Source organism: Achromobacter colocynthidis (assembly GCF_057334535.1).
This window is the reverse complement of the sequence record NZ_JBHFIZ010000002.1, coordinates 1-55364: the sequence shown is the minus strand read 5'-3', so window position 1 is coordinate 55364 and position 55364 is coordinate 1. Positions and strand designations below refer to the sequence as shown.

Genomic DNA, 55364 nt, shown 5'->3' with positions numbered 1-55364 from the left:
ACGCGGCGCTTTGCAGCTTGCAGGCATCGGTGCGCGCACATGGCGGCGCGTCCGCGCGGGCATATCAAGCGCAGGGCACGCCTGACCGGGCACATTTCCTGCAAGTGATGGCGCAAGCCGCCGCCGACCTGGGCTGGGGCGTCTGGCGCTTCAAGATGGAGGGCGCGGAGGCACTTGCGCTAGAGGTGGACAACAGTCCGTTCGCGATGGCCGTCACCGCATCCGACCGCCCGGTCTGCCATGCGATTACAGGTATGCTGGAGGCCGTCAGCGCATTGATCGCGGGCAAGGCAAGCACGTTTCGCGAAACCAGGTGCGCCAGCATGGGCGCGCCTTGTTGCGAGTTTCTGGCGCAAAACGATTAAGGCCGGCAGGCAGTGATGAAGGCAAAAACCACAACAAGAGACACGGCGCGCAAGCCGAACCTGCGCGAACAGGTGTACGGCATCGTCCGAGAGCGCATACAGATGGGCCTGATCCGTCTGGAAGACCGGCTGGTGGATCACGACATTGCCGAAGAGCTCGAGGTGTCGCGCATGCCCGTGCGCGAAGCGCTGATGCAACTCAAGAGCGAAGGCTTGCTGGAAGGCACGGCGCGCGGCTTCGTGCTGCGCCGGTTCACGCTGGGCGAGATGAACGAGATTTTCGAAATCCGCACGCTGCTTGAGCCCGCCGCGGCCGCCGCGGCTTCGGTTCATGCCGGCCCCAAGGGCCTGGCCGACATGAAGGCCGCGCTGGAGCGCGCCGAAGACGCACACGCCCGCACCGACATCGACGAATTCATGCGTAGCAACGCGCACTTCCGGTGGGCCTGGCTGACCATGGTGCCCAACCGCGAGCTGGCGGAGGTGATCTCGCGCTATATCGATCACGTGCAGGTGGTGCGACTGGTGACGATGGACGACAAAGAAATCCGCAGCATCATCCTTCAGGGCATGCGGGGCCTGTACGAAGCCTTTCTATCCGGCGACACCGAACTCGTGCGCATCCGCATGCTGGGCCACGCCCGCGCAGCGGCGGCCTGCTATTACAGCGCCTATCAAAAAATGCTGGAGCAATCTGCCCAAGAGCAGGCCACGACCCGCGCCTAGCTTGTGCGCAGCCGTCGTCGCCCTACTCCAACGCGACGGACACCGGCTTGGCGCCCAGCACCGTCACCAGCGCATTGGGGTCAATGCCGATCAGGTAACCCCGGCGTCCACCGTTGATATAGACCACGGGGTAAGTCAGCACGTCGGCCTCGACCCACACCGGCATCTTCTTGCGGGTGCCGAAGGGCGACGTGCCACCCACCTGGTAACCGGAATGCCGCTGCGCCACCTCGGGCTTGCAGGGCTCGACCCGTTTCAGCCCCGCCTGGCGCGCCAGGTTCTTGGTGGAGACTTCGCGGTCGCCATGCATGACGACGATCAGCGGCTTGGCGGATTCGTCTTCCATCACCAGCGTCTTCACTACCGCGTGCGGGTCCAGGCCCAACTGGCGGGCGGCTTCGCCCGCGCCGCCGTGGTCCACGTAGTCGTAGGTGTGTTCGGTGTAGGGCACCTTGTGCTGCTTGAGGAGTTGCGTGGCGGGGGTTTCGGATACGTGGCGGGCTTTGCTCATGGTTTGCCGGATCAGAATGAAGGATCAGAATGAATAAAGGGAACGTCGTCGCGGGCGTCTAGCCGCGCGGATGGTGCGCGGCGTGCAGCGCCTTCAGGCGCTCGCGCGCGACGTGGGTATAGATTTGCGTGGTGGAAATGTCGGCGTGGCCCAGCAGCATCTGCACCACGCGCAGGTCGGCGCCATGGTTCAGCAGGTGCGTGGCGAAGGCGTGGCGCAAGACGTGCGGCGACAGTGGCGCGTGGATGTCGGCCAGCAAGGCGTACTTCTTTACCAACTGCCAGAACGCCTGGCGCGACATGGCCTCGGCGCGGCCGGTGATGAACAACGCATCGCTCTGGCGGCCGGCCGCCAGTTCGGGGCGCGCGGTCTTCAAATACAGGTCGATCCAGTGGGCCGCCTCGGCGCCCAGCGGCACCAGGCGGTCTTTGCCGCCCTTGCCCAGCACCACGCGCACCACGCCTTCATTCAGGCTGACGTCCAGCGCGCGCACGCCCACCAATTCGGACACACGCAAACCGGTGGCGTACAGCGTTTCCAGCATGGCGCGGTCGCGCAGGCCGCGCGGCTGCGTCACGTCGGGCGCGCGCAGCAAGGCGTCCACTTGTTGCTCGGACAGGGTCTTGGGCAGGCGCGGCGGCTGCTTGGCGGCGATCAGGGTCAGGCAGGGGTCGCGTTCCGAGCGATGTTCGCGCAGCGCCCAGGCAAAGAAGCGGCGCAGCGCGGCCAGGCGGCGGTTGGCGGTGGTGGCGCGGGTTTCTTCGTGGCGGAAGGAGAACCAGGCTTCGATGTCGGCCTTTTGCGCGTCGCACAGCGGTTTGGCCGGCCCCACGGGCAGTGCTTGGGCGCTTGCCGCATCGCCATGGCGATCGGCCATTTCGCGGGCATAGGCTTCCGGGTCTTCCAGCCAGCGGGCGAAACCGGTCAGGTCGCGGCGGTAGGCGGCCAGCGTGTTGGCCGACAAGCCGTCTTCCAGCCATACAGCGTCGATGAAGGCGTCGATATCGGCTTGGGAGGCAAGCGGTGGGCGGGCGGTCGTCATGCCCTGCGGCGCTTCCTTCGCTGTTTGCCTCGGTGTTCCCTTCGTCATGGCCTTCATCGTTCCCCCACCCCCGCCGCCGCGGACTTCAGCCAGGTTTCGAAGAGCTTGAGCGCATCCGACCGCTCGCTGCGTTGTGGATAGCCGAAGTAATAGCCCTGGCTGACCGTCAGGGATTGCGGCACCGGCATGGCCAGCGTGCCCTGATCCAGCGCGGGTTGGGCCAGAAAGCGCGGCATCAGCCCCACGCCCAAGCCAGCCTGCACGGCCGCCATCACCATGGTGAACAGCTCATAACGCGGGCCGCCCGCGGCCTGGGGACCATATAGATGGTTGTTGGCGGCGTACCACTGGCGCCAGGCGTCCGGCCGCGAGGCCAGGTGTAAATGCGTCATGCCGGCCAGCACGCTGACGCCGGCCTCGGCCGTCTTGGCGGCGCGCACAGCAAGCGCGGGGGCGCAAACGGGCACCAGTTCACGCTCGGGAAACAGCAACCCGCCCTGGGTGCCGGGCCACAAGCCGTCGCCGTGATAAAGCGCGCCGTCAAACGGCTGGTCCTTGAACTGGAACGGCAGGGTGCGCACCGACAGGCTGACGGTGATGTCCGCGTGCGCATTCTGGAAGTCCGCCAGGCGCGGGATGAGCCAGGTGGTGGCCAGCGTGGGCACCACCGCAATGTGAATGCTGCGGCCCATGCCCGTGCGGCTGACCAGGCCGAAGGTGTCTTTTTCGATCTGATCCAGATGGTGACGGATCCGGCCGGCGTATTCGGCGCCGTGATCGGTCAGCACAATGCGCCGCCGCACGCGCGTGAACAACTGCACGCCCAGCCGCGCTTCCAGGCTGGCCACCTGCCGGTAGACGGCGCTATGTGTCAGGGACAGTTCTTCGGCGGCGCGGGAAAAGCTGCCCAGCCGGGCCGATGCCTCGAACGCCTGCAGGGCGGTCAAGTTGGGAATGCCGTTTCTCATGGAGCAAAACTGCCTGAAAGCCAACGGGCACTACGTGCCGGGGAATCAATAGATTGTGCAATTTTATCAATTGCGTTGTGCGGCCAGGGCACATATCCTCAAAGGTCTTATCCTCGGCTACCCACGACACCCCACCATGTCTCAGCAAGATTCCCGCCTTGGCGGTCACATTCTGGTCGACCAACTGGTCGCCCAGGGCGTCAAACACGTTTTCTGCGTTCCGGGCGAGAGCTATCTGGCGGTGCTGGACGGCCTGCACGACGCGGATATCAAAGTTACCGTGTGCCGCCAGGAAGGCGGCGCTGCCATGATGGCCGACGCCCACGGCAAGCTGACCGGTGAACCCGGCATCTGCATGGTCACCCGTGGCCCGGGCGCGTCCAACGCGCTGGCCGGTGTGCACATCGCCAAGCAGGATTCCACGCCGCTGATTCTGTTCGTGGGCCAGATCGAACGGGGCATGCGCGAACGCGAAGCCTTTCAGGAAATGGACTACCGCGCCGTGTTCGGCACGCAGGCCAAGTGGGTCACCGAGATCGATCAGGTGGAACGCATTCCCGAACTGATCTCGCGCGCGTTCCACATCGCCACGTCCGGCCGCCCCGGCCCTGTCGTGATCGCATTGCCGGAAGACATGCTGGTGGAAGCGGCCAAGGTGGCCGACGCCCCGCGCTACGAATTGATTGAATCCGCGCCCACGGCCGGCCAGCTGGCTGACCTGGAAAAGCTCTTGGCCGACGCCAAGAATCCGGTCGCCATCCTGGGCGGCACGCGTTGGGATGCCCGCGCGGTGCAGCAGTTTGCCGACTTCGCGCAGCGCCACGCGCTGCCCACGGCGGTGTCGTTCCGCCGCCAGATGCTGTTCCCGGCTGATCACCCCTGCTTCATCGGCGACGTGGGCCTGGGCATCAACCCCACGCTGCTCAAGCGCGTGGCCGATGCCGACCTGATCCTGCTGGTGGGCGGCCGCATGTCCGAAAACCCCAGCCAGGCCTACACGCTGCTGGACATTCCGGTGCCCAAGCAGAAGCTGGTGCACGTGCATCCCGACACCGCCGAGCTGGGCCGCGTCTACCGCGCCACGCTGGCCATCAACACGTCGCCCTCCGCATTCGCCGAGTCGCTGGGTAGCCTGAAGGCGCCCGCCAAGCCCGTGTGGGCGGAAGGCACGCAGGCCATGCGCGAGTCGTACCTGAAGTGGAGCGACCCGGAAACCGTCACGACGCCGGGCGCGCTGCAAATGGGCCAGGTGATGGCGTATCTGGAAAAGACGCTGCCGGCCGACGCCATCATGACCAACGGCGCGGGCAACTACGCCACCTGGCTGCATCGCTTCCACCGCTTCACGCGCTTTGGCACGCAATTGGCGCCGACGTCGGGCTCGATGGGTTACGGCCTGCCCGCGGCGGTGGGCGCCAAGCGCGTCTGGCCCGATAAGACGGTTGTCTGCTTTGCCGGCGACGGCTGCTTCCTGATGCATGGCCAGGAATTCGCCACCGCCGTCCAGTACGACCTGCCCATCGTCGTGGTGCTGGTGGACAACGGCATGTACGGCACCATCCGCATGCACCAGGAAAAGCACTACCCCGGCCGCGGGTCCGCGCCTGAACTGAAAAACCCGGACTTTGCCGATTACGCGCGCGCCTTCGGCGGCCACGGCGAGCGCGTCGAAACCACCGAACAGTTCGGCCCGGCGTTCGAACGCGCGCTGGCCAGCGGCAAGCCCGCCATCCTGCATTGCTTCATCGACCCCGAAACCATCACCCCGTCGACGACCTTGGAAAAGATCCGCGACGCGGCGCTGAAAGCTCAGCACTGAACCCTCGACCGGGCCGGCAAACACGGCGGTGCGCCCAGGCGCGCCGCCCTCGGAAACCCGAACTTGCCGCCCGAATTATTTTAGGTTTAAACTTTCTAGATTCCGAATACGGATCCATAGCGGAGACCCAGCATGTCCTCGAATCCTTCTTTTCAATGGCAAGATCCCCTGTTGCTGGACCAGCAACTGACCGAAGAAGAACGCATGGTGCGCGACGCCGCCTATGCCTATTCGCAGGACAAGCTTGCCCCCCGCGTGCTGAACGCCTTCCGCAACGAGAAGACCGATCCGGAAATCTTCTCGGAAATGGGTGAACTGGGCCTGTTGGGCGCCACCATTCCTGAAGAATACGGCGGCGCCGGCATGAACTACGTCAGCTACGGCCTGATCGCCCGCGAAGTCGAACGCATCGACTCCGGCTACCGCTCGATGATGAGCGTGCAGTCGTCGCTGGTGATGGTGCCGATCAACGAATTCGGCAGCGAAGCGCAAAAGCAGAAGTACCTGCCCAAGCTGGCTCGCGGCGAGTGGATCGGCTGCTTCGGCCTGACCGAACCCAACCACGGTTCCGACCCCGGCGGCATGGAAACCCGCGCCGTCAAGACGTCCGACGGCTACAAGGTTTCCGGCAACAAGATGTGGATCACGAATTCGCCGATCGCTGATGTGTTCGTGGTGTGGGCCAAGTGCGTGGGCGGCGACTTCGACGGCAAGATCCGCGGCTTCATTCTGGACAAGGGCATGAAGGGCCTGTCGGCCCCGGCCATCCACGGCAAGGTCGGCCTGCGCGCGTCGATCACCGGCGAAATCGTCATGGACGAAGTGGAAGTGTCCGAAGACCAGATGATGCCCGGCGTGTCCGGCCTGAAGGGTCCGTTCACGTGCTTGAATTCCGCCCGCTACGGCATCGCCTGGGGCGCTGTCGGCGCCGCTGAAGCTTGCTGGCACACGGCTCGCCAGTACACGCTGGACCGCAAGCAATTCGGCCGCCCGCTCGCCGCCAACCAGCTGATCCAGAAGAAGCTGGCCGACATGCAAACCGAAATCACGCTGGCCCTGCAAGGCTGCCTGCGTTTGGGCCGCATGAAGGACGAAGGCACCGCCGCCGTCGAAATCACGTCCATCATGAAGCGCAATTCCTGCGGCAAGGCCCTGGACATCGCCCGCCTGGCGCGCGACATGCTCGGCGGCAACGGCATTTCCGACGAATTCGGCGTGGCCCGCCACCTGGTGAACCTGGAAGTGGTCAACACCTACGAAGGCACCCACGACGTGCACGCCCTGATCCTGGGCCGCGCCCAAACGGGCATCCAGGCGTTCTATTGATCGCTGGTCAGGCTTGAATGAAAAATCCCGCTTTCGCGATGAAAGCGGGATTTTTTTTGGGTGGCGCCGGTTGATGGGTTACGCGCGCTATACGACAGGGTCCTTGCCCCGACATTTCCGCGCTCCACCCATCCTACAACGCGGTGCGGCGCGCGATGCATCCGCCAAAATCACAGCCCGCCATCGCGCAAACCCATCACCCCCATCCCCGCCTAATTCTCCCCCGACAAATCAAACAGACTCGTCGCGTCCATTTCCAGCACGCCTTCGTCGTGTTGATTGATCACCGTCCAGGACCACGTGATAATCCCCAGATCCGGGCGTGACGACGACGTTCTTGCGCCTTGCACACGCGCCTCCAAACGCAAGGTATCGCCCGGACGTACCGGCGTGCGCCAGCGCACTTCCCCCAAGCCCGGCGAACCGAACGATTCCGAATCATGCAGCGCCGCGTCCACCGCCATGCGCATGGCCAGCGCGCACGTATGCCAACCACTGGCGATCAGCCCACCCCAGCGGCCTTCCGCCGCGCGTTGCGGGTCGGTGTGGAACCACTGGGGATCGTACTTGCGGGCGAACTCCAGGATCTCGGCTTCCGTGATGGTGACTGGACCGGCCTTGATCAACATGCCGTCTTTGAATTCAGCGAACTTCATTTATTTTTTCCCCCCGTAAAAACAAACGGCGCGCTCAAGGCGCGCCGTGCTTTTCACGTATGTCACGCTCGTGAATGACGCTAATAGGTCTCGAAATGCAGGCGCCCTTCGCGGCGCAGCACATCGTGCAGGATAGACCAATCCTGCCCCGCTTGCATCGTCACATCGCGCAATGCGTCCAGCACGCCGACTTCCATGCCTTTCAAGCCGCACACATAGATGCAGGTATTGCGGTCGGCCAGCAAATCGCGCACCTGCCCTGCCCGATCGCGGATCAAATCCTGCACATAACGCTTGGGCTGGCCGGGCTCGCGCGACAGCGCCAGATTGATGTCGATGAAGTCGCGCGGCAGCTTCATCAGCGGCCCGAAATACGGCAGTTCGCGTTCAGTGCGTGCGCCGAAAAACAGCATCAGCTTGCCGTTTTCGCCCGTATCCATACGCCGTCGGTAGCGCTCGGTCATCGCGCGCATCGGCGCTGAACCCGTGCCCGTGCAGATCATGATCAAGTTCGCGCGCGGGTGATTCGGCATCAGGAACGTATGGCCGAAGGGGCCTATGACCCGCACCGTGTCGTTCTTGGCCAGATCGCACAAATAGTTCGAACACACGCCATGTGCCGCCGCGCCGCCGTGGTCCTCGGTCACGCGCTTAACCGTCAGCGACAGGTTGTTGTAGCCCGCGCGTTCGCCGTCGCGCGGACTTGCCAGCGAGTACTGGCGCGCATGATGGGGCCGGCCTTGCGCGTCCACCCCAGGCGGCAGGATGCCGATGGACTGGCCCTCCAGCACGGGAAACGGCAGCTCGCCAAAGTCCAGCACGATGTGATGGATATCGCTTTCCGTATCGGCGCCCGTCACGCGATAGTTGCCAACCACGGTCGCCGTCATCGGCGCCTTGTGCGTGTATAGATTGACGTAGGGATGCGCGGCCGACCACGGCGGCACGGACGCGCCCGGCAGCGTGAAGGCCGCTTGCGCGGAAGGCGGCGCCGCCCCCTCGGAAGCATCATCGGAGGCATCATCGGAGGCATCATCGGAAGCAGCGCCAGAAAGCCCCGCCGCAGTGGCCTCTTCCACCACCGGCAGCGCCTTTTCCTTGGGCAACTCTTCCCAGCCGAATTGCTCTTGCACCGAATACGCTTCGCTGCGCACCATCAGCCGCCAGTTGTCGATCGAGCCCGTTGGGCACGGCGGCACACAGGCCATGCAGCCATTGCAGATGTCGGGGTCCACCACATAGTTGTTGGAATCGTGCGTGATCGCGTCAACCGGACAGGTCTCTTCGCACGTGTTGCAGCGGATGCAGATCTCGGGGTCGATCAGGTGCTGCTTGAGCACCTGTGCGGGTAAGGGAGCGTTCATCGCGGTCTTCCCAATGCGCGGGCGGGCGGCACTCGCGCGCCGCCCCGTCGCCTTCAGTTGAAACGGACGTAATCGAAATTCACCGGCTGGCGGTTGACGCCCATGACGGGCGGCGCGATCCAATTGGCGAACTTGCCGGGTTCCGTCACCCGCCCCATCAGCGACGCGACAAACGCGCGGTCTTCGGGCGTGGGCAGCCACTTGTGGCTGTTGGCCTGCCATTGCGCTTCGGACACGATCTCGCCTTCGGGCGACATGCGGATGCCGGCCAGCGTGCCGATCTGCCGGTTGAACGCCTTGTGCGGCACCTGCAGGCGGAACGGGATGCCGCTCTTTTCGATGACCTTGTTCCAGCGGCCAATACCCGCGACCGAATCGCGGATGAAGTCATCGCGCAGCACTTCGTTCAGCGCATTCAGCATGGGCACTTCCACCTCGTTCAGCTTGCCGTTGTTCACGGTCAACACGCGATAAGCGTCGTTCTTCAACTGGTGGTCGTCGGTGCGCTTGGACTCTTCATAGCGGCCCTTCAAGCCCGAGCCATAGAAAATCGCCGCGTTGGAAGATTGGTCCGCGCCGAACAGGTCGATGGTGACGCTGTAGTGGAAATTCAGATAGCGCTGGATGGTCGGCAGATCAATAACGCCGGCCGCGCGCACGCTTTGCGGGTCGTCAGTCTTCAGTTGGTTCATCACTTCGCAGGTGCGCTGGATCACGCGCGAAATGCCCGATTCGCCCACGAACATGTGGTGCGCTTCTTCGGTCAGCATGAACTTGGTGGTGCGCGCCAGCGGGTCGAAGCTGGACTCCGCCAACGCGCACAACTGGAACTTGCCGTCGCGGTCGGTGAAGTAAGTGAACATGTAGAAGGCCAGCCAGTCCGGCGTCTTCTCGTTGAAGGCGCCCAGAATGCGCGGGTTGTCGGCATCGCCCGACGTGCGCTGCAACAGCGCGTCGGCCTCTTCACGGCCATCGCGGCCGAAGTAGCGATGCAGCAAATACACCATGGCCCACAGGTGGCGGCCTTCTTCAACGTTGATCTGGAACAGGTTGCGCAAGTCGTACTGCGACGGCGCGGTCAGGCCCAGGTGACGTTGTTGTTCGATCGATGCGGGTTCGGTGTCGCCCTGCGTGACGATGATGCGGCGCAGGTTGGCACGGTGTTCACCAGGCACGTCCTGCCACACGTCGCGGCCGATGTTTTCGCCGAAGTGGATCTTGCGCTGCCCGTCCTGCGGCGCCAGGAAGATGCCCCAGCGGTAATCCGGCATGCGCACGTGGTCGAAGTTGGCCCAGCCATCGGGTTCCACGCTGACGGCCGTGCGCAGGTACACGTCGAAGCCATGCGAGCCGTCAGGCCCCATGTCTTGCCACCATTGCAGGTAGTTGGGCTGCCAATGTTCCAGCGCGCGTTGCAAGGTGCGGTCGCCGGACAGGTTGACGTTATTGGGGATCTTATCGGTGTAGTTGATTCCAGACATTGTCTCGCTCCTTGTTTGTTTTCCGGCTCGGCTTCGAAGACCGGCTCTTAGACCCGCTTCCAGTCGAACGCGGCCTGCTCGCCCTTGCCGTAGAGCTTTAGCGCGCCCTTGTCGCCGGCCGCGTTGGGGCGGTTGAAGATCCAGTTCTGCCAAGCCGTCAGGCGCCCGAAGATGCGCGTTTCCATCGTTTCTTTTCCGCCGAAGCGCAGGTTGGCTTCCAGCCCGGTCAAGGCATCGGGCGACAGCGCTCGGCGTTCTTCCAGCATCATCCGCACCTCGTCGTCCCAGTCGATGCTGTCCGGTGCGTAGGTCACCAGGCCCAGGTTCAGCGCGTCGATGGCGGACAGGGGCTGACCGGCACGGGCGCGCACGGCTTCCAGCGGCTCGGTCTCTTCATGGAAGCGGCGCTGCAAGCGGCTTTGGCCGTTCACCATCGGATAGGCGCCGAAGTTGCGTTCACCCACAACGATCTGCGCCGCAGGTGCATCAACGTCCGCATCCGCTTCGCTATCCAGCATGTAGCTGCGGTCGGCGGCCAGCGCCAGTTCCAGCAAGGTGCCCACAAAGCAGGAGCCGGGTTCGATCAGCGCGAACAGGCTGCGCGACGTGACGTCCAGACGCGCCAGCGTGCGGCGCAGCATGCCGGCCGTTTCACGCACGAACCAGTGGCCGGCGTGCCGTTGCAGCGCGGCGTCGGCCGCCAGCACGGCCGCAGCGTCGCCTTCGGTCTTGAAGATCCAGGTGCCGATGTCCAGCTCGTTGGTGCGCATCGTCAAGATGGCGTCGTCCAATTCGCGCGCCATCTGCAAGGGCCACCACGCGGCGCCAGCGGCCAGGATGTCCGCCAATTCGGATGGCGCCTCGCCTTCCGGCGCGCGCACGGTCCAGGTTGCCAGGCGCTTGTCGCGGTCAACCTGAATATCCACGTAGCGGTACGACAAATGGTTCGCGCCTTCGGTGCGTTCGATCGGCGTCAGCGCAATGCCGGGCCCACTCGCTTGGCGGTCGCTGCCTTCGGCCAGCGCCATGGCCCGTTCACGCACGGCCTCTTCAAAGCGCGCGGGCTTGACCACGTCGTCCACCAGCCGCCAGTCCTTGGCGCGCTGGCCGCGCACGCCTTCGACCAGCGTGCAGAAGATATCGGCATGGTCATGGCGCACGCGCCGCTTGTCGGTCACGCGCGTCAGCCCGCCCGTGCCGGGCAGCACGCCCAAGAGCGGCACTTCGGGCAGCGCCACCGAGGACGAGCGGTCGTCCACCAGCAGGATTTCATCGCAGGCCAAGGCCAGCTCGTAACCGCCGCCCGCGCAGGCGCCGTTCAGCGCGGCGATGAATTTCAGGCCGCTATGGCGGCTGGAATCTTCGATGCCGTTGCGGGTTTCGTTGGTGAACTTGCAGAAGTTCACCTTCCAGGCGTGGGACGACAAGCCCAGCATGAAGATATTGGCGCCCGAACAGAAGATGCGGTCTTTCATGCTGGTGACGACCACGCTTTTCACTTCGGGGTGTTCGAAGCGAATGCGCTGCAGGGCGTCGTGCAGTTCGATGTCCACGCCCAGGTCGTAGGAATTCAGCTTGAGCTTGTAGCCAGGGCGCAGACCGCCGTCTTCGGCGACATCCATGGCCAGGGTGGCGACGGGGCCGTCGAACGACAGGCGCCAATGGCGGTATTGGTCGGGCTGGGTGCGGAAATCGACGCGGGCTTCTGCCAGAGATTCTGGCCGAACTTCAAGCCGGGATTCCGCCCCATTTGCGGTGCTGCTCATCGTGTGTCTCCTCGTACGCCCTGCCTGGACAGGAAAAATACTGCATCACATGAATTATTGTGCAGATTAGTTCAGGCAAAAAGGCACGTCAAGCAAGACATGCAGAAAAGTGCAGTTTTATAGCGGCAGGCCGCAGGCCTTGCGAACCTGGGTGCGCAGGCCGGCAAAGCTCTCCTGCACTTCCAGGTTGCTGGTGACCCAGGTCAGGTCGGCCTTCTCGTAGAAAGCCTCGCGCCCGGCCAGGATGCGTTTCAGGTCGGCCATGGCTTCGTTATTGCCCGACATGGGGCGGAAATCGCCCTGCGCCATGACGCGGCCCATGTGCTCTTCGGGCGTGGCGCGCAGCCACACCGTGTAGCAGTGCGCCAGCAGCAGGTTCAGCGTGGCCGGTTCGGACACCAGCCCGCCGGGGGTGGCCAGCACCATTTCCGGGTAGATCTGCACGGCCTCTTCCAGCGCCCGCCGTTCGTAGCGGCGGTAGGCGTTGGGGCCGTACAGGTTATGGATTTCCAGGATGCTGCACCCCGCCACGCGCTCGATCTCGCGGTTGAGTTCGACAAAGGGGTAGCCCAGGTCGTCGGCCAGCATCTGGCCAAGCGTGGACTTGCCCGCGCCACGCAGGCCGATCAGCGCCACGCGCTGCGTGCGGTTGGGCCGCTGCGCGCCCGCGCCCACGCCAAACAGTTGCGTCAAGGCTTCGCGTGCGCGTTGCAGATCGGATTCGGTGCGGCCGCTGAGCAGTTCGCGGATCAGCAGCCAGTCGGGCGATTCGGTGGTGACATCGCCCACCAGTTCAGCCAGCGCGCAATTGAAGGCGCGGGCAATCTGCAGCAGCACCAGGATGGACGCATTGCCCACCCCATGTTCAAGATTGGCCAAATGCCGTTCCGACACCCCTGTCACCTGCGACAGGCTTTTGCGGGTCATGCCGCGTATGGCTCGCAGGCGGCGCACGCGCTCGCCCAATGCCACCAGGAAAGCTTCCCGCCTGGGTTCGGATGGCGCCGTATCTAGCGCTTGATTCATGTTTGGCTGACTCCGCAAATACCCTGATACGCGATGTTTTATGCACTATAGTGCTTGACCCTTTCGTATGGAAGCACTATTTTTCCTTCCAAGCAGTTCCAAGCCGTCATCGCGCAACAAAGCAGCATTCCAATTCATGCCGCTTCCAAAGCGCCGACAGTGTAAAGGAGGAGTCCCGGTGAGCACGCCAGATCAATTCCATGCCCTGATGCGCGAGGCCACGCGCCTGGTGGCGAACCAGCCGCTGGATGACGGCTTGCAGGCGATGCTGAACCGCGAGGCCGGCCCCGGCAGCGCGCTGTATCAGAACATCTTCGCCGCCTGTAGGCAGGGCGTGGCCGACGGCTGGATGTGCAACCGCGAAGGCGGCGGCATCCGCTACGGGCGCGTCATCAAGCCGGCGGAAGACCTGGCCGGCTGTTCGGTGGACGTGGTCGACATGAACGATCTGGCCGGCCCGCACCACGCGCATCCCAATGGCGAGATAGACCTGATCATGCCGCTTACCGCCGACGCGCGCTTTGACGGCCATGGCGCCGGCTGGCTGGTCTACGGCCCCGGCAGCGCGCATAGCCCCACCGTGACGCAAGGCCGCGCGCTGGTGCTGTACCTGCTGCCCGGCGGCGCCATCGCGTTCACACCGCCCGACGGCTGCCGCCGACGCCCACCCGCCATGGCAACCAAAAAAACACAGCCATGGCGCGCCCCCACCAGGACATCAGGAGACAACCGTGAACACCTGCCCCGCCGAACTCAACTTCGCCAGCCATCTGGCTGCCCTGAACGCCGCCCGCGCCGCCAAGCCCGCCTATATCGACGACAGCCGCCAGCTTAGCTACGGCGAACTGGCCGAGCGGGTCGCGCGCATGGCGGGCGCGTTGCGGCAGTTGGGATTGCGCCGCGAGGAACGCATTCTGCTGCTGATGCAGGACACGGTGGATTGGCCCGTAGCCTTCCTGGGCGCGCTGCATGCCGGCGTGGTGCCCGTGGCCGTCAACACCCTGCTGACGCCCGACGATTACGCCTACATCATCACGCACAGCCGCGTGCGCGCCGTGTTTGTCTCGGGCGCGCTGATGCCGACCTTGCAGGCGGCATTGGCCCAATCGCCCGGGGATGTGGAACACGTGGTCGTGTCACAGCCAAACAACGCACAGCCAAATACGGCGCAACCCAACAATGCGCACCCCGTGGGCACCCTGCCCGGCCCCGTGCAGGACTTCGACGCCCTGCTGGCCGCCGCGCCACTGGCCCCCGCCGTGCGCACGCTATCCGACGAGATCGCGTTCTGGCTGTATTCGTCGGGCTCCACCGGCAAGCCCAAGGGCGTGGTGCATACGCATGGCAACCTTTGGCACACGGCCGAGCTCTATGCCAAGCCCGTGCTGGGCATCCGCGAGGACGACGTGGTGTTTTCCGCCGCCAAGCTGTTCTTTGCCTACGGCCTGGGCAACGGCCTGACCTTTCCCCTATCCGTCGGCGCCACCGTCATCCTGATGGGCGAACGCCCCACGCCGCAGGCCGTGTTCCAGCGCCTGACGCGGCATCGCCCCACCGTGTTCTACGGCGTGCCCACCTTGTACGCCAGCATGCTGGCATCCCCCGATTTGCCGCCGCGCGAGCAGGTCGCGATGCGGGTCTGCACATCGGCAGGCGAAGCCTTGCCGCGCGACATCGGTGAACGCTTCACGCGGCATTTTGGCTGCGAGATCCTGGACGGGATCGGCTCCACCGAGATGCTGCACATCTTCATCTCGAACCAAAGCGGACAGATCCGCTACGGCACCACCGGCAAACCCGTGCCGGGCTACGAAGTGCAGTTGCGCGACGACAGTGGCGCGCCCGTGGCGGCCGGCACCATCGGCGACCTCTACATCAAAGGCCCCAGCGCCGCGCTGATGTACTGGAACAACCGCGACAAGACGCGCCAGTGCTTTCTGGGCGACTGGTTGAAAAGCGGCGACAAATACACCTGTGACGCCGACGGCTACTACACCTACGCCGGCCGCAGCGACGACATGATCAAAGTCAGCGGCCAATATGTGTCGCCGGTGGAAGTGGAGAACGTGCTGGTGCAGCACGAGGCCGTGCTGGAAGCCGCCGTGATCGGCGTGCCGGACCACGACGGCCTGGTCAAGACCAAGGCCTACGTAGTGCTGCGCCCGGGCTTCGAGCCCGCCGCCCAGACCGGCGCCGCGCTGCAAAGCTATGTGAAGCAGCATCTGGCGCCCTTCAAGTATCCGCGCCAGATCAACTTCACCGAAGAGCTGCCCAAGACGGCCACGGGAAAGATCCAACGCTTCCGGCTGCGTCAGTTGGAAGAAGCAACGCTATGAATCCCCCTCGCCGGCATTGTCGGCGCGTTGGTTAAACCCGGCCGGCCTTGTGCCAGCCCATGACAAAGCACGGAGACAAACCATGAACCACGCCCTGACCCGGGCTGCGATTGCCGCGGCCCTGACGTTCGCCGCCACCGGCGCGCAGGCCGCCGACAAGATCAAAGTCGGTTTCATGCTGCCCTATAGCGGCACCTACGCCGCGCTGGGCAACGCCATCGAAAACGGCTTCAAGCTGTACGTTGCCGAACAAGGCGGCAAGCTGGGTGGGCGCGAGATCGAATACTTCAAGGTAGATGACGAGTCCAACCCCGCCAAGGCCGCTGAAAACGCCAACCGCCTGATCAAGCGTGACCAGGTCGACGTGCTGATCGGCACGGTGCACTCGGGCGTGGCGATGGCGCTGGCCAAGGCCGCGAAAGACAGCGACACCACGCTGATCGTCACCAACGCGGGCGCCAACGCCATCACCGGCCCGCTGTGCGGCCCCGGCATCTTCCGCACATCGTTCACCAACTGGCAGCCAGCCTATGCCATGGGCCCCGTGGCTTACGCCAAGGGCCACAAGACCGCCGTCACCATCACCTGGAAATACGCAGCCGGCGACGAGGCCATCGGCGGCTTCAAGGAAGGCTTCGAGAAAGCGGGCGGCAAGGTCGTCAAGGAATTGAGCTTGCCGTTTCCCAACGTGGAATTCCAATCGCTCTTGACCGACATCGCGGCCACCAAGCCCGACATGGTGTTCACCTTTTTTGCGGGCGGCGGCGCGGTGAAGTTCGTGCAGGACTATCACGCCGCGGGCCTGGACAAGACCATTCCGCTGTACGGCTCCGGCTTCCTCACCGACGGCACCTTGCAGGCGCAAGGCGCATCGGCACAAGGCCTCTTGACCACGCTGCACTATGCCGACGGCCTGAACACGCCGCGCGACAACGCCTTCCGCGCCGACTACGCCAAGAACTACAAGGTGCAGCCTGACGTGTACGCCGTCCAAGGCTACGACGCCGCGCAACTGATGCAGTCGGGCCTGTCGGCCGTGAAGGGCGACTTCGCCAAAAAGGCGGACTTCCGCCAGGCGATGCGCGGCGCCACCGTGGACAGCCCGCGCGGCCCCTTCACGCTGTCGGCCGCGGGCAACCCGGTGCAGGACATCTATCTGCGCCGGGTGGATGGCCTGGAGAACAAGGTCGTCGAAGTCGCCGCCAAAAAGCTGGCCGACCCGGCGCGCGGCTGCAAGCTCTGACGCCCCCAGGCCATAAGGACGCCCCATGGACATCAGCATCCTGCTTATTCAAAGCCTGAACGCATTCCAGTACGGCTTGCTGCTGTTCCTGGTGGCCAGCGGACTCACGCTGATCTTCGGCATCATGGGCATCATCAACCTGGCCCATGGCAGCTTCTACATGATCGGCGCCTACATGGCGTTTGCGCTGGGGCCGCTGGTTGACCGCTGGCTGGGCGGCGGCTTCATCGCCACCCTGGCCGTGTGCGTGCTGTTGGCCGGGGTGCTGGGCTATGTGCTGGAAGCGGCGTTCTTCAGCTACCTGTACCACCGCAACCACTTGCAGCAGGTGCTGATGACTTACGGGCTGATTTTGGTCTTTGAGGAACTGCGCAGCATCCTGGTGGGCAACGACGTGCACGGCGTGCCGCTGCCGGCGTGGCTGCAAGGCAGTATCTCGCTGGGCGGCGTGATGACGTATCCGGTGTATCGGCTGTTCATCTCGGCTGTAGGCATTGCGGTGGCGCTGCTGCTGTATTGGGTTATTTCGCGTACCCGGCTGGGCATGATGCTGCGCGCCGGCGCCAGCAACCGCGAAATGACGGCATCCCTGGGCATCGACGTCAACAAGCTGTACCGGCTGGTGTTCGCGGCCGGCGTGGCCTTGGCCGCGCTGGCCGGCACCATTGCCGCGCCCGTGTCGTCGGTGTATCCCGGCATGGGCAACGGGGTGCTGATCATCTGCTTCGTGGTGGTGGTGATAGGCGGCATCGGCTCGATACGCGGCGCGTTCCTGGCCGCGATGTTGGTGGGCTTTGTGGAAACCTTCGGCCAGGTGCTGTTCCCGTCCGCCGCGGGCGTGCTGGTGTACCTGCTGATGGCCTTCATTCTTCTATGCAAGCCCGAAGGGCTGTTCAAACAGGGCTAGCCATGCAGAGACTTCTTCCCCTTGCAACGTTGCTGGCGCTGGCCGCGTTTGCCTACAGTGGCAGCGACTACTACACCGGCCTGGCCATCAAGGTGATGATCTACGCCATCTTCGCGCTAAGCCTGCAACTGCTGGTGGGCGGCGCGGGGCTGGTCAGCCTGGGGCATGCCGCCTTCTTCGGCATTGGCGCGTATACGGCGGCGCTGCTGTCGCCCGAGTCCCAGGCGGGCAACCTGTGGTGGTTATTGCCCGCGGCCATGTTGGCAGCGGCGGCCTATGCGTTGGTGACCGGCGCGCTGGCGCTGCGCACGCGCGGCGTGTACTTCATCATGGTGACGCTGGCCTTTGCGCAGATGGCCTATTACGTTTTCCACGACACCGACTTCGGCGGCGGCAGCGATGGCATCTACCTGTACTTCCGGCCTGAACTGTCGGTAGCGGGCTGGATACCGTTCGACCTGAGCAACGCCACCACCTTCTACTTCTTCGTGCTGGCCTGCCTGGCGCTGACCTGGGGCTTTCTGGCGCTGCTGCGGCGGTCGCCCTTTGGCGCGGCGCTGGCCGGCATCCGCATCAACGAACAACGCATGCGCGCGGCCGGCTATTCCACGTATCCGTACAAGCTGACCGCCTACGTGGTGGGCGCCCCGCTGGCCAGCCTGGCGGGCTTTCTGTTCGCGCTGAAAGACGGTTTCGTCACGCCGGAACTGCTGGCTTGGGAACAATCGGGCCTGGTGTTGTTGATGGTGATCCTGGGCGGCATGGCCAGCCTGGGCGGCGCGGTGATCGGCACGGTGGCGCTGGTGCTGATGCAAGAGTTGTTCCAGTCGCAGGCGCTGTTTGGCGACTACGCACGCCATTGGCACCTGCCACTGGGCATTGCCATCATTGCGTTGGTGGCGCTGCTGCCCAATGGCATTGCGGGCCTGCCCGCGCAATGGCGCCAGCGTCGCGAGGCACGCGCCGCCAACACGCATGCGGCCTCCGGCGCCGGCACACAGGCCCTGGCCCCTTCCGCCTCCCCTTCCGCCTCCATGCGCTCCGCTGCCCGCCTGCCCATCCAGGGAGAACGCCATGTCTGATTGCCTGCTTGCCGCCACCGGCGTCACACGCCGCTTTGGCGGGCTGACTGCCGTCAACGACGTATCGTTAGCACTGGCGCGTGGCCAGGTGCATGCCGTCATCGGCACCAACGGCGCGGGCAAGTCCACGCTAATCAACATCCTGTCGGGCGAACTGGCGCCCAGCAGCGGCCAGGTGATGCTGGGCGGACGCGACATCACCCCCTGGCGCCAGCCGCAACGCGCGCGTGCCGGACTGGGCCGCAGCTACCAGCGTTCGACGCTGTTTCCCGAACTGAGCGTGTTCGAGAACTGTCGCTTGACGGCGCAGGCGGCGCGCCAGCGCTTCTGGCATTGGTGGCGTCCGGCATCTGACTGCCGGCGCAGCGCGGAACTGGCGCATCACGCGCTGGAACGCACGGGGCTGGCGGACGACGCCGCGCGCCCCGCCGGCCTGCTGCCACACGGCCGCAAGCGCCAGCTTGAAATCGCCATGTGCCTGGCAGGCGAACCCCAGGTACTGCTGCTGGATGAACCCTTGGCCGGCATGGGACCGGAAGAAACGGACCGCATTCTGGACCTGCTGCAAAGCTTGAAGGCAGGCCACGCAATTTTGCTCGTGGAGCACGACATGGACGCCGTGTTCCGCATTGCCGAAACCATCACCGTGATGGTCAACGGCACCGCCATCGCCAGCGGCCCGCCCGCCGACATCCGCGCCAACGCGGACGTGCGCACGGCTTACCTGGGCGAAGACACCCGCCCCGGCCACACCTAAGGAGACCCCGCATGCACACCTTGATCGAAGCGGGCGGCCTGCATGTGTACTACGGCGCCAGCCATGTGCTGCGCGGCGTGGACATGCACATCGCCCCGGGTGAATCCGTGGGGCTGGTGGGACGCAACGGCATGGGCAAGACCACGCTGATCCGCAGCCTGATGGGCCAGGTGAAAAGCACGCGCGGCCAGGTGCGCGTGGCTGGTCGCGATTGCACCCGCGCGCCGGCCCATGCCATTGCGCGCATGGGCGTGGCGTACGTGCCTGAAGGGCGCGGCATTTTCCCCAATCTGAACGTGCGTGAAAACCTGCAAGTGGCGGCGCGGCCCAGCGTAGGTGGCAAGCGCGCCTGGACCTATACCCGCGTGCTGGACACCTTTCCCCGGCTGCGCGAACGGCTGGGCCATGGTGGGCAGCAGTTGTCGGGAGGTGAGCAGCAGATGCTGGCCATTGGCCGCGCGCTGATGACCAACCCCGACCTGCTGATTCTGGACGAAGCCACCGAAGGGCTCGCCCCACTGATCGTGGCCGAGATCTGGCGCATCATCCGCGAGATTCGCGCGACGGGGATGTCTACGTTGATCGTGGACCGCAACTATCGCGCGGTGCTTGAACACACCGATCGTTGCCTGGTAATGGAAAAAGGGCTGATCGTGGAAGACGGCGATAGCGCGTCGCTGGCCCGGCAACCGGAACAACTGACGCGCTATCTGGGCGTGTAGGGGTAGGCAACTCAGGCATGCCATGCCGACCGGAATGCGGCCCGGGGTTCGACCTTTGCGTGCAGCCCCGGGGACGTCCCAGGGGTGCCTCCCGGCTATGCCGCCTTAGATGATGGCTTCGATCAGGAACGGCCCACGGCGCTTCAGGCCGTCGGCCAGCGCGCGCGCAAAGCCTTCCACCGTATCCACGCTGACCGCCTCCACGCCCATGCCGCGCGCCAGGTGCGTCCAATCCAGATAGGGCTCTTCCAGGTCCAGCATGCGGCGGGCGTTGCGGCCCGGTTCCTTCACGCCCACGTTTTTCATTTCGCCATGCAGCGTGGCGTAAGAGCGATTGGCCAAGATGACCGTAAGGCAATCCAGGTTTTCACGCGCCTGCGTCCACAGGGCTTGCAAGGTGTACATGCCGCTGCCGTCGGCTTGCAGCGTGATGACCTTGCGGTCCGGGCAGGCCACGGCAGCGCCGGTTGCCAGCGGCAGGCCGATGCCGATGGCGCCCCCGGTCAGCATCAGCCAATCGTGCGGGGCGCTGCTGGCGCTGTAGATGGGAAATTCGCGGCCCTGCGTGATGGACTCGTCGCACACAATGGCCTGCTCGGGCAAGGTGTGGGCGACAAGAATGTTCACGGCGGCGCCGGTCAGCTTGCCGGAGGACGGCACTTCATAGGCCGCGGCCGGCGTAGCCAGGCGCGGTGCGTCGGCGGCAATGCCAAGCTCATCGGCCAGCCATTCCAGCGCGTGGGCAAGATCTTGTTCGGCGGACGCCAGCACCACCTGGTTGCTGTCGGGCGGCGCCAGCAGGCTGGGCTTGCCGGGGTAGGCAAAGAAACCCACCGGCGCCTTGGCGCCCGCCAGCACCAGGTGCTTCACGTCTTTCAGCTTGGCCACGGCCAGGTCGATCGGATACGGCAGCCGGTCAACCGGGGTGCGCGCGCCGCCGCGTTCGATGCGGCGGTTGGAGGTTTCGGACATCAGGCGCACGCCGGTGGCGCGGGCGATACGGCCCGCGGCGTTCAAGGCGCGTTCACGCAGCGCCGCGCCGCCCAGCATCAGCACGGTGACTTCGCCCGAGCGGATGGCGGCGGCCGCCGCGCGCACGGCTTCGGCGGAGGTCTGGGCCAAGGGCAAGTCCTTCACTTGCACCGGCGCGGGCGCGCTGTCCGGCAGGTCGGTCCAGGCGGTGTCGGCGGGCAGGATCAGGGTGGCGATGTTGCCGGGTGCCTGACGCGCCACGCCAATGGCCTCGGCCGCATCCGCCGACACGGCGGCGGCCGTCATCGTGCGCTTGACCCAATGCGACATGGGACGCGCCACGCCTTCCACGTCGCTGGTCAGCGGCGCGTCGTATTGGACGTGATAGGTGGCGTGGTCACCCACGATATTGACCATGGGCGTGCGCGCGCGCTTGGCGTTGTGCAGGTTGGCCAGGCCATTGCCCAGGCCGGGGCCCAGGTGCAACAAGGTGGCGGCCGGCTTGTCGGCCATGCGCGCATAACCGTCGGCCGCGCCCGTCACCACGCCTTCGAACAGGCCCAGCACGCAACGCATCTTGGGCTTGCGATCCAAGGCCGCGACAAAGTGCATTTCCGATGTGCCGGGGTTGGCAAAACACACGTCCACATCGTTGGCCAGCAAGGTATCGCAGAGACTGTCAGCGCCGTTCATGATTTTCCCTAGTCGTTTTCAATGGCGATGCGGGCGCATGCGCGCCCGCCTGATATGCATGATAGGGAGCGTATCAAAATCGCGATAGACCCATTTCAGCTTGTGGGCATGGAACCATTCTTGGCTCATTCCGCCTGCCGGAATAAAAAGGGCCTGCGTGAAGCAGGCCCGTGTATTCAGCCCAGTTGCATCACCGGATCGGCCACGGATACATGGCGCCGCCGTTGCTCCACAGCGCATTGGTGCCCCGTTGCAGGCCCAGCTTGCTGTCCTTGCCGACGTTGCGCTCGAACACTTCGCTGTAGTTGCCCACGGCCTTGATGGCGTTGTAGGCCCATTTTTCATCCAGGCCCATGTTCTTGCCCGCCCCCGGCGTCACGCCCAGGATGCGCAAGACGTTCGGGTTCTTGCTCTTCAACATCTCATCCACGTTCTTCTGCGTGACGCCGTATTCCTCGGCTTCCTGCAGCGCGAACAAGGTCCAGCGCACGATGCCCAGCCAGTTCTCGTCGCCCTGGCGCACCATGGGGCCCAGCGGTTCTTTCGAAAAGCGTTCGGGCAGGATTTCGTAGTCGTCCGGGTTGGCTACCTGCGTGGCGCGCACGGCGGCCAGTTGCGAGGAGTCGTCGGTGAAGGCGTCGCAGCGGCCGGATTCAAAGGCGCGAACCACTTCCGTCACCTTGTCGATCACCACGGGCTTGAATTCAATGCCGTTGGCACGGAACCAGTCGGCCAGGTTCAATTCGGTGGTGGTGCCCGGCTGCACGCAGATGGTGGCGCCGTTGAGTTCCTTGGCGCTTTTCACGCCCAGCTTCTTGCTGACCAGGATGCCTTGGCCGTCAAAGAAGCTGGGGGCCACGGCAGACAGCCCCAGGGACGTGTCGCGCGTCTGGGTCAGGGTAACGGTGCGCAGCAATACGTCGACTTCGCCCGATTGCAGCGCGGTGAAGCGTTGCTGGGTGGACAGCGCCGTGCCCTTGAATTTGGTCGGATCACCGAACACGGCCGCCGCCACCGCGCGGCAGATGTCCACGTCCATGCCTTCCCATTCGCCCTTGCTGTTGGTGGCCGAGAACCCGGAGACGCCGTCGGTCAGGCCGCACTGCACAAATCCCTTTTTCTTCACCGCATCCAGGGTGGGGCCGGCAAGCGCCGCCTGGGACGCGCACGCCAGGGCCAAAGCGCCGGCTGCAAACCACGTTGACCGCTTCATTGTGCTTCTCCTGAGGGTGAAATTCGAGCCAGATTACGCCATGTCCACCCCGTGAACAACGCGGCTTTCCCTAGTGCAAACCCCAGGAATGACGAGTCAGATAGATTTGGCTATTTGTCCGGTGATCGAACTTAATCAGGCCCTTACGCCCCAATCGGCGCGCCCCCGCATGCCATACTTTTTTTGCGTCGATGTCCGATACGCGGCATCACCGCAAACCCTTAAAAACGCCGAGCGCGCCACTAGAAAAACCCGGGCGCGCATCGATATTCGGTCGATTCATGGAGGAGACAAATCCATGGCTACAGTTTGCAAATCGCAGCCCCGCCGCCTTGCCCTGAAAACCCTGTTGTGCTCGGCCCTGGCCACCATCGGCCTGGCCGCCGGCCCGTCCCAGGCCGCGGATGACTGGCCCACCAAACCCATCAAGATCATCGTGCCGTACACCCCGGGCGGCTCCACCGACATCGTCACCCGCATCGTGGTGGAAAAGCTGGCCCCGCGCCTGGGCCAGACGATCATTGTCGAGAACAAGCCGGGCGCCAACAGCAGCGTGGGCTCGGCCATTGCCGCCAAGGCGGACCCGGACGGCTACACCTTCCTGGCCATGCTGCCGGCCTACCTGGTCAACTTCCATCTGTACAAGCTGAACTTCAAGCCCACGGACCTGGTGCCCGTCGTGCAAATGGCCGACCTGCCTTTGTTCCTGTTCGTGGCCGAAGACCTGCCGGTCAACACCGTGGCGGAATTGGTCGATTACGGCCGCAAGCATCCCGACAAGCTCACCTATGCGTCCAGCGGCACGGGTTCCAATGCGCACCTGACCGGCGCGCGGTTTGCATCGAAGAACCAGATTGCGATGACGCACGTGGCCTACAAGGGCAGCGCGCCGATTCTGACGGACCTGCTGGGAGGGCGCGTGTCGATGGTGTTCGACCCGATTCTGGTGCCGATGCAGTACGTGAAGCAGAACCGGCTGAAGGCGCTGGCCTTCACCGGCAAAGCGCGCTGGCCCGACGAACCCAGCATTCCCACCATGGGCGAAGCGGGCCAGCCGGGCTTTGAAACGGGTTCGTGGGCGGGGTTGCTGGCGCCGGCCAACACGCCCCAGCCCATCATCGACCGCATGGCGCGCGAGGTCGCGGAAGTGGTGAAAGACCCCGAGGTGCGGCGTAAATTCATCGACGTCGGCTTCATGCCGGTGGGGGGCACGACGGCGCAGTTCGCCGAATTCATGCGGCAAGAGTCCGCCCACTACGCCGACGTCGTCAAGCAAGTCGGCATCACCGCGAACTGAACGAAGCCGGGGCGCGGCGGCAACGCCGTGGCCCCTGCTGATCGGAACCCACACCATGATCAACAAGTTCATCGACACGCCCGAGGCCGCGGTCTCGGACATCCACGACGGCGCCACGATACTGATCAGCGGTTTCGGCGGTGCCGGCATGCCCACCGAACTGATCCATGCACTGATCGACCAGGGCGCGCGCGAGCTCACCGTGGTCAGCAACAACGCGGGCAACCACGAAACGGGGCTGGCCGCGCTGATCAAGGCCGGCCGCGTGCGCAAAGTGATCTGCTCGTTTCCCAAGGCGTCCCACTCCTGGGTCTTCGACGACCTGTACCGGCGCGGCGGCATTGAACTGGAATGCGTACCGCAGGGCACCATCGCCGAGCGGCTGCGCGCGGCGGGCGCGGGGCTGGGCGGATTCTTCACGCCCACCGCCTACGGCACCGAACTGGCCCAAGGCAAGGAAACGCGCATGATCAACGGACGCGGCCATGTGTTCGAGACGCCGCTGCATGGCGACTTTGCGCTGGTCAAGGCCGACCAGGGCGACCGCTGGGGCAACCTGACTTATCACAAGAGCGCGCGCAACTTCGGGCCGATCATGTGCATGGCTGCCAAGACCACCATCGTGCAGGTGCGCGCCAAGGCCGAACTGGGCGAATTGCCGCCCGAAGCCATCGTGACGCCGGGCATCTTCGTCAAGCGCGTCACCGAGGTGGCCAACGCCGCCTTTTCCAGTTGAAGGACAGCCATGTATCAACCCCTGACCCGCGAGGCCATGGCGCGCCGCCTGGCCCTGGACATTCCCGACGGCAGCTACGTCAATCTGGGCATCGGCATGCCGGTGCTGGTGGCCGCGCACCTGCCGGACGACCGCGAGATTGTGCTGCATAGCGAAAACGGCATCCTGGGCATGGGCCCGCCGCCCGCTGACGACGCCATCAACCTGGATTTGATCAACGCCGGCAAGCAGCCCGTGACCTTGCTTGCGGGCGGCGCGTATTTTCACCATGCCGATTCCTTCGCGATGATGCGCGGCGGCCACCTGGACATCTGCGTCATGGGCGGCATGCAGGTCGCGGCCAATGGGGATCTGGCCAACTGGTCGCTGGCCAAGCCGGGCGAAGCGCCCGCCGTGGGCGGCGCGATGGACCTGGCAGTAGGTGCGCGCAGCGTGTTCATCATGATGGAGCACAACAGCAAGAACGGTGATCCGAAGATCGTCGAACGCTGCACTTATCCCCTGACGGGCGCGGGCGTGGTGGACCGCATCTATACCGATCTGGCGGTCATTGATGTCACGCCGGAAGGCCTGGTGGTTCGGGATATGATCCACGGCATGACGCTGACCGAACTGCAAGGACGCACCGGCGCGCCGCTGCGCGCGGGCTGATGCTGCCTAATCTGCCCCCGCCCGGCTACGCCGCGCCGTTGGCCGCTGACGACCATCCCGACCAGTTCCGGGGCGCCCCGGACTACATGCTGACCCTGGCGCGCGGCCTGCACGTGATCCGCGCGTTCGGCACGCGGCGCCATCCGCAAACGGCGGCGGAACTGAGCCGTCGCGCAGGCCTGCCGCGCGCGGTGGTGCAGCGATGTCTGCACACGCTGGTGCTGCTGGGCATTGCGGAGCAACACGGCAGGCTGTACGTGTTGACGCCGCGCATCCTGGGCCTGGGCTATGCGTATTTTTCGTCGACGCCGTTTGTGTCGCTGGCCCAACCCGTGCTGGAAGAACTGAGCGCCACGGTCAACGAGACCTGCGCGTTGGCCATCATGGAAGGCCACGAAATGCTGTACCTGGCGCGTTCCGAAGTGAATCGCCTGCTGGCAACCTCAATGGGTCTGGGCAGCCGCCTGCCGGCATATTGCACGTCGATCGGGCGTGTGTTGCTGGCCGAATTACCCGAGCCCGCCCTGGCCCGCTATTTCGCCGCGACCGACTTGCAGCCCTATACGGAATTTACGCTGAACACCGAAGCGAAACTGCGCGTGGAATTGGCGCGTATCCGCGAGCAAGGCTATGCGGTGGTCGATCAGGAATTGGAATTGAACGTGCGCGCGATTTCAGTCGCCGTCCGTTCCGCCAGCGGCAAAGCCTGCGGCGCGGTGAACGTCAGCGTCAAGGCAGCGCGTGTGCCGCTGACGCGCCTGACGGAAGAGTTCTTGCCCCCGCTGCGGCAGGCTGTGGAAAGAATCGGGGAATTTTTGGTGGCGTGAAGAAGTGGGCGGCACCGTCCGATGGGTTACGCGCGTTACGCACCGTGCCCCATCTGACCACCATGCCGCGCTTCACCCATCCTACAAGTCCGGGCCGTAGGATGGGTGCAGCGCGAGACAACCAACAAAAGAAAACAAGCAGGGTTCGCGCGAAACCCATCAAGCAACCGCCCAAGAGTCCCGCAAACCCCATCAAGCAACCTAGCCCAACCCCTTCAAGCAAGCTACCCCACCCCCGTCATATCCAGCGAAAACGCGGCAGCCGCGCGACCAATCCGGTCATTGACCGCGTGCCATTCATCGCTAGCAGGCGGCGCCTGCACGATGATCCGCGAATAACCCTGTTTATCCAGATCGCGCAGCAAGCCATACAAGGCCTGCGCGTAACGTGCCGGGTCCGCCGGAACAGGCTGCCATTGCAAACGCTCATCCAACGCTTCAGGCCTGGCCCCATACGCCACCACTACCACCGTGCCTGACGGCAGATTCCGTCCTTGCACCACCTCTTGCAGCCGCTCATCCGATGCCAGCTCCAACGGCGTGCGCGGCGCATAGTGCGCCTTCAACGTACCCGACGCCCTAGGCGCGGCGGCGTCCGGTGCGAACACCTGCACGCCCAGCACCGCTTCAATCTGCGCCGCACTGATATGACCCGGACGCAGCAGCACGGGACCCGCACCGCGATCCAGGCGCGACAGGTCAAGAATGGTCGACTCGATACCCACTTCCGACGCCCCGCCTTCCAGCACAGGCATGCCCGCCGCGACTTCCTCGGGAAATTCGCTGCGCACATGCTCGGCGCGCGTGGGCGACACCTGGCCGAACTTGTTGGCCGATGGCGCGGCCACGCCGCCCTGCCCGTTCGGCTTGCCCGCCGCGAACGCCGCCAGCAGCGCCTGCGCCACCGGGTGAGATGGGCAGCGGATACCGATGCTGTCCTGGCCGCCGCTAACCGTATCAACGATATGCGGCGCGCGCTTCAGGATCAGTGTCAGCGGCCCAGGCCAGAACGCATCGATCAGCAGGCGCGCCTCGGGCGGCACGTCCGCTGCCCAATACGACACATCACCACCGGGCGCGATGTGCACGATGACGGGATGATTCGACGGGCGGCCCTTGGCCGCATAGATCTTCGCCACTGCTTGCGGGTTTTCCGCGTCCGCGCCCAGGCCGTAGACGGTCTCGGTCGGAAAGGCGGCGAGCTCGCCGTCCAGCAGGCGCTGCGCGGCGTGGGCGATGTCCGCGTCGCGCGCGGAATCCAGCGTAGGCAAGGAAGGCATCGCGGTTTACTCGGGGGCTTGCATGCCCAGCGCGGCGGCCACACGGGCGGCGTCGCTGCGGGCTTCATCCAGCGTGGGCGCCACGATGGTGATGTGGCCCATCTTGCGGGCTCGGCGCGCGTCATGCTTGCCGTACAAGTGCAGCTTGGCGGTGGGCACCGCCAGCGCGGCGGCCCAGTCGGGTTCGCGCTGGGTCGTGGCCGTGGCCGATTCGTACCAGATGTCGCCCAGGATGTTCAGCATGACGGCAGGCGCCAGCAGCGCCGTGCTGCCCAAGGGCAAGCCGGCCATCGCGCGCGCCTGCTGTTCGAACTGGCTGGTGACGCAGGCGTTCATCGTGTAGTGGCCGCTGTTGTGCGGGCGCGGCGCGATCTCGTTGACGATGAGGCTGCCGTCCTTCAAGACAAAGAACTCCACGCACAGCACGCCGTGATAGCCCAGGCCTTGCGCAATGGACTGCGCCGCCTCGGTGGCGCGGGCCTGTCGTTCGGAATGGGCCGCGTCCGACTGCACGGGGGCCGCCGTCGACACCGCCAGGATGCCGTCGCGATGCACGTTGCGCGCCACCGGGAACACCACGCTGGCGCCATCGAAACCGCGCGCCAGCACCACCGAGATTTCATAATCCAGCGGCATCAGCGCTTCCAGCACGCAGGCCACACCGCCGAATTCAGCGAAAGCAGCAAGCGCTTCGTCGCGCGTGCTGATGCGGGCCTGACCCTTGCCGTCATAGCCCAGGCGGGCCACTTTCAAAATGCCGGGGAACAAGGCGTCTGGCGCGGCGCGCAAGTCCGCTTCGCTGCGGATGGCGGCGTGCGGCGCAACGGGAATGCCTTGCGCGGCGATGAAGGTTTTTTCGGCGATACGGTCCTGCACGATGGCCACGGCGTCGGCGGCCGGGCTGACGCGGCAGCGCGGGGCCAGCGTGCGCAGGCTGTCGGCCGGCACGTTTTCAAATTCGGTGGTGACGGCCTGACAGGTCTGGGCCAGGCGGGCCAGTCCGGCTTCGTCGTCGTAGGCCGCCTGGATGTGCAGGTCGGCCACCATGCCGGCGGGGCATTCGTCGGCCGGGTCCAGCACGGCAACCTTGTAGCCCAGGCTTTGCGCCGCGTGGCAGAACATGCGGCCCAATTGGCCGCCGCCCAGCAAGCCCAGCCAGCCGCCGGGGGCAATCATGAAGGAAGTGGGTTTGCTCATACGATCGATGCCTCGGGCGGAACCTTCATGTCGCGCGCGGCTTGCGTCTGGCGTGCGCGGAAAGCCACCAGCTTCTGATGCAAGCCCGCATCGGTGCCGGCCAGCGTGGCAATCACGTGCAGCGCCGCGTTGGCCGCGCCGGCTTCGCCGATGGCAAACGTGGCCACCGGCACGCCCTTGGGCATCTGCACAATGGACAGCAGCGAATCTTCGCCGCGCAGGTACTTGGACGGCACCGGCACGCCAAACACCGGCACTTCGGTCAGCGCCGCCATCATGCCCGGCAGGTGGGCCGCGCCACCGGCGCCGGCGATGATGCCGCGCAGGCCGCGGCCATGCGCCGCCGCGCCGTACTCGGCCATGTCCTGCGGCATGCGATGCGCGGAAATCACGCGCGCCTCGTAAGCCACGCCGAAATCCTCCAGCATGTTCACCGCGTGCTTCATGACCTCCCAATCGCTGGAAGATCCCATAATCACGCCCACCACGGGGGTGGCCTCTGCCGCTGCGGAAGTCTTGGCTGTCATAACCGGTGTCAAAGAGGTAAGACCGCGGAAACCTGCCCGCGGAATGTCAAAGGACCGCGGACGCAGTCCGCGAAACCCGGTATTTTACCCGGCGCGCGGTCGAAGCTAGCGCGCGGCCGGTGACGACAGCCACAGATAGCTGTCGGGATTGTCCGGGCAAGGCCCGAAACCGCATTCCAGCGTGGTGCCGCCCACGTTGGCCAGCGTCATGATGAAAAACAGGGCCATAACGATAATGCCCAGCACCGACACCGGCTTTTTCAGCATGCTGTCGCCCCATTTGCGGTCGGCCGTCTGCATCAATATGCAGAAAACGATGATGGCGCAAAAGGCGATGAAGGCCCAGGTGTAGAAGTGCATGCCCAGGAACGGCGAGCCATAACCGGGGTCACCCGGCGCCATGTGCAGCAGCACTTGCCGGCCCGACGCCAGCATTCCCCCGAGCGACGCCGCGATACTCATCGCGTAGTGCATGGGGGACGGCCCCAAGCGCATGTTCAGCAGGAACCCCACCCCGGCAAGTATCAGCGCCACGCGCTGCAACAGGCATAGCGGGCACGGCAGTTCGTCATAAATGAACTGCCAGGCGAAGGCCATGCCCAGGATGCCGGTGATGCCCAGCAGCGCCAGGCCGTTCAACACGCGCGAGCCGCGCGCCGGATTGCGGGAAAAGATCATCGCCCGGCCTTTACAGCGACAACGCCAGGGGCGTGTTCATGTGGTGCACGCACCAGGCGGCAAAGATCGCCAGCGTCAGCATCCAGAAAGTCACGCAGGGGCGGCGCTTGCCAAGCACCCCGAACCACACGGCGACCAATCCGGTCAGAAAGGGCAACATCATGATCATGCGGAAGGCTCCTGTCGGCGGCGTCCTGCTAAGCAGCCGACGAGTATAACGTAACAATCCGACATATTTGTTATCGAAAGCCCTGATGCGCGCGGCGCCGGCTTATGCCTTGGAGGCATAAAAAAAACCCGCTCACTGTGCATAAGCGGGTTGTTTCGACCACGAAGGCCTGATGCCGTAAGGCGGATCAGGCGATCAGGCGGTCCAGCGCTTCGCGGTACTTGGCGGCCGTCTTCACCAGTACGTCTTGCGGCAGGCGCGGGGCGGGCGGGGTCTTGTCCCAGGTTTGGGTTTCCAGCCAGTCGCGCACGAACTGCTTGTCGAACGACGGGGGGCTGATGCCCACGCGGTAGCCGTCGGCGGGCCAGAAACGCGAGGAATCGGGCGTCAGCACTTCGTCCATCAAGTGCAGCGTGCCGTTGTCGTCCAGGCCGAATTCGAACTTGGTGTCGGCAATGATGATGCCCTTGGTGGCGGCGAACTTGGCCGCTTCCGTGTACAGCTTGAGCGTGACGTCGCGGATGCGCTCGGCCATTTCCTGGCCAACTTCCTTGACCACGTGCGCAAAGTCCACGTTTTCGTCGTGCATGCCGAATTCGGCCTTGGCGGCGGGCGTGAAGATGGGTTCGGGCAACTGGCTGGCCTGTTGCAGGCCGGCAGGCAGTTGAATGCCGCAAACGGCGCCGGTGGCCTGGTAGTCCTTCCAGCCGGAACCGATCAGGTAGCCACGGGCAACCGCTTCCACCAGGATCGGCTTCAGGCGCTTGACCACAACGGCGCGGCCGCGCACCTGGTCGACTTCGTCCGGGGCCACCACGTCTTCGGGCTGCACGCCCGTGGAGTGGTTCGGCAGGATGTGGGCCAGCTTCTGCAACCAGAATTCGGTCAGCTCGGTCAGCACCTGCCCCTTGCCGGGAATGGGGTCGTCAAGGATCACGTCGAAAGCGGAGATACGATCCGACGCGACGATCAGCAACTTGTCGTCGCCCACCGCGTACATATCGCGCACCTTACCGCGGCCCAGCAGCGGCAAGGACTTGATGCTGGATTGATGCAAAGCAGAAGTCACGGGAATGGCCTATGGCAAAAATGAAGATTCCCGCCACGGGCGAGCGCCAGGGCGGGAAGTAGAACGAAATCGGAACCTGCGCAAAAGGCGGCATGGCCTCTGCAAGACGCATAGATTACTGCAAATAAGCCCGTCTTGCCGGGCGGCGGGGGCCGGGTTAGGCTCTGATTTCCGACTCACAATTCGCGCCGGCCGCCTTTGGGCGTCACGCCGCAGACCTTACGCCCGGAGACAAAGTCGTATGCAGGAAGCTTCCCTCAAACGCCCGCCCGCCGCCGACGCGCCGGTACACCTGACTGGCGGTTGCCAGTGCGGCGCGATCCGTTACGCCGTTACCGACGAGCCCATCACCGCCGCCACCTGTCATTGCCGCGACTGCCAATATTCCAGCGGCGGCGCCCCGGCCCATGCGTTGATCTTTCCCGCCGGCTCGGTGACGATGCTGCGCGGCCAGGCCAAGGAACACCGCTACAAGGGAGACTCCGGGCACACCGTCATGCGCAGCTTCTGCGCCGCCTGTGGCACGCCGCTGTTCGGCGGCTCGGAAGGCATGGGATACGAAGTGGTGCGCGCGGGCTCGCTGGACGACCCCGAAGCCTTCCACGCCAAGGCCAGCCTGTGGACCAGTTCGGCGCCGTCCTGGCACCACGTGGACCGCAGCGTGCCGCACTTCCCGCAAAACTCGCCGCCCGCCTGACGCGCGGGGCTGACGCGGCCAGCCGATACGCCCTTCTTGGCAGCCGGCCAAAACAAAGGGGTGGGTCCATGACGGACCCACCCCTTTTTGCTACCCCGGCGCCCCCCCGAAGGCGGCGCTGGACAGGTTTACTGCACCACTTGCGACAGCTTGCCCGAGGCGTACTGCGCGGCGATTTCGGTCAGCGGCAGCGCCTTGATCTTGCTGGCGTTGCCGGCCGTGCCGAATTCCGTGTAGCGAGCCACACAGATCGCCTTGGCGGCGGCGCGGGCGGGCTTCAGGTATTCGCGCGGATCGAACTTTTCGGGGTTCTCGGCGAAGAAGCGGCGAATCGCGCCGGTCATGGCCAGACGAATATCGGTGTCGATATTGATCTTGCGCACGCCGTACTTGATGGCTTCCTGGATTTCCTCGACCGGCACGCCGTAGGTTTCCTTCATGTTGCCGCCGAATTCACGGATCTCGGCCAGCAGTTCCTGCGGCACGCTGGAGCTGCCGTGCATCACCAGGTGGGTGTTGGGCAGGCGGGCGTGGATTTCCTTGATGCGGGAAATCGACAGGATGTCGCCGGTGGGCTTGCGCGTGAACTTGTAGGCGCCGTGGCTGGTGCCGATGGCGATGGCCAGCGCGTCCAACTGCGTGCGGCGCACGAAGTCGGCGGCTTGTTCCGGATCGGTCAGCAGTTGATCCATGGTCAGCTTGCCGTCGGCGCCGTGGCCGTCTTCCTTATCGCCTTCCATGGTTTCCAGGGAACCCAGGCAGCCGAGTTCGCCTTCAACCGTCACGCCCAGCTTGTGGGCGACGTCCACCACCTTCTTGGTGACTTCGACGTTGTAGTCGTAGTCGGCGATGGTCTTGCCGTCTTCTTTCAGCGAACCGTCCATCATCACGCTGGAGAAACCGAGGTCGATGGCGCCTTGGCAGACCTTGGGCGACTGGCCGTGATCCTGGTGCATGACGACGGGAATGTGCGGATAGGATTCCACCGCGGCCTGGATCAGGTGCTTCAGGAAGCCCTCGCCCGCATATTTGCGCGCGCCGGCCGAAGCTTGCATGATCACCGGGCTATCGGTCTCCGCAGCGGCTTCCATGATGGCCTGGACCTGTTCCAGGTTATTGACGTTGAAAGCCGGAATGCCGTAGCCGTTCTCGGCGGCGTGGTCGAGCAACTGGCGCATGGAGACTAGGGCCATGAGTGGTCCTCCTATGAACTGTCTATGGAATGATGGTTGAAGCCTTGCTGAATGGCGTGATTTTACGGGGGAATCGCTGAAAGGTCTTGCAACCGCCGGTATCCGGTCCATTCAGCCGATGGCAAAGCGGCGCAAGCCGCGCGCAGGTCGTCCGGACGCATGAGGGACAAGGGGCGGCCAAAGCCGCCCCGACACGCGAAGTTTCACTTTCGGCGGGCTGTTCCCCCGAGTCCGTCCCTAGACAGGCTGCGGCACGGCGATGCGTCCCGCCCAGGGCTGGGCAGTTTCCAGTTGGGCCGACAAGGCCAGCACCACGGCTTCGTGGCCATAGCGGCCCACCACCTGTACGCCCACCGGCAGACCCGCATCGGGCCAGACCAGCGGCAAGCTGGCGGCCGGCTGGCCCGACGCATTGAACGCCAACGAGAACGTGCCGTAAGTGGCGACCTTGCGGCGGAAGTCCAGGAACGTGCCCTGGGCCGTGGACAATTCGCCCAACTTCAACGGCAGTTGCGTCAGCGAGGGCGACAGGATGGCGTCGTAGCCCTCCATATAGTTGTCAAGAATGCGGCCGATGGCATGGAAGCGGTTCACGCTGCCGATGTACTGCGCCGCCGGCAGCGACTTGCCGTATTCATAGCCTTGGCGCAGCACGGGTTCCAGGTCGTCGTCGGCCAAGGGCTGGCCGGTCAGGCCCAGCCGCGTGTCCACCGACAGCACGATGTTTCCGGCCAGCACATTGGCGTGGGCCTGCACGAAGGCGTCGTACTCGATGTCCGGTGGCGTGCCGTCCACGACCTCGTGGCCCAGCTCCCGGCATAGCGCCGCCGCGCGCTCGACAGCGGCAACGCATTCGGGCGCCACGGCCACGCCATTGAAGGCGCTGCGCCACACAACGATGCGCATTTTTCGCGGGGGGGCAGACAACAGTTCCAGATAAGACGCCGGGGCGGCGGGCGCCGCATAGGGCGCGCCCGGCTCCGGGGCACACACGGCGTCCAGCGCGGCCGCCGTGTCGCGCACCGAGCGCGACAACACCCCATCCGTCGCCAGGCCGCCCCAGCCTTCGCCGCGCAACGGACCCATGGGCACGCGGCCCCGCGACACCTTCAACCCATACACGCCACAAGCAGCGGCCGGGATGCGGATGGAACCCCCGCCGTCGCTGCCATGCGCCAAGGGCACGATGCCTGCCGCCACCGCCGCCGCCGCGCCACCGCTGGACCCGCCCGTCGAGCGCGTCGGGTCCCAGGGGTTGCGGGTGGGGCCGCCGTTGCGCGCCGCCTCGGTGGTGGGCGCCATGCAGAATTCGGGCACGGTGGTGCGGGCAAACGGGATCAGGCCGGCGGCTTCAAAGCGGTCGGCCAACGTGGCGTTGCGGGCATAGCGCGTATCGTTCAACAGGCGGGAGCCCAGGCTGGACGGAAAGCGCGTGTGCGCCAGCCCGGAATCCTTCAGCAGGAACGGGATCGCGCCGAACACGCCCCGGGCCTGCCAGGCGCGCGCCACGTCCAGCGATTCTTCATAGCGCTCGTAGCAGAGCGCATTCATGGCCGGCGCGCGTTCCCGCGCCAGCTTGATGGCGCAGGCCATCAGGTCTTCGGGGCTGACTTCGCGCCTTGCCAACAAGTCCGCCAGCGCCAGCCCGTCCAGCGCCTGATACTCGGTGTCACGCATACTGCTTGCTCCTTGATGGGTCTGACAGCGCTTCCAGATCGGGTTTGTTCCAGGCCTTGCCCGGCACCGATTCGATCAGGCGGCGCGTGTATTCATGTTGTGGGTGGTAGAAAATCGTGGCCGCGCGTTCCAGCTCCACCAGTTGCCCCTGCCGCATGACGGCAATGCGGTCGCAGATCTGGGCCGCGACACGCAGGTCGTGGGTGATGAACAGCACGGACAAATCGAACTGCCCGCTTACGGTCTTAAGCAGGTCCAGCACCTGCGCCTGGATGGACACGTCCAGCGCCGACACCGCTTCGTCCGCCACCAGCAGCCGGGGCTTCAAGGCCAGGGCGCGCGCGATGCCCACGCGCTGGCGCTGCCCACCGGAAAATTGGTGCGGATAGCGGTCGCCCGCGTCTCCGCCCAAGCCCACCAGTTCCAGCAATTCACGCGCATCGCGCAGCGCGGTCTTGCGGCTGATGCCGAACGCGATGGGGCCTTGCGCCACCGCCTCGATCACGCGGTGGCGCGGGTTTAGCGATGCGTAGGGGTCCTGGAACACCATCTGGATCTGGCGGCGATAGGGGCGGAAGTCGCGCGGCTTCATGCCGACGAGTTCCTGCCCTTCCATGCGCACGCTGCCGCTGTCAGGCGAGATCAGGCCGATCAGCGTGCGGCCCAAGGTGGACTTGCCCGAGCCGGACTCGCCCACCAGGCCCAGCGTTTCGCCCTGCCGGATTTCCAGCGAGATATCGCGCAGTGCGTCGACCCGGCGCCCGCCGGTGGCGAAGGTCTTGCACAGCTTGTCCACCACCATCAGCGCGGGCGCCGCGCCGGCCTCTTCTTTGCCCTCGGGCTTGTGCGGCACGGCGGCGATCAACTGGCGCGTATAGGGATGCTGAGGGCGGTTCAGGATGTCTTGGGCGGCGCCCGCCTCCACCACCGCGCCCTTGCGCATGACGACGATGCGGTCGGCAATGTCGGCCACCACGCCAAAGTCGTGGGTGATGAAGATGACGCCGATGCCCATGCGCCGCTGGATGTCCTTGATCAGCCCGAGGATCTGCGCCTGTGTCGTGACATCCAGCGCGGTCGTGGGTTCATCCGCGATCAGCACGTCCGGCTCCAAGGCCAGCGCCATCGCGATCACCACGCGCTGCCGCTGCCCGCCCGACAACTGGAACGGAAAGGCGTCGATCATGGCGGCGGGATCCGGCAGCAGCACCTGTTCGAACAATTCCAGCACGCGCTGCTTGCGCGCCGAGGCGCTCAGCGTGGTGTGGCGTTCGAGCACTTCGTCCACCTGTCGGCCCACGCGCATGATGGGATTCAGCGCGGTCATGGGTTCCTGGAACACCATGCCGAACGACTTGCCGCGCAAGCCGTACCAGTCGGTGGCCGACAAGCCGACCAGGTCGCGTCCGCCGTACAGAATTTTCCCTTGCGTGATACTGAGTTGATCGTCCGGAAGCAGACCCATAATGGCGTGCGCCGTCACGGATTTTCCCGAACCCGATTCGCCGACCACGCACATGATTTCATTGCGGTTGACGGTGTACGACACGCCTTGCACGACCGTGGGTCCCCCATGGGCAGCGGTGACGCTAAGGTCGCGGATGTCAAGCAGCACGCTGTTCTGGTCGGCACTCATTGCGTTGCCCTCCTGCGGGCCAATTTGGGATTCAGGGCATCGTTGAGCGCTTCCCCGATCAGGTTCAGCGACAACACTGTCACCAAGATTGCCACGCCAGGGAACACGCTCATCCACCACGCATCCCGCAACACGCTGCGCGACATCCCGATGATGTAACCCCACGTTATGGCATTAGGGTCGCCCAGACCCAAGAAACTGAGGGCCGATTCCAGCAGGATTGCACTTGCGATCATCAGCGAGCCCGAAACAATCACGGGCGACAAACTGTTGGGTAGGATCTGCGTCAGAATAATGCGAATGTTGGACTGCCCTGCCAACATCGCGGCTTGCACGAATTCGCGGTTCTTCAGGCTCATGAATTCCGCCCGTACCAACCGCGCGAGCGGCGGCCACGACACCACCGCAATCGCGAAGATCACAGTCGCCATATTGGGGGTCAGAATGGCGACCAGCACCACCGCCAGGAAGAAGCTGGGAATGGTCTGGAACAGCTCGATAAAACCCACAATGGCTTGGTCCACGCGACCGCCATAAAAGCCGGCCAACGCCCCCACCGTGATGCCCACCAAGATGGACACAACGGTGGACACTGCAGCCAGTAGCAGGGTCACGCGGGACCCGTAAGCGATGCCAGTGGCAATATCGCGGCCCAAGGTATCAGTGCCCAGCAGCGCACCGTCGGACAGCGGCGGCATAAAGGGGCCGTTGACGATGTCCCACGGGCTGTCAGGAAAGATCCAACCAGCGGTAATGGCCATCAAGGTGACCAGCCCCAGCACGATCAGGCCGATGATGCCGCCCTTGTTGCGGCAGAAAGATTGTATGAACGCATTCATTTCAGTTCGATTCTGGGGTCCGCCACCGTGTAAAGAATGTCGGTGACAATGTTGACTACGACCACGATTAACGAGGCCACGAAAAACACGCCCAATAGCACGCTGTAGTCGCGCTGCACCAACGCGTCAAAGGCCAGTCGCCCGATACCAGGCCACGCGAACACCGTTTCGACCAATAGCGACCCGCCGATGAGCCCGCCCGCCTGAATACCCGCGTAGGTGATGACGGGCAGCAGCGCGTTGCGCAACACGTGCCGTACGATGACCGTGCGTTCTGACAAGCCCTTGGCGCGTGCTGTCTTGACGAAGTCAAGTTGGCTGATTTCGAGAATGGACGCGCGCGTTAGCCGGGCGTAGACGGCCATGTAAAACATGCCCAACGTCAACGCTGGCAGCAGCAAATGCTTGGCCACGTCGGCCATGCGCGCCATTCCCGTCAAGTCGGCACCGACACTTTCATAGCCGAAGGCGGGCAGCCACTCTAGATTGACCGAGAACAGCAGCACTAGCATCAGCCCCACCCAGAACAGCGGCGTGGCGTAAGCCAGCATGGACAGCGTGGTGATGACAGTGTCGCCCCATTTGCCCACCCGCAATGCGGCCTGTGTACCGAGGCTGATCCCGGCCAGCAACGCAAAGGCAAACGCCGACAACGTTAGCAACAGCGTCGCTGGCAGATGCTGCAAGATCAAGCTGGAAACAGACGCCTGTTGGCGGTAGGAATAGCCTAGATCAAACGTGGCGACGTTCTTCAGGTAATGTCCCAGTTGCACCGGGATGGGCTTGTCCAACCCGAACTCCTGACGCAGCTTTTCGATGAACTCGGCGTCCACCGCACCCGATTGCCCGGCAAGAATTTCAGCCGGATCACCCGGCGCCGCGCGAACCAGGAAGAAGTTAAAGAGCGCGATCATCAGCAGAACCAGGGCGCTCTTGACCACCCGATTCGCCAGGAATTTACTGACCGCCTTCATTCTTTGGACAGCCAAGTGTCGCTTTGCGTATCAACTACGCCAAGCGCGGTTGTCACCGCGTCATGCACGCGCTTGTTCAGCAGCGTGGAGGATTTGGTGTCGGCCAGCCACAGGACCGGCACGTCGTCTACCAGAATGCGTTGGACTTCGCTGTACAACTTCTGACGCTCTTCGTCGGTAGGGGCGGTGGCGGCGGCGTTGAAGAGTTCGTCGACCTTGGGGTTGTCGTACTGCGAGGTGTTGCTGAACATCAGCCCCTTCTTAATGTTGCTGCCCAGATAGGTGCGCGCCACGCCTATGGCCGGGTCGCCGTACTGAAACACGCCGTTGGCGGCCATATCGAAATCCCAGTTGCCCACGCGGCTGGTCCACCCGCCAACGTCGGTGCTTTCGATATTGACGGTCACGCCGATCTTGGACAGATTCTGCTTGATGTATTCCGCAGTGCGGCGTGGCGTTTCGCCGTAAGGCAGCGGTATCAGGCCGATGGTGGCGCGCACGCCCTTGGCGTCGGGCTTCAGACCCATTTCATCTAGCAACGCAATGGCTCGCTTCGGGTCGTACGGATACTTTTTGACGTTGGCGTCATAGAAACGCGTGTTGTGGTGAATGGGACCAGTGGCCACCGTACCCGACCCGAACATGATCTTGTCAACGATGAACTGACGGTTGATGCCATACATCAGCGCCTGACGGAATCGTTTGTCCGAGAAGGGATAACGGCTGCCGTTGAGCTCGAGCCAGTGCATGGTCGACCAATACTCATATCCCTTGTGGGTTTGATTAATGGTCGGCAGCTTGGCCACGCGCGCCACATCAACGGGCTCGATGTCTTGCTGCCATGCTTGCAGCACCGTGCCTTGTTCCAAAGCCACGCGACGCGAAGCCGAATCGGGAATCACGCGGTACGTGATGCCGTCCAGATAAGGCCGGCCTTCCTTCCAGTATTGCTCGTTCTTGACCAGTTCAATATATGACCCGCGTTCCCAGCGCTTGAACTTAAACGGGCCGGTACCGATCGGCGCGTTGTTGTTCGGATTCCGGCCAATTGGCGTGTCCACGTCGTACAGGTGCTTGGGCAGGATGGCGCCGCCGCCGATATCAAACGCGTACAGAAACGCCGAGTACGGCTGCTTTAATTTGAAAACGACCGTATGTGCGTCCGGTGCCGACACTTCTTGCACGTTGGCCATCAGCGTGCGTGTGCGTGGAGTGCTAGCCAGCACTTTGGTGTACGTAAACAGCACGTCGTCAGATGAGAACGGCTTACCGTCATGCCACTGCACCTTGGGCTGCAAGTGGAAGGTATAGGTCAGGCGGTCGGCGGACACGTCCCAAGACTTGGCCAGCCCAGGTTGCGGCTTCAGGTCGAAGGAATAGGTCAACAGGCTTTCGAAGATCTTGCCGGCAACCAATTGTGTACTCGCGACTTGCTGCACGGCCACGTTTAAAGTCGGCGGCTCGGGGCTCAGGATGGCAGTCAAGACGCCGCCATACTGGGGCGTTTCAGCCGCTTGCAAGACGGGAACAGACAGCGTTAACAGGCTCGCGGTGGCGAGGGTGAAGCGCGCTAAGGCGCACCGGGCGACAGGGAACGTCATGGCAGGAATTCCGTATGAAATGGAAGCGGCGGAAGACGGCGGCGGAAGGCCCGCCACCATCAGGCTGAGGTTTGCAGCGGCTCCACGCCGCACCAGTCGTGCATAAACAGCGCCAGCGATGTCGCGACGCGCACCATGCTGTCTACCGAGACGCATTCGTTGAAGCCGTGCACGTTCTGCACCTTTGGGCCGTAGCAGGTGACCGGCACGTCCATCATCAGGCGGAAGTGGCGACCGTCGGTGGTGGCGGTCATCGCAGTGGGCTGCGGCGCTTCTCCAGCGACGCGGCGGTGGGCGTCGGCCAGCAGTTGCATGGCAGGCACGTCTAGGTCGTACTCGCAGCCGGGAGCGTGGAAGCCCTCGTAGCGGATGTCGATGCGCACGTCGCTCTCCCTCAATGCGTCTTCAACGGCGCGAATACGCTTCTCGACCAACTCCTTGGCGGCGTCAATGCTCATGTCCGGGTAGCAAGCGATCCGCATGCCCAACGTGCAGACACTAGGCACCGACGAATTCCAGTCCCCGGCGTGGATTTGACCCAAATTGAAATTGATCGGGTGCGCGTGTTCTCGATAAGCCGGATGCCGGTTTTCCGGCATGTTCCATTCGTGCTCCACCTTTTTCATTTCGTCGACAATACGCAGGCCGATTTCGACAGGGTTGACGCCCGAGGTCATGTTGGCCGCGTGCGCCGGACGACCCACGACATCCACGTACATCCAGTACACGCCTAATTGCGCGCTCATCATGCGTTCGTTCGTGGGTTCGGGAATAACTACCGCGTCGAACGCGCTAAGTTTGGCCGCAGCGATGGCGCTTTGCAGCGCAGATACGGTGGCCAGCGTGCCGTTGCCGGTGTTTTCTTCTTCCAGCACGCCGTTAAAACCCACTGCGCCCGCAGGCTGCACGCCCAATTCCCGCAAGGCCTTGAAAGCGGCAAGCGCGCAGATGATCCCGGCCTTCATGTCACCCGCGCCGCGGCCATACAGCCAGCCTTCCCGCACTTCGCCGCTGAATGGCTTCGGATCCCAAAGTTCTTGCGGGCCGGTCGGTACCACATCAAGGTGGCCGTTGAAGAGCACGGCGCGGCCACCGGCGCTGCGCGGCTCGTGGCGTGCCAACACGTTGTAGCGGCCACCGTCCGGGCAGCAGGCGGGGGAATACAGCGGCAGGTTCTTGAGCTCTTCGGTGCGCAGCGCTATCCGCTCGGAAACGAGGCCCAGGTCCGCCAGGGCGGATTCCAGGAATTCCGCTGCGGGCATCTCTTGACCGGGCAGGCTGCGGCATTGCACGAATCCGGCCAGCGTGTCGATCATGTATGGGCGAAGCCGGTTGACTGCTTCTGCGATACGGGCCAGATCCAGCCTGGCTGCTACGGCACTGCTCATTGCACTCTCCTTGTCCACCACGGACTAAATCGCCTCTTAAGTATCATTTATTGATACTTCGATATCTATATGTGGAATGATAGGGGCCGTACAATTGCGAGGCAAGACGGAAAGCATGGGTGATTTCCCTAGCCTGGAAGAAAGCGAATTACTTCTACAGCGCGTATCCACGTACGGATATCGCCCGCCGAACCAACAGCAAAGACAAGAAGAAACTGGAGTACATCAACATGGCGACAACCGAGACCCGGTTCAACCAATCCCTGGCTAAAGGCTTCGGCATCTTGGAGGCGTTCTCCAATCACCCCGGCCCGCTGAGCCTGAACGAACTCGCGCAGTTATCGGGCCTCGACCGCAGCTCGACCCAGCGCATGTTGCATACGCTTGTGGCCCTTGGGTATCTGGAGCGCGGTAGTAACCAGCGCGGTTATGTGCTGGGGAAGAAGATCCTGGACCGAACGTTTGATTTCTTGCGCGGGCACCCCCTGCTGGAGCGCGCGACCCCCATCCTTGAGCAACTGCAGCAGGAATGCGGCGAGCGCGTGGATCTGAGCCTGTTTGACGACCTGACCATCGTGTATGCGCTACGTCGCCAGACCAAGCGCCAGACCTTCTACGCCACCCTGGTGGGTCGGCGCATGCCCACGTTCTCGTCCTCAGGCGGTCGCGCCATCATGTCGCATCTGCCCGATGACGAAGTCGACGACATCCTGGCACGCAGCCACTTGCGCCCGCTGACGCCTAAGACCATCACCGACCCCGACCTGATCCGGCAGCGCGTGCGCGAAGCGCGGGTGCAGGGCTACGCCATCTGCCAGGAAGAAAGCATGGTGGGCGAGATCGTGCTGGGCAGCGCGGTCGTCGACCACACCGGCCGCCCGATTGGGGCCATACATATCGCCGGCCTGCTGGCCGAATGGACGCTGGATTCCTTCTCGCAGCGCTTCAGTTCATTGGCGATTTCCGCCGCGCGGGCGCTCAGCGGCCGCCCCAACCGCAACTGAATGGGACGTCAAGGATCCGTAGGGTCCTTGACGTGCGCCCTCTTCAACCGCATCAAGGCCGACCCGCGTGCGGCACGTCCACCCGGGTCATCAGAATGTGGCCTTCGGGCTTGGCGCGACGGTTGGCCTCGATGAAATCCGGGGCGGCGGCCATGAATAGCGTGCAGCCGTCCGGCCCGCCCAGGGCCGCCGCGAAGATGCCGAATTCGCCGGTGTCGATCTGCTCCAGGATCTGGCCGCCGCGCGCCAGCCGCACGATCCGCTTGCCGATGGCGTCAGCCACCCATAGCGCGCCTTCCGCGTCCAGCGCCCCGCCGTCCGGGCCGATGGCCGACGCGGCGATCAACACCGACAGGTCGTCGCTATCGGGCAATGGCCCGAAGTTGGCCCAGTCGCGGCGCGGGCCCAGCGCGCCCGTGGGCAAGATGTCGAATTCCGAGATCCGGTTGCCGAAGGTTTCGTTGACGATCAGCGTCTTGCCGTCCGGCGTGATGAACGAACCGTTGGGAAAGCACAGCCCTTCGGCCACCGCCTGCGCCACGCCGTCCGTGTCCACCCGCACCAGCGTCGTCGTCGCGACCGGCTCGCCGGCCATCAGGTCAAAACCGAAATTACCCACGTAGGCCCGGCCCTGGTCATCCACCACCATGTCGTTGATGGGGCCGCCCGTAAGCGCCGACAGGTCGGCATGCACGGCCAGCGTGCCGTCGGCCTCGCGGCGCAGCACCTTGCGGTCTTTCATGGATGAGATCAGCAGGCGGCCATCGGGCAGCCAGCCCAGGCCCGAGGGCTGCTCTGGCACGCGGCAGATCTGTTCGATCTTGCCGGCCAGGTCCACGGCGATGACTTGCTCGGTGTAGAAGTCTGACGCCCACAGGCGGTCTTCGTGCCACCGCAGGCCTTCCAGATAGGTGTATCCGGACGCCAGCACGGACAGTTCGCGTTTCGGCATTGCTTGGTCTCCTTTTATGTTGCCGGTCGGGGCCGGTTCTTTATGTTCCCGGTCGGGCCGGTTTTTATTGATACGCCGTTTGGCGGCGGGCCCATTCTGGCACGCCGGAAGGTGTTACTGATACGTCCCCAGCATGACAACTGCGTGTCAGGAGTGCAGCGTTAACATCGCGCCCCAAGGGAAAACCCGCAGTTTGCAGGGTGCCCTGGCATACCCGTCACCGGACCGCTTTCCCGCCCCGTGCCGGCGGGCGCAGCCCCATTCCCCGGGGTCTTGCAGCGGCGGGCTCCTCGTTTTCCGTTTTGATCATGAATACAAAGAAGCTGACGCGCGCCATCGGCATCGCCATGGTGTTGGGCGTCCTGGTGGGCTACCTCTGCAACAAGACCGCGCAGGACGCCACAGAGGCCGCGCACATTGCCTCGTACTTCAGTCTGGTCACGGATATTTTCCTGCGCATGATCAAGATGATCATTGCCCCGCTGGTGTTCGCCACCCTGGTATCGGGTCTGGCCAGCATGAGCGACGCCAACGCCGTGGGCCGCATCGGCTTGCGCGCCATGGTCTGGTTCATTGCTGCTTCCGCCGTATCGCTGCTGCTGGGCCTGCTGCTGGTCAATCTGTTCCAGCCGGGCGCGCACATGAATCTGGCGATACCCGACGCGGGCTTCACCTCGGGCTTGAAGACGGGCGACTTCACGCTCAAGGCCTTCATTGCGCACGTGTTCCCCAAGAGCATCGCCGAGGCCATGGCCAACAACGAGATCTTGCAGATCCTGGTGTTCTCGCTGTTCTTCGGAGCCGCGCTGTCGTTCATACGCGGCAAGGGTCACAACACGATCTACACCCTGATCGACGAGCTGGCCAAGATCATGTTCCGCGTCACCGACTACGTGATGCGCTTTGCGCCGCTGGGCGTGTTCGCCGCCATGGCCGCCGCCATCACCACCGAAGGCCTGGGCGTGCTGGTCAGCTACGGCAAGTTGATCGGTGAGTTCTACCTGGGTCTGGCGCTGCTGTGGGCCATTCTGTTCGGCGTGGGCTATCTGTTTCTGGGCAAGTCCACGCGCCGCCTGGGCGGGCTGATCAAGGAACCGACCCTGCTGGCCTTTTCCACCGCCAGCAGCGAATCGGCCTACCCGAAAACCATTGAAGCGCTGGAACGCTTTGGCGTGTCCAAGCGCATTTCGGGCTTTGTGTTGCCGCTGGGGTATTCGTTCAACCTGGATGGTTCGATGATGTACCAGTCGTTCGCGGTGCTGTTCATTGCGCAGGCCTACAACATTGAGATGAGCTTTGCTCAGCAACTGACCTTGCTGCTGGTGCTGATGGTGACCAGCAAGGGCATGGCGGGCGTGGCCCGCGCGTCGCTGGTGGTGGTGGCAGCGACGCTGCCGATGTTCCATTTGCCCGAGGCCGGCCTGCTGCTGATCATGGGCATCGACCAGTTCTTCGACATGGGTCGCACGGCGACGAACGTGGTGGGCAACAGCCTGGCTACCGCCGTTATCGCCAAGCTGGAAGATAAGCGGGAAGACAACCCCGGCGACGCGGCCGCCGATGCGCCGGCGCGGCCGGCAACCGGCACGCCAGCAGTCGTGCGCGAAAACCAGGGGTAGTCGATTGGGTGGGGTCGACTGAACCGGGGCGACCCGATTCAGTCGACTGTATTCAGTCGTTCACCGAGCAGGACACCGGCGTGCCGTCTTCGAATTCAACGTCGTAGGTGTGGACCGGGTCCCAGGGCAGCGTGAACCAGAGTTCGTAGCCGTCGCCGTCTTCGTCGAACAGCCACAAGGCACGCAGCACGGCTTTTTCGGCCATGGCTTCGGCGGTTTCTTCCTGCAGCAACTGGTCGTCTTCCAGACCCAGCTTCTTGTAGTGCTCGTAGGAATAGTTATCCAGCAGGAACTCGGCCGCTGCCAGGATGTGATCGTCCAGATTGTCGATGATGGCCTTGACCACCTTGGACGCGCCGCTGTCGGGCTCTTCGCCATCCGTCTGGATCATGACGTGGATGGGGGGACGGCCATCGCCGACGGGCACGTTTTCGGCCGCCCACAGATCGGGTTCTTCGGGGTCTTGGTTGAAATTGAATCGTGCCATCGCGCGCTCCGGAAAATTGGATGACGAGCCGGAGAAGGGCCGGCTGCGCCTTAGGCCGTTACGCCCTTCGCCATTTAACCAGATGCCGGGCGACCCGTCTTTGACCCGCAACGATGTTTTTGCCCCTACACCCGTTCCAGCGGAAAATGCGGCAGTGCGGGAAGCTCGGCCCGGATGGCGTCGCCGGGGCTGACCGCCCCGCCCTCCACCACGATCCCCATGACGCCGGCGCGGCGTTGCAGGCTGCCGTCGGGGTTGCGGCCCAGAACGGCGCCCGTCAAGCCCTTCTGATACTGGTCCAACTGCACGCAGGGGTTGCGCAGCCCGGTGATCTCGACCACCGCGTCGGCCCCGATGCGCAGGCGCGCGCCGCGTGGCAAGGCCAGCAGATCGATACCCCGGGTGGTGATGTTTTCGCCCATCGTGCCTTCGGCGACGTTGAAACCGGCCAGTTGCAGCTCGTCGTGCAGCTCGGCCTGAATCAAATGCACCTGGCGCAGGTTCGGCTGCGTGGGGTCGGCGCGCACGCGCGAGCGATGCTTGACGGTCACCCCCTGATGCGCGTCACCCTCCACCCCCAGCCCGCGCAACAGCATGATCGTGGGCACTACAGGCTTGCTGAACGTGTGCGTGGCGCTGAGCGCGACGGCAATCACGATCGGATTCATCGCGGTTCTCCTGGAAGACATCGCCAACGGCTCAGGCCGCCGCCCGTTGAGGCTGGGGCGCCGCCGCCACGTGGGTACGCGACGGCTGATAGTGCGTGGAGAATACCAGCCGGCCGGCCGACCAGGTGTGACTGATCAATGGCAAGGCGCCCACCTGCGCCACCGCCACCAGATCGGCCCGCAGGCCCACGGCGATACGGCCCCGGTCCGACAGCCCGCAGGCGTCCGCGGGGTTCGCCGTGACCAGTGCAATCGCCTGCGGCCAGCTCAGGTCGGTCTGCGCGGCCACCGCGTAGGCCGCGGCGATCAGCGTGGACGGCTGATAGTCCGAACACAGGCAACTGGCCACGCCCGCGCGGATGGCGTCAATGGCCCGCATCGACCCGCTCTGGCTTTGGCCGCGCAGCACGTTCGGCGCCCCCAGAATCGTGGGCAGGCCGCAAGACACCGCGGCGCGGGCCGTATCCAGCGTGATCGGGAATTCGCTCATCGCCACGCCCAGGTTGCGCATGGTGGCAATGCGTTGAACGGAGTCGTCATCGTGGCTGGCGGTGGGGATACCTAGCGACTTCGCGTGCGCCAACAGCGTCTCTACCCGCGTCACCGCGCCATCTTTCGCGCGCGTCTTGGCGTGGGCGGCTTCCTCGGCCTGTTCCCGGGTCATTGCGTGGTTGCCCATCATGTATTGCAGATAGGACTCCAACGTCTTGAACTGGCCCTGCCCCGGCGAATGATCCATGACGGACAGCAGATCCACCGCACCCTCTTCCATCAGCGCGCGCAACACCGGCACCGAGGTTTCATCGGTGACTTCGTAGCGGCAATGCACGCGGTTATCCACCAGGCTGTGCGGGCGGAATGCGCGCAGCGTGCGCACCACTTCGGCCGCCGTCTGGTTGTTGCGCACCCCCAAATCCTTGTTCGCGAACGACAGCGCATGGTAGGGCGTGGTGATGCCGGCCGCGGCATTGCGGCGGTCGACCTGGGCCACGGCGAAGTCCAGGGGAAACAGCACGCGCGAACGGGGCTCGGCTTCTTTTTCGATGGCGTCGCAATGCAGGTCGATCAGCCCGGGCAACAAGGTCTGGCCCTGTAGATCGACCACGCGATCCGCGCGCGCGCCATCGGGTTCGATGGCGACGATGCGGCCGTCATCGATCAGCACCGCGCTGTTATCCAGCACGCGGTCGGGCAGCATCACGCGGGCGTGGGTCAGATAGGTGCTTTGCATGATTCCTCCGGTTGGGTCGACTCTGCCGTCTCAGCCGGCTCGGCCAACGCCGGCCGCAGCGCCAACGTTTTCGTGGCAACGGCGTCACGTACCTCGGCATCGTGAAAAATGCCCAGCAGGCAGCGGCCCGCCGCCAGGGCTTCGTGGATCAGCGCGATCACCACGCGGCGGTTGTCGGCGTCCAGCGATGCCGTGGGTTCATCCAGCAGCAAGATGGGATGGCGCGCGATGAAGCCACGCGCGATGTTCACACGCTGCTGCTCGCCGCCCGAAAACGTGGCGGGCGCCAGGCCCCACAGGCGCGGCGGCACGTTCAGGCGTTGCAACAAGGCGCCGGCCTGATCACGCGCGTCGTCTGCATCCACGCCCGCCATGCGCAGCGGCTCGGCCACCACATCCAGCGCGGATACGCGCGGAATCACCCGCAGGAACTGGCTGACATAGCCGATGACGTCGCGGCGCAAGGCCAGAATGCGTTGTTCGGGCGCGCCCACCAGCTCGACCCATTCGTCGTTTGCGCGCACACGGATGCTGCCTTCGGTGGCCAGATAGTTGCCGTACAGGCAGCGCAGCAAGGTGCTTTTACCGGTGCCCGACGGGCCGGCCAGTACCAGGCAATCGCCCGCAGCCGCATCGAAGTCCACCGCGTCCAGCACGGGCAGGCGAATACCGCCCTGGTTATGCAGGGTGAACATCTTTCCGAGGCCCCGCACCTCGATCATGGGAGTGGTTGCGCGCATGTTCAGCTCTGCAAAATGGAAGACACCAGCAACTGGGTGTAGGGGTGTTGGGGGTCGTCAAGAATCTGGTCGGTCAGCCCGCTTTCGACCACCACGCCGCCGCGCATCACCAGCGTGCGATGCGCCAGCAGGCGCGCCACCGCCAGGTCGTGCGTGACCACGATGGCGGCCAGGCCCAGGTCCGTGACCAACTGGCGCAACAGGTCCAACAAGCGCGCCTGCACCGACACGTCCAGCGACGCGGTCGGTTCGTCCATGAACACCAGGCGCGGATGCGTGACCAGATTGCGCGCGATCTGCAAGCGCTGCTGCATGCCGCCGGAAAACGACACCGGCGTATCGTCCAGGCGGCCCGCGTCGATCTCCATCTTTTGCAGCCAGTTGCCCGCCACGGCGCGCAGGTCACCGTAATGCCGGTCGCCCACAGCCATCAGGCGCTCGGCGATATTGGCGCCCGCGCTGACCTGCATGCGCAGACCGTCGCGCGCGTTCTGCCGCACAAAGCCCCAATCGGTGCGCGACAACAGGCGCAGCCGCGCGCCGGGCAGCGCGGCCAGGTCGATGAAGCCCTGGTCTCGCGTGTCGTACCAGACGCTGCCGGCGTCCGGCTGGGTTTGGTATGACACGGCCGACAGCAAGGTGCTCTTGCCCGAGCCGGACTCACCGACCACGCACAGGACTTCGCCGGGAAACAGGTCAAAGCTGACGTCGCGGCAGCCATGCACGCCGTCCCAGGTGCGCGTCATGTTGCGCACGGAAAGCAAGGGTTGCGGGTGGGGTTGGGGGTTCATGCCGTGGCCTCGTCGTTGCGTTGTTGCGCTTGGCGGTGGTTGCAGTATTCCGTGTCCGAACACACGAAGCGGCGCGTGCCCGCGTCGTCCAGGATGATTTCATCCAGATAGCTGTCGCGCGATCCGCACAGGTCGCAGCATTCGGTCCAGGTTTCCACGGTGAAGGGGTGATCGTCGAAGTCCAGGCTTTTGACGCGGGTGTACGGCGGCACGGCATAGACGCGCTTTTCGCGGCCGGCGCCGAACAGCATCAGCGCGGGGTTGCCGTCCAGCTTGGGGTTGTCGAACTTCGGGATGGGCGACGGGCGCATCATGTAGCGGTCGTTCACGATGACGGGGTAGTCGTAGGTGGTGGCGATGTGGCCGTGCTGCGCGATGTCTTCGTACAGCTTGACGTGCATGCCGCCGTATTCGGCCAGCGCGTGCATCGTGCGGGTTTCGGTTTCACTGGGTTCAAGCCAGCGCAACGGTTCCGGAATCGGCACCTGGTAGACCATCACCTGCCCTTCGCGCAGCGGCGTTTCAGGAATGCGATGGCGCGTCTGCACAATGGTGGCGTCCGGCGTGGATTCCGTCGTGGCCACGCCCGTGACGCGGCCAAAGAAGCGGCGGATGTTGATGGCGTTGGTGGTGTCGTCCGACCCTTGGTCGATGACCTTCAACACGTCGTCCTGGCCGATGATGGCCGCCGTGACCTGGATGCCACCCGTGCCCCAGCCATAAGGCAGCGGCATCTCGCGGCTGCCGAACGGCACCTGGTAGCCGGGTATGGCCACCGCCTTGAGCAGCGCGCGGCGCAGCATGCGCTTGGTGGATTCGTCGAGATACGCAAAGTTGTAGTGGTCGTCGCGTTCGACCGTGGCGTGTTGGGCGCTCATTGGGAAACAGCCTCGTCGATCAGATCGTTGGGAGCGGCTTGGGGGGTGGGGTGCAACGCAGCCCCGTCCGAGCGCAAGCGGCGCAGCAATTCCAGGTTCGCCTGGAAGTCCACGTAATGCGGCAGCTTCAAGTGCTGCACAAAGCCGGACGCCTCGACGTTGTCGCTGTGATACAGCACGAACTCGTGGTCGTTGGCGGGCGAATCGGCGCGTTCGCCCAGGTCCTTGGCCTTCAACGCGCGGTCCACCAGCGCCATCGACATGGCTTTGCGTTCGCCGTAGCCGAAGGTGAGGCCGTAGCCGCGCGTGAACTTCGGGCCGGCTTCGGCGTTGCCCGCGAACTGGCTCACCATCTGGCATTCGGTGATTTCAATTTCGCCCACCGTGACAGCAAAGCCCAGCTCTTCGATGTGCATCTCCACTTCCAGCGTGCCGTAGCGGATCTCGGCCGCGAACGGATGGGTGTTGCCGTATCCGCGCTGCGTGGAATAGCCCATGGACAACAAGAATCCTTCGTCGGCGCGCGCCAGGTTCTGCAGGCGGGCCGCGCGCGAGGCCGGAAAGTCCAGCGGCTGGCGCGTCAGGTCGAAGGGTTCGGGGTCGCCTTCGGGCACGGGTTCGGCGTCGATCAATTCATCGTGCGCCAACAGATCCGTCACGCGCGGCATGGCGCTGTCCAGCGCCTCACCGCCGGCGGGCAGCGCGTCGGCCTCGCGCTGCGCTTCCAGCGTGAAATCCAGCAAGCGTTGCGTGTAGTCGTAGGTGGGGCCCAGGATCTGGCCGCCCGGCACGTCCTTGAAGGTGGACGAGATACGGCGCTGCAAGCGCATGGCGCCCGTGTCGATCGGCTGCGTGTAGCCATAGCGCGACAAGGTCGTGCGATAGGCGCGCAGCAGGAACACCGCTTCGATCACGTCGCCCGCCGCTTGCTTGAGCGCCAGCGAGGCCAGTTGCGGGTCGTAGAGCGAACCCTCGGCCATCACGCGCGACACCGCCAGCGGCATCTGTTCGCGAATCTGGTCCAGGCTTAGCTCGGGTACCGCGCGGTCGCCGCGCCGGTAGGCGTCCAGCATGCGGTAGGAATTCAGGATGGCGCGTTCGCCCCCTTTGACGGCTACGTACATGTCAGTTCTCCACCCGCGTCGTGCGCGGCAGTCCACACATCCGCCAGTCTTGCGTCAGGAACACGTCGACGCCAAGCGGAAACAGTTGATGGTTCAGGCGCCAGTCGCGCCAGAAGCCCTCGGGCAGGCCCGCCACCGACAGCGCTTGCCGCGTCTGGATACCCGGGCCGGTCAGGCTGACCGCGTGGCCGTCGGCAAGCGAGCCCACTTCAAGCAGCAAGGTCGTGGACAAGTCCGGATACGCCGGGTCGCCGGGATGGCAGGCGGACAGCGCGGGTGCATCGCAACCCATCGGCACGGCGGCAAAGCGCGCCAGCGACGGCGATGGCACGATGGGGCAGCCGCAATGAAAGCGCAGGAAGGCCAGCGCGTCGGCGCTCACTTCGGGGGGCAACCACAAGGGCGTATCGCCGTCCACCAACGTCAGCAGCAGCGCCGTCATGGCCGGCGACAAGCCGGCGGGCACGCCGCATTGGGCAGTGATTTCTTCCACGCGCCCGGGATGCGCCAGGGCTTTAAGCGCGGCGCGAAAGGTGGTTTGCGCATCGTTGACCGGGTCGGCAAACCCCGGGATGAGGCCGCCGCGCGCGGCGGGCAACGTGGTGCTTGTCTGTGCTTGCATGTCAGTCCTCGCCCCGCACCATCGTGAAGAATTCAACCTTGGTCTGTGCCGCGACACGCGCCTGGGCGTCGACCTTATCGGCATGCTGGCGCGCCAGCGGCTGGATCAATTGCGCTTGCACGGTGTCGTGCCATTCCGGCAATTGCAGCAGCGCGTCAGCCACTGCGGCCTGTTCGGCATGGCGCAGGGAACGCCCTTGCACGTAGGCCACGCCCACCACGCCGCCAGCCTGCGTGTCCAGCGTCACCGCGCAGCGCGTCACCGTCATTTCGCCCAGATTGAAACGCGCGCCGGTACCGCCGCTGCGCGCCCGCACCATGGCCATACCGGTTTGGGCCGGCCGCAGCATCTGGTGCTGGGGCACGCCATCCAAGCCACTGAATGCCCCTTCCAAGGCGGCCGGGTCCGCCAGGGACAACACGCGCATCCAGGCGGCGCGCCGGGTGTCGGGCGCTTGCTGCCCCGCTTGTGAGTGATCCATAATTTCCTCTACACGTCTAGACGACCGGATGAAGTATGATCGCTTGGAAATTGAAGTTCAACAGGCTGGCGTGAATTTTTGATGACAGTTGCGGTGCGTGTGCAGCGCCTATCCGGCGCGCGCCGCATCGGGCACAATCACAGCCATTCTTCATGAAGCTGATATGACAGCACGAGCAGACCCCATGGTTGAAAGAGGTTCCGGCATCGCCGTCTGGCGGCAAATTGGTGAGTCCCTGGCGGACGATATCCGCAACAAGCTCTATCTGGCGGGCGAGCAGTTGCCTTCCGAACCCGAGCTGGCCGCCAAGTTTTCGGTCAACCGCCACACCATCCGGCGCGCCATGGGCGAGCTGGAGCAAAGTGGGCTGGTCCGCATCGAACAGGGCCGTGGCACATTCGTGCAAGAGCACGCCATTGATTACGCCATCGGCAAGCGCACGCGCTTTTCCGAAAACCTGCGCAGCCAGGGCATGCTGGGCCACCAGGAAGTCCTGGGCAGCCAAACCTTGCGCGCGGCTGATATCGCCAAGCATTTGGGGCTGACCCGCACGGCCCCGCTGTTGCGCGTGCAAATCGTGGGCAAGGCTGAAAACCGCCCCATCAGCGCCTCGGAGCACTTCTTTGACGAAAAGCGCTTTCCGGATTTTGCCGACCGCCTGACAGCGCTGCGCTCGGTGTCCAAGGTATACGCGCACTACGGCATTGGCGACTACACGCGCAAATGGTCGCGCATTACCGCCGCGCTGCCCACGCCGGAAGTCGCGCGTCTGCTGGGCCAGCCCAAGACCCGCCCCATTTTGCAGATCGAGGCCTTGAACGTGGATCAGGACGGCGCCCCGCTGCAATACAGCATCACCCGCTTTGTGGGCGATCTGGTGCAGTTGATGGTGGCGGACGACAGCTAAGCGGCACGGCCCTGTTCGGGCCGACCAGCAATTGAACACATCTAGACATCTGGTTGTCATGCAAAATCGATAACGTCACGCCATGAACTCACACGCCCCCTCGCCCCTGGCCGGTGTTACAGGCCAACGCATCCTGACGCCGCGTGGCGTCGAACAAGCCAGCCTGCGCTTTCAGGGCGGACTCATCGACGACGGCGGCGGCTCGCCCGCCCGTGGCGCGCCGTGGTTCGACGCCGGCCAACTGCTGGTGCTGCCCGGCATCGTGGACTTGCACGGCGACGCTTTCGAACGCGCCATCATGCCCCGCCCCAGTGTCACCTTTCCGTATGACAGCGCCTTGTTCGACGTAGACCGCCAATTGCTGGCCAACGGCATCACCACCGAATTCCATGGCGTGACGCTGTCCTGGGAAGGCGGGTTGCGCGGCGAGGCCTATGCCGAACGGATGTTCGATGCGCTGGAGCGCATGCAGCCGATGATGGGCGCGCGGCACTATGTGCATCTGCGCTTTGAAACGCACCATGTGGGCGGCGTAGAGCTTGCCCAGCAATGGATCCGCGACGGGCGTGTGCGCTTTCTGGCGCTGAATGATCACTTGCCCGGCATGGCCCGCCGCCTGGGCGACGACCGCAAGCTGATGCAATACGCGAGCCGCGCGGAATGCGATCTGGACACCTTCCAGCAACGCATCCGCGCCGCGATGTCGGCGGCGGATTCCGTGGCCGACGCCATGCGCGAACTGACGGTGTGCGCGCAGGCAGCCGGCTTGAAAGTCGCCTCGCATGATGACCCCGACGCCGCCACGCGCCGCTACTACCATCAACTGGGCTGCGGCGTGGCCGAGTTTCCGCTGACCCGTGAAGCCGCCTGCGTGGCGCGAGATCTGGGCAATTCCGTGGTCTTCGGCGCGCCCAACGTCGTGCGCGGCGGCAGCCATACCGGCGCACCCAGCGCCACCGAGATGGTGCAGGCGGGCCTGTGCGACATCCTGACGTCCGACTACTACTACCCGGCGCCGCTGGCGGCCGTGATGCGCTTGGTGCAAGACGGCGTGCTGCCGCTGGCGCAGGCCTGGAACCTGGTGTCGATGAACCCCGCGCGTGCCGCCGGCTTGAAAGACCGTGGCGCGCTGGCCCCGGGCCTGATCGCCGACGCCATCGTGGTGGACGACAACGTGCCGGGCTTGCCGCGCGTGGTGGCGGCCATCGTCGGCGGCGAACTGCGCTACGCCACGCGCGTGTTCGGCGACGGCCACAGCCAACGCATGGCGGCTTGATCATGCCGCTTGCCCACCGCTACGCCTTGTACCTGTCGCCCAGTGGACCGTGGCGCGAATGCGGCAGCCGCTGGCTGGGCCGCTGCGCGGACACGGGCGAACTGCTGCCGCCCTTGCCTGGTCAGCCCGACGCCGCGCGCGGCTGGACCGACGCGCCACGCCATTACGGCCTGCACGCCACCTTGAAGCCGCCTTTCCGCCTGGCCTCCGGCGCCACGCCGCAAGCGCTGGACGCGGCGGTGCGAACGCTGGTCAACGGCATCAGCCCTTTCAACCTGACGCTGGAATGCGAAACGCTGCGCGGATTTCTGGCCTGGCGCATTGCGGACGCGGACATCCAAGGCCAGGCCCGCATCCAGGCGTTGGCGGATGCCGCCGTGCAAACGCTGGACGTCTTTCGTGCCCCGCCCACGCCCGAGGAAATCGCGCGGCGCCAACCCCATGCCCTGACGCCCGAACAACAGGCGATGCTGGCGCGTTGGGGCTACCCGTATGTCTTCGACACCTACACCTTTCACATCACGCTGACCGGCAAGCTGGCGGGCGATGCGCTGGAGCAGGCGCAACGCAGCATCGCCGCCTTTGCCGACCCGCTGCGCGGCCAGGCGATGCCCGTGTCCAGCGTCAGCCTCTTCGTGCAGCCTGAACCCGGGGCCGATTTTGTGGCGGCGCGCCACTACCATTTCGACGGCACGCAGTTCGACGCCGTCGGCGCGCCTGCCCTGCAAGGCCCCGCCGCGCCATGACCACGCCCGCCCCACCCTTGCCGCCCGCCGACGGTGCGCGCCTGATCTACCTGATGGGTGCATCGGGCAGCGGCAAGGACACTTTGCTGCGCTGGCTGCGCGCGCATCTGCATGCAGAAGAACCCGTGTTGGTGGCGCACCGCTACATCACCCGCGATAGCGGCGGCACGGAAGACGCGCTGGCCTTGACGCCGGAAGAGTTTGCGCGGCGCGCGGCGCTGGGTTGCTTTGCCCTGCGTTGGGCCAGCCATGGCTTGCAATACGGCATCGGCATCGAGATCGATACCTGGCTGGCCTGCGGCGCGGCGGTGATCGTGAACGGTTCGCGCGAGCATCTGCAAGCGGCGCACCAGCGCTACCCGGCATTGACCGCCGTGGAAGTCACCGTGGACCCATCCGTGCTTGCGCAACGGCTGGCGGGCCGGGG

54 protein-coding genes and 1 pseudogene (1 of these 55 running past the window's edge) are annotated in these 55364 nt (G+C 64.7%); 22 read left to right on the top strand and 33 right to left on the bottom strand.

The genetic code is table 11. The features are described from left to right. Positions 1 to 365: the 3' portion of a V4R domain-containing protein gene (locus ACE04A_RS00615; protein ID WP_438858193.1), read on the top strand. 133 nt of this gene lie to the left of the window's left edge; the window shows 365 of its 498 coding nt (coding positions 134–498); the start codon falls outside the window, past its left edge; its stop codon occupies positions 363 to 365. A gap of 15 nt (positions 366 to 380) precedes the next feature. Further along, positions 381 to 1091, top strand: coding sequence for a GntR family transcriptional regulator (locus ACE04A_RS00610; protein ID WP_279995301.1), 711 nt, complete (start codon positions 381 to 383; stop codon positions 1089 to 1091). Between the two features lie 22 nt (positions 1092 to 1113). Here the strand turns inward: ACE04A_RS00610 and ybaK are convergent, their stop codons facing one another. The 3 genes from ybaK to ACE04A_RS00595 are packed head-to-tail and all read right to left on the bottom strand — an operon-like array spanning position 1114 to position 3612. Continuing rightward, the gene (gene ybaK / locus ACE04A_RS00605) at positions 1114 to 1602 is read right to left on the bottom strand and encodes a Cys-tRNA(Pro) deacylase (RefSeq protein WP_100854909.1); all 489 of its coding nucleotides are present in this window, start codon (positions 1600 to 1602) and stop codon (positions 1114 to 1116) included. Between the two features lie 58 nt (positions 1603 to 1660). Continuing rightward, positions 1661 to 2644: a site-specific tyrosine recombinase XerD gene (gene xerD, locus ACE04A_RS00600; RefSeq protein WP_471645388.1), complete on the bottom strand. Its 984-nt coding sequence runs from the start codon at positions 2642 to 2644 to the stop codon at positions 1661 to 1663. Between the two features lie 53 nt (positions 2645 to 2697). Then, complete coding sequence (locus ACE04A_RS00595; RefSeq protein ID WP_448717738.1) at positions 2698 to 3612, bottom strand: LysR substrate-binding domain-containing protein; 915 nt, start codon at positions 3610 to 3612, stop codon at positions 2698 to 2700. Between the two features lie 136 nt (positions 3613 to 3748). Here ACE04A_RS00595 and ACE04A_RS00590 point away from each other — a divergent pair, with 136 nt between their 5' ends. Further along, positions 3749 to 5431, top strand: coding sequence for a thiamine pyrophosphate-binding protein (locus ACE04A_RS00590; protein WP_485819785.1), 1683 nt, complete (start codon positions 3749 to 3751; stop codon positions 5429 to 5431). A gap of 132 nt (positions 5432 to 5563) precedes the next feature. Then, a complete protein-coding gene (locus tag ACE04A_RS00585; protein ID WP_259249383.1) occupies positions 5564 to 6757 on the top strand; it encodes an acyl-CoA dehydrogenase in 1194 nt (397 codons plus the stop codon). Between the two features lie 212 nt (positions 6758 to 6969). On the opposite strand, the gene ACE04A_RS00580 is transcribed toward ACE04A_RS00585, so the two are convergent. The 5 genes from ACE04A_RS00580 to ACE04A_RS00560 all read right to left on the bottom strand — a co-directional run bounded on the left by ACE04A_RS00580 (position 6970) and on the right by ACE04A_RS00560 (position 13050). Beyond that, on the bottom strand, positions 6970 to 7413 hold the full coding sequence (locus ACE04A_RS00580; RefSeq protein WP_259249384.1) for a MaoC family dehydratase: 444 nt from the start codon (positions 7411 to 7413) through the stop codon (positions 6970 to 6972). Positions 7414 to 7493: 80 nt separating this feature from the next. Then, the gene (gene boxA / locus ACE04A_RS00575) at positions 7494 to 8777 is read right to left on the bottom strand and encodes a benzoyl-CoA 2,3-epoxidase subunit BoxA (RefSeq protein WP_448717734.1); all 1284 of its coding nucleotides are present in this window, start codon (positions 8775 to 8777) and stop codon (positions 7494 to 7496) included. Positions 8778 to 8830: 53 nt separating this feature from the next. Continuing rightward, entirely contained in the window at positions 8831 to 10258 is a 1428-nt protein-coding gene (gene boxB, locus ACE04A_RS00570) for a benzoyl-CoA 2,3-epoxidase subunit BoxB (RefSeq protein ID WP_448717732.1), read from the bottom strand. Between the two features lie 47 nt (positions 10259 to 10305). Continuing rightward, positions 10306 to 12024: a 2,3-epoxybenzoyl-CoA dihydrolase gene (gene boxC, locus ACE04A_RS00565; RefSeq protein WP_438858669.1), complete on the bottom strand. Its 1719-nt coding sequence runs from the start codon at positions 12022 to 12024 to the stop codon at positions 10306 to 10308. Positions 12025 to 12141: 117 nt separating this feature from the next. After that, positions 12142 to 13050, bottom strand: a complete 909-nt coding sequence (locus ACE04A_RS00560; protein ID WP_259249387.1) for a helix-turn-helix transcriptional regulator — start codon at positions 13048 to 13050, stop codon at positions 12142 to 12144. A 178-nt stretch (positions 13051 to 13228) separates the two neighbouring features. Here ACE04A_RS00560 and ACE04A_RS00555 point away from each other — a divergent pair. The 7 genes and pseudogenes from ACE04A_RS00555 to ACE04A_RS00525 all read left to right on the top strand — a co-directional run. Continuing rightward, a pseudogene (locus ACE04A_RS00555) lies at positions 13229 to 13690 on the top strand (DUF4863 family protein); the annotation flags it as partial. A 91-nt stretch (positions 13691 to 13781) separates the two neighbouring features. Then, a complete protein-coding gene (locus tag ACE04A_RS00550; protein WP_485819784.1) occupies positions 13782 to 15386 on the top strand; it encodes a benzoate-CoA ligase family protein in 1605 nt (534 codons plus the stop codon). An 82-nt stretch (positions 15387 to 15468) separates the two neighbouring features. Continuing rightward, positions 15469 to 16629, top strand: coding sequence for an ABC transporter substrate-binding protein (locus tag ACE04A_RS00545; RefSeq protein ID WP_259249390.1), 1161 nt, complete (start codon positions 15469 to 15471; stop codon positions 16627 to 16629). Positions 16630 to 16654: 25 nt separating this feature from the next. Next, positions 16655 to 17536 carry a branched-chain amino acid ABC transporter permease gene (locus ACE04A_RS00540; RefSeq protein WP_259249391.1) on the top strand — a complete coding sequence of 294 codons (882 nt, stop codon included), beginning with the start codon at positions 16655 to 16657 and terminating at the stop codon, positions 17534 to 17536. A 2-nt stretch (positions 17537 to 17538) separates the two neighbouring features. Continuing rightward, complete coding sequence (locus tag ACE04A_RS00535) at positions 17539 to 18618, top strand: branched-chain amino acid ABC transporter permease (protein ID WP_485819783.1); 1080 nt, start codon at positions 17539 to 17541, stop codon at positions 18616 to 18618. Then, entirely contained in the window at positions 18611 to 19375 is a 765-nt protein-coding gene (locus tag ACE04A_RS00530) for an ABC transporter ATP-binding protein (protein WP_485819782.1), read from the top strand. The genes ACE04A_RS00535 and ACE04A_RS00530 overlap by 8 nt, the downstream gene beginning before the upstream one ends. A gap of 11 nt (positions 19376 to 19386) precedes the next feature. After that, positions 19387 to 20097, top strand: a complete 711-nt coding sequence (locus ACE04A_RS00525) for an ABC transporter ATP-binding protein (protein ID WP_259249394.1) — start codon at positions 19387 to 19389, stop codon at positions 20095 to 20097. A gap of 105 nt (positions 20098 to 20202) precedes the next feature. Here the strand turns inward: ACE04A_RS00525 and ACE04A_RS00520 are convergent, their stop codons facing one another. Together ACE04A_RS00520 and ACE04A_RS00515 are read right to left on the bottom strand one after the other, a co-directional pair. Further along, complete coding sequence (locus ACE04A_RS00520) at positions 20203 to 21762, bottom strand: acetolactate synthase large subunit (protein ID WP_259249395.1); 1560 nt, start codon at positions 21760 to 21762, stop codon at positions 20203 to 20205. Positions 21763 to 21952: 190 nt separating this feature from the next. Further along, entirely contained in the window at positions 21953 to 22975 is a 1023-nt protein-coding gene (locus ACE04A_RS00515) for an amino acid ABC transporter substrate-binding protein (protein ID WP_259249396.1), read from the bottom strand. Positions 22976 to 23273: 298 nt separating this feature from the next. Here ACE04A_RS00515 and ACE04A_RS00510 point away from each other — a divergent pair, with 298 nt between their 5' ends. Genes ACE04A_RS00510 through ACE04A_RS00495 form a run of 4 tightly spaced genes read left to right on the top strand, consistent with a single transcriptional unit; the run spans position 23274 to position 26486 of the window. Further along, positions 23274 to 24272: a Bug family tripartite tricarboxylate transporter substrate binding protein gene (locus ACE04A_RS00510; protein ID WP_259249397.1), complete on the top strand. Its 999-nt coding sequence runs from the start codon at positions 23274 to 23276 to the stop codon at positions 24270 to 24272. Positions 24273 to 24327: 55 nt separating this feature from the next. Further along, complete coding sequence (locus ACE04A_RS00505; RefSeq protein WP_127185482.1) at positions 24328 to 25008, top strand: 3-oxoacid CoA-transferase subunit A; 681 nt, start codon at positions 24328 to 24330, stop codon at positions 25006 to 25008. Between the two features lie 9 nt (positions 25009 to 25017). Next, a complete protein-coding gene (locus tag ACE04A_RS00500) occupies positions 25018 to 25659 on the top strand; it encodes a 3-oxoacid CoA-transferase subunit B (protein WP_448717726.1) in 642 nt (213 codons plus the stop codon). Next, the gene (locus ACE04A_RS00495) at positions 25659 to 26486 is read left to right on the top strand and encodes an IclR family transcriptional regulator domain-containing protein (protein WP_485819781.1); all 828 of its coding nucleotides are present in this window, start codon (positions 25659 to 25661) and stop codon (positions 26484 to 26486) included. The genes ACE04A_RS00500 and ACE04A_RS00495 overlap by 1 nt, the downstream gene beginning before the upstream one ends. A 224-nt stretch (positions 26487 to 26710) precedes the next feature. Here the strand turns inward: ACE04A_RS00495 and ACE04A_RS00490 are convergent, their stop codons facing one another. From ACE04A_RS00490 to ACE04A_RS00465, 6 genes are all read right to left on the bottom strand, one after another. Beyond that, positions 26711 to 27766: an L-threonylcarbamoyladenylate synthase gene (locus ACE04A_RS00490; RefSeq protein ID WP_485819780.1), complete on the bottom strand. Its 1056-nt coding sequence runs from the start codon at positions 27764 to 27766 to the stop codon at positions 26711 to 26713. Between the two features lie 6 nt (positions 27767 to 27772). Then, positions 27773 to 28963 (bottom strand): 5-(carboxyamino)imidazole ribonucleotide synthase, encoded by a 1191-nt coding sequence (locus ACE04A_RS00485; protein WP_485819779.1) that lies wholly within the window; start codon positions 28961 to 28963, stop codon positions 27773 to 27775. After that, positions 28960 to 29490, bottom strand: coding sequence for a 5-(carboxyamino)imidazole ribonucleotide mutase (gene purE, locus ACE04A_RS00480; protein WP_279995290.1), 531 nt, complete (start codon positions 29488 to 29490; stop codon positions 28960 to 28962). The genes ACE04A_RS00485 and purE overlap by 4 nt, the downstream gene beginning before the upstream one ends. Before the next feature lie 105 nt (positions 29491 to 29595). Further along, positions 29596 to 30168, bottom strand: coding sequence for a disulfide bond formation protein B (locus ACE04A_RS00475; protein WP_448717724.1), 573 nt, complete (start codon positions 30166 to 30168; stop codon positions 29596 to 29598). A gap of 10 nt (positions 30169 to 30178) precedes the next feature. Then, entirely contained in the window at positions 30179 to 30337 is a 159-nt protein-coding gene (locus ACE04A_RS00470) for a DUF5993 family protein (RefSeq protein WP_167400992.1), read from the bottom strand. A 187-nt stretch (positions 30338 to 30524) separates the two neighbouring features. Further along, complete coding sequence (locus ACE04A_RS00465) at positions 30525 to 31406, bottom strand: phosphoribosylaminoimidazolesuccinocarboxamide synthase (RefSeq protein ID WP_259249412.1); 882 nt, start codon at positions 31404 to 31406, stop codon at positions 30525 to 30527. Positions 31407 to 31647: 241 nt separating this feature from the next. Between ACE04A_RS00465 and ACE04A_RS00460 the strand changes: the two genes are divergently transcribed. Continuing rightward, entirely contained in the window at positions 31648 to 32103 is a 456-nt protein-coding gene (locus tag ACE04A_RS00460; protein WP_100854883.1) for a GFA family protein, read from the top strand. 128 nt (positions 32104 to 32231) lie between these two features. On the opposite strand, the gene fba is transcribed toward ACE04A_RS00460, so the two are convergent. The 7 genes from fba to ACE04A_RS00425 all read right to left on the bottom strand — a co-directional run bounded on the left by fba (position 32232) and on the right by ACE04A_RS00425 (position 41411). Beyond that, complete coding sequence (fba, locus tag ACE04A_RS00455) at positions 32232 to 33296, bottom strand: class II fructose-bisphosphate aldolase (protein ID WP_050448830.1); 1065 nt, start codon at positions 33294 to 33296, stop codon at positions 32232 to 32234. Between the two features lie 237 nt (positions 33297 to 33533). After that, the gene (locus ACE04A_RS00450; RefSeq protein ID WP_485819778.1) at positions 33534 to 34973 is read right to left on the bottom strand and encodes an amidase; all 1440 of its coding nucleotides are present in this window, start codon (positions 34971 to 34973) and stop codon (positions 33534 to 33536) included. Further along, complete coding sequence (locus tag ACE04A_RS00445; RefSeq protein ID WP_448717721.1) at positions 34966 to 36609, bottom strand: ABC transporter ATP-binding protein; 1644 nt, start codon at positions 36607 to 36609, stop codon at positions 34966 to 34968. The genes ACE04A_RS00450 and ACE04A_RS00445 overlap by 8 nt, the downstream gene beginning before the upstream one ends. Then, a complete protein-coding gene (locus ACE04A_RS00440; RefSeq protein ID WP_046804409.1) occupies positions 36606 to 37448 on the bottom strand; it encodes an ABC transporter permease in 843 nt (280 codons plus the stop codon). Before ACE04A_RS00440 ends, ACE04A_RS00445 begins: the two co-directional genes overlap by 4 nt. Next, positions 37445 to 38422: an ABC transporter permease gene (locus ACE04A_RS00435; protein WP_046804408.1), complete on the bottom strand. Its 978-nt coding sequence runs from the start codon at positions 38420 to 38422 to the stop codon at positions 37445 to 37447. Before ACE04A_RS00435 ends, ACE04A_RS00440 begins: the two co-directional genes overlap by 4 nt. Then, positions 38419 to 39906 (bottom strand): ABC transporter substrate-binding protein, encoded by a 1488-nt coding sequence (locus ACE04A_RS00430; protein WP_447990961.1) that lies wholly within the window; start codon positions 39904 to 39906, stop codon positions 38419 to 38421. Before ACE04A_RS00430 ends, ACE04A_RS00435 begins: the two co-directional genes overlap by 4 nt. A gap of 176 nt (positions 39907 to 40082) precedes the next feature. After that, positions 40083 to 41411, bottom strand: coding sequence for an ArgE/DapE family deacylase (locus ACE04A_RS00425; protein ID WP_259251471.1), 1329 nt, complete (start codon positions 41409 to 41411; stop codon positions 40083 to 40085). Between the two features lie 119 nt (positions 41412 to 41530). Between ACE04A_RS00425 and ACE04A_RS00420 the strand changes: the two genes are divergently transcribed. Further along, the gene (locus ACE04A_RS00420; protein WP_255444344.1) at positions 41531 to 42415 is read left to right on the top strand and encodes an IclR family transcriptional regulator; all 885 of its coding nucleotides are present in this window, start codon (positions 41531 to 41533) and stop codon (positions 42413 to 42415) included. Positions 42416 to 42467: 52 nt separating this feature from the next. On the opposite strand, the gene ACE04A_RS00415 is transcribed toward ACE04A_RS00420, so the two are convergent. After that, positions 42468 to 43367, bottom strand: coding sequence for an SMP-30/gluconolactonase/LRE family protein (locus ACE04A_RS00415; protein ID WP_279995288.1), 900 nt, complete (start codon positions 43365 to 43367; stop codon positions 42468 to 42470). A gap of 308 nt (positions 43368 to 43675) precedes the next feature. Between ACE04A_RS00415 and ACE04A_RS00410 the strand changes: the two genes are divergently transcribed. After that, the gene (locus ACE04A_RS00410; protein WP_438858337.1) at positions 43676 to 44986 is read left to right on the top strand and encodes a dicarboxylate/amino acid:cation symporter; all 1311 of its coding nucleotides are present in this window, start codon (positions 43676 to 43678) and stop codon (positions 44984 to 44986) included. 52 nt (positions 44987 to 45038) lie between these two features. Here the strand turns inward: ACE04A_RS00410 and ACE04A_RS00405 are convergent, their stop codons facing one another. The 9 genes from ACE04A_RS00405 to phnG form a co-directional block, all read right to left on the bottom strand. Next, entirely contained in the window at positions 45039 to 45473 is a 435-nt protein-coding gene (locus ACE04A_RS00405) for a hypothetical protein (protein WP_259249432.1), read from the bottom strand. A 125-nt stretch (positions 45474 to 45598) separates the two neighbouring features. After that, positions 45599 to 46141 carry an MOSC domain-containing protein gene (locus ACE04A_RS00400; protein WP_259249434.1) on the bottom strand — a complete coding sequence of 181 codons (543 nt, stop codon included), beginning with the start codon at positions 46139 to 46141 and terminating at the stop codon, positions 45599 to 45601. Positions 46142 to 46172: 31 nt separating this feature from the next. Continuing rightward, entirely contained in the window at positions 46173 to 47372 is a 1200-nt protein-coding gene (locus ACE04A_RS00395; protein WP_448717720.1) for an alpha-D-ribose 1-methylphosphonate 5-triphosphate diphosphatase, read from the bottom strand. Next, entirely contained in the window at positions 47354 to 48112 is a 759-nt protein-coding gene (gene phnL / locus ACE04A_RS00390; protein WP_259249438.1) for a phosphonate C-P lyase system protein PhnL, read from the bottom strand. Before phnL ends, ACE04A_RS00395 begins: the two co-directional genes overlap by 19 nt. Positions 48113 to 48114: 2 nt before the next feature. Next, entirely contained in the window at positions 48115 to 48903 is a 789-nt protein-coding gene (gene phnK / locus ACE04A_RS00385) for a phosphonate C-P lyase system protein PhnK (RefSeq protein ID WP_100854869.1), read from the bottom strand. Next, the gene (locus tag ACE04A_RS00380) at positions 48900 to 49781 is read right to left on the bottom strand and encodes an alpha-D-ribose 1-methylphosphonate 5-phosphate C-P-lyase PhnJ (protein WP_259249440.1); all 882 of its coding nucleotides are present in this window, start codon (positions 49779 to 49781) and stop codon (positions 48900 to 48902) included. Before ACE04A_RS00380 ends, phnK begins: the two co-directional genes overlap by 4 nt. Then, positions 49778 to 50905 (bottom strand): carbon-phosphorus lyase complex subunit, encoded by a 1128-nt coding sequence (locus ACE04A_RS00375; protein ID WP_485819777.1) that lies wholly within the window; start codon positions 50903 to 50905, stop codon positions 49778 to 49780. Before ACE04A_RS00375 ends, ACE04A_RS00380 begins: the two co-directional genes overlap by 4 nt. A 1-nt stretch (position 50906) precedes the next feature. Further along, on the bottom strand, positions 50907 to 51527 hold the full coding sequence (gene phnH, locus ACE04A_RS00370; RefSeq protein WP_448717718.1) for a phosphonate C-P lyase system protein PhnH: 621 nt from the start codon (positions 51525 to 51527) through the stop codon (positions 50907 to 50909). 1 nt (position 51528) lies between these two features. Further along, positions 51529 to 52008 (bottom strand): phosphonate C-P lyase system protein PhnG, encoded by a 480-nt coding sequence (gene phnG / locus ACE04A_RS00365; protein WP_448717717.1) that lies wholly within the window; start codon positions 52006 to 52008, stop codon positions 51529 to 51531. Between the two features lie 184 nt (positions 52009 to 52192). Here phnG and phnF point away from each other — a divergent pair, with 184 nt between their 5' ends. The 4 genes from phnF to phnN form a co-directional block, all read left to right on the top strand. Next, positions 52193 to 52915, top strand: coding sequence for a phosphonate metabolism transcriptional regulator PhnF (gene phnF / locus ACE04A_RS00360; protein WP_100854864.1), 723 nt, complete (start codon positions 52193 to 52195; stop codon positions 52913 to 52915). Between the two features lie 82 nt (positions 52916 to 52997). Beyond that, positions 52998 to 54191: an alpha-D-ribose 1-methylphosphonate 5-triphosphate diphosphatase gene (locus ACE04A_RS00355; RefSeq protein ID WP_279995282.1), complete on the top strand. Its 1194-nt coding sequence runs from the start codon at positions 52998 to 53000 to the stop codon at positions 54189 to 54191. Positions 54192 to 54193: 2 nt separating this feature from the next. After that, entirely contained in the window at positions 54194 to 54937 is a 744-nt protein-coding gene (locus ACE04A_RS00350) for a DUF1045 domain-containing protein (RefSeq protein WP_448717714.1), read from the top strand. After that, positions 54934 to 55364, top strand: a 431-nt coding sequence (gene phnN, locus ACE04A_RS00345) for a phosphonate metabolism protein/1,5-bisphosphokinase (PRPP-forming) PhnN (protein ID WP_485819776.1), incomplete at its 3' end; no start/stop codon positions are given. The genes ACE04A_RS00350 and phnN, both read left to right, overlap by 4 nt.

What these genes read in the sequence shown, in the direction of transcription:
- ACE04A_RS00610 (WP_279995301.1), top strand. Translation starts at nt 381, where the DNA reads ATGAAGGCAAAAACCACAACAAGAGACACGGCGCGCAAGCCGAACCTG.
- ybaK (WP_100854909.1), bottom strand. Translation starts at nt 1,602, where the DNA reads ATGAGCAAAGCCCGCCACGTATCCGAAACCCCCGCCACGCAACTCCTC.
- xerD (WP_471645388.1), bottom strand. Translation starts at nt 2,644, where the DNA reads ATGACGACCGCCCGCCCACCGCTTGCCTCCCAAGCCGATATCGACGCC.
- ACE04A_RS00595 (WP_448717738.1), bottom strand. Translation starts at nt 3,612, where the DNA reads ATGAGAAACGGCATTCCCAACTTGACCGCCCTGCAGGCGTTCGAGGCA.
- ACE04A_RS00590 (WP_485819785.1), top strand. Translation starts at nt 3,749, where the DNA reads ATGTCTCAGCAAGATTCCCGCCTTGGCGGTCACATTCTGGTCGACCAA.
- ACE04A_RS00585 (WP_259249383.1), top strand. Translation starts at nt 5,564, where the DNA reads ATGTCCTCGAATCCTTCTTTTCAATGGCAAGATCCCCTGTTGCTGGAC.
- ACE04A_RS00580 (WP_259249384.1), bottom strand. Translation starts at nt 7,413, where the DNA reads ATGAAGTTCGCTGAATTCAAAGACGGCATGTTGATCAAGGCCGGTCCA.
- boxA (WP_448717734.1), bottom strand. Translation starts at nt 8,777, where the DNA reads ATGAACGCTCCCTTACCCGCACAGGTGCTCAAGCAGCACCTGATCGAC.
- boxB (WP_448717732.1), bottom strand. Translation starts at nt 10,258, where the DNA reads ATGTCTGGAATCAACTACACCGATAAGATCCCCAATAACGTCAACCTG.
- boxC (WP_438858669.1), bottom strand. Translation starts at nt 12,024, where the DNA reads ATGAGCAGCACCGCAAATGGGGCGGAATCCCGGCTTGAAGTTCGGCCA.
- ACE04A_RS00560 (WP_259249387.1), bottom strand. Translation starts at nt 13,050, where the DNA reads ATGAATCAAGCGCTAGATACGGCGCCATCCGAACCCAGGCGGGAAGCT.
- ACE04A_RS00545 (WP_259249390.1), top strand. Translation starts at nt 15,469, where the DNA reads ATGAACCACGCCCTGACCCGGGCTGCGATTGCCGCGGCCCTGACGTTC.
- ACE04A_RS00540 (WP_259249391.1), top strand. Translation starts at nt 16,655, where the DNA reads ATGGACATCAGCATCCTGCTTATTCAAAGCCTGAACGCATTCCAGTAC.
- ACE04A_RS00535 (WP_485819783.1), top strand. Translation starts at nt 17,539, where the DNA reads ATGCAGAGACTTCTTCCCCTTGCAACGTTGCTGGCGCTGGCCGCGTTT.
- ACE04A_RS00530 (WP_485819782.1), top strand. Translation starts at nt 18,611, where the DNA reads ATGTCTGATTGCCTGCTTGCCGCCACCGGCGTCACACGCCGCTTTGGC.
- ACE04A_RS00525 (WP_259249394.1), top strand. Translation starts at nt 19,387, where the DNA reads ATGCACACCTTGATCGAAGCGGGCGGCCTGCATGTGTACTACGGCGCC.
- ACE04A_RS00520 (WP_259249395.1), bottom strand. Translation starts at nt 21,762, where the DNA reads ATGAACGGCGCTGACAGTCTCTGCGATACCTTGCTGGCCAACGATGTG.
- ACE04A_RS00515 (WP_259249396.1), bottom strand. Translation starts at nt 22,975, where the DNA reads ATGAAGCGGTCAACGTGGTTTGCAGCCGGCGCTTTGGCCCTGGCGTGC.
- ACE04A_RS00510 (WP_259249397.1), top strand. Translation starts at nt 23,274, where the DNA reads ATGGCTACAGTTTGCAAATCGCAGCCCCGCCGCCTTGCCCTGAAAACC.
- ACE04A_RS00505 (WP_127185482.1), top strand. Translation starts at nt 24,328, where the DNA reads ATGATCAACAAGTTCATCGACACGCCCGAGGCCGCGGTCTCGGACATC.
- ACE04A_RS00500 (WP_448717726.1), top strand. Translation starts at nt 25,018, where the DNA reads ATGTATCAACCCCTGACCCGCGAGGCCATGGCGCGCCGCCTGGCCCTG.
- ACE04A_RS00495 (WP_485819781.1), top strand. Translation starts at nt 25,659, where the DNA reads ATGCTGCCTAATCTGCCCCCGCCCGGCTACGCCGCGCCGTTGGCCGCT.
- ACE04A_RS00490 (WP_485819780.1), bottom strand. Translation starts at nt 27,766, where the DNA reads ATGCCTTCCTTGCCTACGCTGGATTCCGCGCGCGACGCGGACATCGCC.
- ACE04A_RS00485 (WP_485819779.1), bottom strand. Translation starts at nt 28,963, where the DNA reads ATGAGCAAACCCACTTCCTTCATGATTGCCCCCGGCGGCTGGCTGGGC.
- purE (WP_279995290.1), bottom strand. Translation starts at nt 29,490, where the DNA reads ATGACAGCCAAGACTTCCGCAGCGGCAGAGGCCACCCCCGTGGTGGGC.
- ACE04A_RS00475 (WP_448717724.1), bottom strand. Translation starts at nt 30,168, where the DNA reads ATGATCTTTTCCCGCAATCCGGCGCGCGGCTCGCGCGTGTTGAACGGC.
- ACE04A_RS00470 (WP_167400992.1), bottom strand. Translation starts at nt 30,337, where the DNA reads ATGATCATGATGTTGCCCTTTCTGACCGGATTGGTCGCCGTGTGGTTC.
- ACE04A_RS00460 (WP_100854883.1), top strand. Translation starts at nt 31,648, where the DNA reads ATGCAGGAAGCTTCCCTCAAACGCCCGCCCGCCGCCGACGCGCCGGTA.
- fba (WP_050448830.1), bottom strand. Translation starts at nt 33,296, where the DNA reads ATGGCCCTAGTCTCCATGCGCCAGTTGCTCGACCACGCCGCCGAGAAC.
- ACE04A_RS00450 (WP_485819778.1), bottom strand. Translation starts at nt 34,973, where the DNA reads ATGCGTGACACCGAGTATCAGGCGCTGGACGGGCTGGCGCTGGCGGAC.
- ACE04A_RS00445 (WP_448717721.1), bottom strand. Translation starts at nt 36,609, where the DNA reads ATGAGTGCCGACCAGAACAGCGTGCTGCTTGACATCCGCGACCTTAGC.
- ACE04A_RS00440 (WP_046804409.1), bottom strand. Translation starts at nt 37,448, where the DNA reads ATGAATGCGTTCATACAATCTTTCTGCCGCAACAAGGGCGGCATCATC.
- ACE04A_RS00435 (WP_046804408.1), bottom strand. Translation starts at nt 38,422, where the DNA reads ATGAAGGCGGTCAGTAAATTCCTGGCGAATCGGGTGGTCAAGAGCGCC.
- ACE04A_RS00425 (WP_259251471.1), bottom strand. Translation starts at nt 41,411, where the DNA reads ATGAGCAGTGCCGTAGCAGCCAGGCTGGATCTGGCCCGTATCGCAGAA.
- ACE04A_RS00415 (WP_279995288.1), bottom strand. Translation starts at nt 43,367, where the DNA reads ATGCCGAAACGCGAACTGTCCGTGCTGGCGTCCGGATACACCTATCTG.
- ACE04A_RS00410 (WP_438858337.1), top strand. Translation starts at nt 43,676, where the DNA reads ATGAATACAAAGAAGCTGACGCGCGCCATCGGCATCGCCATGGTGTTG.
- ACE04A_RS00405 (WP_259249432.1), bottom strand. Translation starts at nt 45,473, where the DNA reads ATGGCACGATTCAATTTCAACCAAGACCCCGAAGAACCCGATCTGTGG.
- ACE04A_RS00400 (WP_259249434.1), bottom strand. Translation starts at nt 46,141, where the DNA reads ATGAATCCGATCGTGATTGCCGTCGCGCTCAGCGCCACGCACACGTTC.
- ACE04A_RS00395 (WP_448717720.1), bottom strand. Translation starts at nt 47,372, where the DNA reads ATGCAAAGCACCTATCTGACCCACGCCCGCGTGATGCTGCCCGACCGC.
- phnL (WP_259249438.1), bottom strand. Translation starts at nt 48,112, where the DNA reads ATGCGCGCAACCACTCCCATGATCGAGGTGCGGGGCCTCGGAAAGATG.
- phnK (WP_100854869.1), bottom strand. Translation starts at nt 48,903, where the DNA reads ATGAACCCCCAACCCCACCCGCAACCCTTGCTTTCCGTGCGCAACATG.
- ACE04A_RS00380 (WP_259249440.1), bottom strand. Translation starts at nt 49,781, where the DNA reads ATGAGCGCCCAACACGCCACGGTCGAACGCGACGACCACTACAACTTT.
- ACE04A_RS00375 (WP_485819777.1), bottom strand. Translation starts at nt 50,905, where the DNA reads ATGTACGTAGCCGTCAAAGGGGGCGAACGCGCCATCCTGAATTCCTAC.
- phnH (WP_448717718.1), bottom strand. Translation starts at nt 51,527, where the DNA reads ATGCAAGCACAGACAAGCACCACGTTGCCCGCCGCGCGCGGCGGCCTC.
- phnG (WP_448717717.1), bottom strand. Translation starts at nt 52,008, where the DNA reads ATGGATCACTCACAAGCGGGGCAGCAAGCGCCCGACACCCGGCGCGCC.
- phnF (WP_100854864.1), top strand. Translation starts at nt 52,193, where the DNA reads ATGGTTGAAAGAGGTTCCGGCATCGCCGTCTGGCGGCAAATTGGTGAG.
- ACE04A_RS00355 (WP_279995282.1), top strand. Translation starts at nt 52,998, where the DNA reads ATGAACTCACACGCCCCCTCGCCCCTGGCCGGTGTTACAGGCCAACGC.
- ACE04A_RS00350 (WP_448717714.1), top strand. Translation starts at nt 54,194, where the DNA reads ATGCCGCTTGCCCACCGCTACGCCTTGTACCTGTCGCCCAGTGGACCG.